Source organism: Acinetobacter sp. 778_lipA, from assembly GCF_058242985.1.
Window position 1 is genome coordinate 4,379,761 of sequence record NZ_JBZAYT010000001.1, and the last position, 57,671, is coordinate 4,437,431.

56 protein-coding genes (2 of these 56 only partly in view) are annotated in these 57,671 nt (G+C 37.8%); 26 read left to right on the forward strand and 30 right to left on the reverse strand.

The window, feature by feature from the left end; all coding sequences use genetic code 11:
- The 6 genes from AC4CUY_RS20730 to tauA form a co-directional block, all read right to left on the reverse strand.
- Positions 1 to 97 carry the 5' end (the start) of an AAA family ATPase gene (locus AC4CUY_RS20730; RefSeq protein WP_490774632.1) on the reverse strand. It extends 2,027 nt beyond the left edge of the window, so only the first 97 of its 2,124 coding nucleotides appear in the window; its start codon is at positions 95 to 97; its stop codon lies beyond the left edge, outside the window.
- Positions 98 to 636: 539 nt separating this feature from the next.
- Positions 637 to 2,538, reverse strand: coding sequence for a 5'-nucleotidase C-terminal domain-containing protein (locus tag AC4CUY_RS20735; RefSeq protein ID WP_490774633.1), 1,902 nt, complete (start codon positions 2,536 to 2,538; stop codon positions 637 to 639).
- A 297-nt stretch (positions 2,539 to 2,835) separates the two neighbouring features.
- Positions 2,836 to 3,699, reverse strand: a complete 864-nt coding sequence (gene tauD / locus AC4CUY_RS20740; protein WP_483770492.1) for a taurine dioxygenase — start codon at positions 3,697 to 3,699, stop codon at positions 2,836 to 2,838.
- 83 nt (positions 3,700 to 3,782) lie between these two features.
- Positions 3,783 to 4,625 (reverse strand): taurine ABC transporter permease TauC, encoded by an 843-nt coding sequence (gene tauC / locus AC4CUY_RS20745; protein WP_336954590.1) that lies wholly within the window; start codon positions 4,623 to 4,625, stop codon positions 3,783 to 3,785.
- Positions 4,625 to 5,449: a taurine ABC transporter ATP-binding subunit gene (gene tauB, locus AC4CUY_RS20750; RefSeq protein ID WP_419360979.1), complete on the reverse strand. Its 825-nt coding sequence runs from the start codon at positions 5,447 to 5,449 to the stop codon at positions 4,625 to 4,627. The genes tauC and tauB overlap by 1 nt, the downstream gene beginning before the upstream one ends.
- A gap of 18 nt (positions 5,450 to 5,467) precedes the next feature.
- Positions 5,468 to 6,457 carry a taurine ABC transporter substrate-binding protein gene (gene tauA, locus AC4CUY_RS20755; RefSeq protein WP_490774634.1) on the reverse strand — a complete coding sequence of 330 codons (990 nt, stop codon included), beginning with the start codon at positions 6,455 to 6,457 and terminating at the stop codon, positions 5,468 to 5,470.
- Positions 6,458 to 6,819: 362 nt separating this feature from the next.
- On the opposite strand from tauA, the gene AC4CUY_RS20760 reads away from it, so the two are divergent.
- On the forward strand, positions 6,820 to 7,827 hold the full coding sequence (locus AC4CUY_RS20760) for a putative solute-binding protein (RefSeq protein ID WP_490774635.1): 1,008 nt from the start codon (positions 6,820 to 6,822) through the stop codon (positions 7,825 to 7,827).
- A 75-nt stretch (positions 7,828 to 7,902) separates the two neighbouring features.
- Here the strand turns inward: AC4CUY_RS20760 and AC4CUY_RS20765 are convergent, their stop codons facing one another.
- On the reverse strand, positions 7,903 to 8,172 hold the full coding sequence (locus AC4CUY_RS20765) for a hypothetical protein (protein ID WP_244014501.1): 270 nt from the start codon (positions 8,170 to 8,172) through the stop codon (positions 7,903 to 7,905).
- An 824-nt stretch (positions 8,173 to 8,996) separates the two neighbouring features.
- Between AC4CUY_RS20765 and grpE the strand changes: the two genes are divergently transcribed.
- From grpE to AC4CUY_RS20795, 6 genes are all read left to right on the forward strand, one after another.
- A complete protein-coding gene (grpE, locus tag AC4CUY_RS20770; protein ID WP_004719014.1) occupies positions 8,997 to 9,536 on the forward strand; it encodes a nucleotide exchange factor GrpE in 540 nt (179 codons plus the stop codon).
- 166 nt (positions 9,537 to 9,702) lie between these two features.
- Positions 9,703 to 11,646: a molecular chaperone DnaK gene (gene dnaK / locus AC4CUY_RS20775; protein WP_336954595.1), complete on the forward strand. Its 1,944-nt coding sequence runs from the start codon at positions 9,703 to 9,705 to the stop codon at positions 11,644 to 11,646.
- Positions 11,647 to 11,735: 89 nt separating this feature from the next.
- Positions 11,736 to 12,098, forward strand: coding sequence for a MerR family transcriptional regulator (locus AC4CUY_RS20780; RefSeq protein WP_490774636.1), 363 nt, complete (start codon positions 11,736 to 11,738; stop codon positions 12,096 to 12,098).
- Positions 12,099 to 12,147: 49 nt separating this feature from the next.
- Positions 12,148 to 12,444, forward strand: a complete 297-nt coding sequence (locus tag AC4CUY_RS20785) for a putative quinol monooxygenase (RefSeq protein WP_490774637.1) — start codon at positions 12,148 to 12,150, stop codon at positions 12,442 to 12,444.
- A 108-nt stretch (positions 12,445 to 12,552) separates the two neighbouring features.
- Entirely contained in the window at positions 12,553 to 12,969 is a 417-nt protein-coding gene (locus tag AC4CUY_RS20790; protein WP_419360974.1) for a hypothetical protein, read from the forward strand.
- A 2-nt stretch (positions 12,970 to 12,971) separates the two neighbouring features.
- Complete coding sequence (locus AC4CUY_RS20795) at positions 12,972 to 13,484, forward strand: hypothetical protein (protein ID WP_490774638.1); 513 nt, start codon at positions 12,972 to 12,974, stop codon at positions 13,482 to 13,484.
- Between the two features lie 9 nt (positions 13,485 to 13,493).
- On the opposite strand, the gene AC4CUY_RS20800 is transcribed toward AC4CUY_RS20795, so the two are convergent.
- Entirely contained in the window at positions 13,494 to 14,009 is a 516-nt protein-coding gene (locus tag AC4CUY_RS20800) for a hypothetical protein (protein WP_419819805.1), read from the reverse strand.
- A 236-nt stretch (positions 14,010 to 14,245) separates the two neighbouring features.
- Between AC4CUY_RS20800 and AC4CUY_RS20805 the strand changes: the two genes are divergently transcribed.
- Both AC4CUY_RS20805 and AC4CUY_RS20810 read left to right on the forward strand, forming a co-directional pair.
- Entirely contained in the window at positions 14,246 to 15,166 is a 921-nt protein-coding gene (locus tag AC4CUY_RS20805) for a matrixin family metalloprotease (protein WP_336954601.1), read from the forward strand.
- Positions 15,167 to 15,277: 111 nt separating this feature from the next.
- Positions 15,278 to 15,661, forward strand: coding sequence for a hypothetical protein (locus tag AC4CUY_RS20810; protein WP_490774639.1), 384 nt, complete (start codon positions 15,278 to 15,280; stop codon positions 15,659 to 15,661).
- 51 nt (positions 15,662 to 15,712) lie between these two features.
- On the opposite strand, the gene AC4CUY_RS20815 is transcribed toward AC4CUY_RS20810, so the two are convergent.
- From AC4CUY_RS20815 to AC4CUY_RS20830, 4 genes are all read right to left on the reverse strand, one after another.
- Positions 15,713 to 17,002, reverse strand: coding sequence for a lytic murein transglycosylase (locus tag AC4CUY_RS20815; protein ID WP_490774640.1), 1,290 nt, complete (start codon positions 17,000 to 17,002; stop codon positions 15,713 to 15,715).
- Positions 17,003 to 17,698: 696 nt separating this feature from the next.
- On the reverse strand, positions 17,699 to 18,820 hold the full coding sequence (locus AC4CUY_RS20820) for a 5-(carboxyamino)imidazole ribonucleotide synthase (RefSeq protein ID WP_004718994.1): 1,122 nt from the start codon (positions 18,818 to 18,820) through the stop codon (positions 17,699 to 17,701).
- Positions 18,821 to 18,836: 16 nt separating this feature from the next.
- On the reverse strand, positions 18,837 to 19,349 hold the full coding sequence (gene purE, locus AC4CUY_RS20825; protein WP_004718991.1) for a 5-(carboxyamino)imidazole ribonucleotide mutase: 513 nt from the start codon (positions 19,347 to 19,349) through the stop codon (positions 18,837 to 18,839).
- A gap of 282 nt (positions 19,350 to 19,631) precedes the next feature.
- Complete coding sequence (locus AC4CUY_RS20830) at positions 19,632 to 19,976, reverse strand: DMT family protein (protein ID WP_034613299.1); 345 nt, start codon at positions 19,974 to 19,976, stop codon at positions 19,632 to 19,634.
- Between the two features lie 664 nt (positions 19,977 to 20,640).
- Here AC4CUY_RS20830 and mpl point away from each other — a divergent pair.
- A complete protein-coding gene (gene mpl, locus AC4CUY_RS20835; RefSeq protein WP_490774641.1) occupies positions 20,641 to 22,008 on the forward strand; it encodes a UDP-N-acetylmuramate:L-alanyl-gamma-D-glutamyl-meso-diaminopimelate ligase in 1,368 nt (455 codons plus the stop codon).
- 44 nt (positions 22,009 to 22,052) lie between these two features.
- On the opposite strand, the gene AC4CUY_RS20840 is transcribed toward mpl, so the two are convergent.
- The 3 genes from AC4CUY_RS20840 to AC4CUY_RS20850 form a co-directional block, all read right to left on the reverse strand.
- A complete protein-coding gene (locus AC4CUY_RS20840; RefSeq protein WP_419328826.1) occupies positions 22,053 to 22,430 on the reverse strand; it encodes a hypothetical protein in 378 nt (125 codons plus the stop codon).
- Positions 22,431 to 22,492: 62 nt separating this feature from the next.
- The gene (locus AC4CUY_RS20845) at positions 22,493 to 22,777 is read right to left on the reverse strand and encodes a GNAT family N-acetyltransferase (RefSeq protein WP_336954607.1); all 285 of its coding nucleotides are present in this window, start codon (positions 22,775 to 22,777) and stop codon (positions 22,493 to 22,495) included.
- Positions 22,778 to 22,828: 51 nt separating this feature from the next.
- On the reverse strand, positions 22,829 to 23,116 hold the full coding sequence (locus AC4CUY_RS20850) for a GNAT family N-acetyltransferase (RefSeq protein WP_336954609.1): 288 nt from the start codon (positions 23,114 to 23,116) through the stop codon (positions 22,829 to 22,831).
- A 172-nt stretch (positions 23,117 to 23,288) separates the two neighbouring features.
- Here AC4CUY_RS20850 and AC4CUY_RS20855 point away from each other — a divergent pair, with 172 nt between their 5' ends.
- From AC4CUY_RS20855 to AC4CUY_RS20865, 3 genes are all read left to right on the forward strand, one after another.
- Complete coding sequence (locus AC4CUY_RS20855) at positions 23,289 to 24,506, forward strand: sugar transporter (protein ID WP_336954611.1); 1,218 nt, start codon at positions 23,289 to 23,291, stop codon at positions 24,504 to 24,506.
- A 494-nt stretch (positions 24,507 to 25,000) separates the two neighbouring features.
- Complete coding sequence (locus tag AC4CUY_RS20860) at positions 25,001 to 25,540, forward strand: cysteine hydrolase family protein (RefSeq protein WP_336954612.1); 540 nt, start codon at positions 25,001 to 25,003, stop codon at positions 25,538 to 25,540.
- A 292-nt stretch (positions 25,541 to 25,832) separates the two neighbouring features.
- Entirely contained in the window at positions 25,833 to 26,798 is a 966-nt protein-coding gene (locus tag AC4CUY_RS20865) for a TerC family protein (RefSeq protein WP_483770485.1), read from the forward strand.
- Positions 26,799 to 26,984: 186 nt separating this feature from the next.
- Here AC4CUY_RS20865 and AC4CUY_RS20870 read toward each other — a convergent pair whose 3' ends face one another.
- On the reverse strand, positions 26,985 to 27,551 hold the full coding sequence (locus AC4CUY_RS20870) for a nucleotidyltransferase family protein (protein WP_490774642.1): 567 nt from the start codon (positions 27,549 to 27,551) through the stop codon (positions 26,985 to 26,987).
- 243 nt (positions 27,552 to 27,794) lie between these two features.
- Here AC4CUY_RS20870 and guaD point away from each other — a divergent pair, with 243 nt between their 5' ends.
- From guaD to AC4CUY_RS20885, 3 genes are all read left to right on the forward strand, one after another.
- Positions 27,795 to 29,126: a guanine deaminase gene (guaD, locus tag AC4CUY_RS20875; RefSeq protein ID WP_419360962.1), complete on the forward strand. Its 1,332-nt coding sequence runs from the start codon at positions 27,795 to 27,797 to the stop codon at positions 29,124 to 29,126.
- A gap of 232 nt (positions 29,127 to 29,358) precedes the next feature.
- On the forward strand, positions 29,359 to 29,886 hold the full coding sequence (gene hpt, locus AC4CUY_RS20880) for a hypoxanthine phosphoribosyltransferase (protein WP_004718958.1): 528 nt from the start codon (positions 29,359 to 29,361) through the stop codon (positions 29,884 to 29,886).
- Positions 29,887 to 30,085: 199 nt separating this feature from the next.
- Positions 30,086 to 30,337, forward strand: a complete 252-nt coding sequence (locus AC4CUY_RS20885) for a GlsB/YeaQ/YmgE family stress response membrane protein (RefSeq protein WP_004718955.1) — start codon at positions 30,086 to 30,088, stop codon at positions 30,335 to 30,337.
- Positions 30,338 to 30,406: 69 nt separating this feature from the next.
- On the opposite strand, the gene AC4CUY_RS20890 is transcribed toward AC4CUY_RS20885, so the two are convergent.
- Together AC4CUY_RS20890 and dmeF are read right to left on the reverse strand one after the other, a co-directional pair.
- A complete protein-coding gene (locus AC4CUY_RS20890; RefSeq protein WP_490774643.1) occupies positions 30,407 to 31,108 on the reverse strand; it encodes a DsbC family protein in 702 nt (233 codons plus the stop codon).
- Between the two features lie 156 nt (positions 31,109 to 31,264).
- On the reverse strand, positions 31,265 to 32,239 hold the full coding sequence (dmeF, locus tag AC4CUY_RS20895) for a CDF family Co(II)/Ni(II) efflux transporter DmeF (RefSeq protein WP_490774644.1): 975 nt from the start codon (positions 32,237 to 32,239) through the stop codon (positions 31,265 to 31,267).
- Positions 32,240 to 32,326: 87 nt separating this feature from the next.
- Here dmeF and AC4CUY_RS20900 point away from each other — a divergent pair, with 87 nt between their 5' ends.
- Together AC4CUY_RS20900 and AC4CUY_RS20905 are read left to right on the forward strand one after the other, a co-directional pair.
- Complete coding sequence (locus AC4CUY_RS20900) at positions 32,327 to 32,593, forward strand: metal/formaldehyde-sensitive transcriptional repressor (RefSeq protein ID WP_004818177.1); 267 nt, start codon at positions 32,327 to 32,329, stop codon at positions 32,591 to 32,593.
- A gap of 161 nt (positions 32,594 to 32,754) precedes the next feature.
- Positions 32,755 to 33,936, forward strand: a complete 1,182-nt coding sequence (locus AC4CUY_RS20905; protein WP_336954621.1) for an MFS transporter — start codon at positions 32,755 to 32,757, stop codon at positions 33,934 to 33,936.
- A gap of 32 nt (positions 33,937 to 33,968) precedes the next feature.
- Here the strand turns inward: AC4CUY_RS20905 and AC4CUY_RS20910 are convergent, their stop codons facing one another.
- The 6 genes from AC4CUY_RS20910 to rpmH form a co-directional block, all read right to left on the reverse strand.
- Positions 33,969 to 34,331 (reverse strand): NirD/YgiW/YdeI family stress tolerance protein, encoded by a 363-nt coding sequence (locus AC4CUY_RS20910; protein WP_004818181.1) that lies wholly within the window; start codon positions 34,329 to 34,331, stop codon positions 33,969 to 33,971.
- Positions 34,332 to 34,470: 139 nt separating this feature from the next.
- On the reverse strand, positions 34,471 to 35,835 hold the full coding sequence (gene mnmE / locus AC4CUY_RS20915) for a tRNA uridine-5-carboxymethylaminomethyl(34) synthesis GTPase MnmE (protein ID WP_419360946.1): 1,365 nt from the start codon (positions 35,833 to 35,835) through the stop codon (positions 34,471 to 34,473).
- 89 nt (positions 35,836 to 35,924) lie between these two features.
- Positions 35,925 to 37,664 (reverse strand): membrane protein insertase YidC, encoded by a 1,740-nt coding sequence (yidC, locus tag AC4CUY_RS20920; RefSeq protein WP_004718941.1) that lies wholly within the window; start codon positions 37,662 to 37,664, stop codon positions 35,925 to 35,927.
- Between the two features lie 5 nt (positions 37,665 to 37,669).
- The gene (gene yidD / locus AC4CUY_RS20925) at positions 37,670 to 37,990 is read right to left on the reverse strand and encodes a membrane protein insertion efficiency factor YidD (RefSeq protein WP_004718939.1); all 321 of its coding nucleotides are present in this window, start codon (positions 37,988 to 37,990) and stop codon (positions 37,670 to 37,672) included.
- Between the two features lie 9 nt (positions 37,991 to 37,999).
- Positions 38,000 to 38,392 (reverse strand): ribonuclease P protein component, encoded by a 393-nt coding sequence (gene rnpA, locus AC4CUY_RS20930; RefSeq protein ID WP_004718937.1) that lies wholly within the window; start codon positions 38,390 to 38,392, stop codon positions 38,000 to 38,002.
- 33 nt (positions 38,393 to 38,425) lie between these two features.
- Positions 38,426 to 38,560 (reverse strand): 50S ribosomal protein L34, encoded by a 135-nt coding sequence (rpmH, locus tag AC4CUY_RS20935; RefSeq protein WP_000831329.1) that lies wholly within the window; start codon positions 38,558 to 38,560, stop codon positions 38,426 to 38,428.
- 693 nt (positions 38,561 to 39,253) lie between these two features.
- Between rpmH and dnaA the strand changes: the two genes are divergently transcribed.
- The 4 genes from dnaA to gyrB all read left to right on the forward strand — a co-directional run bounded on the left by dnaA (position 39,254) and on the right by gyrB (position 45,533).
- Positions 39,254 to 40,645: a chromosomal replication initiator protein DnaA gene (gene dnaA, locus AC4CUY_RS20940; RefSeq protein ID WP_336954624.1), complete on the forward strand. Its 1,392-nt coding sequence runs from the start codon at positions 39,254 to 39,256 to the stop codon at positions 40,643 to 40,645.
- A gap of 111 nt (positions 40,646 to 40,756) precedes the next feature.
- On the forward strand, positions 40,757 to 41,905 hold the full coding sequence (gene dnaN / locus AC4CUY_RS20945; protein WP_336954626.1) for a DNA polymerase III subunit beta: 1,149 nt from the start codon (positions 40,757 to 40,759) through the stop codon (positions 41,903 to 41,905).
- 24 nt (positions 41,906 to 41,929) lie between these two features.
- Positions 41,930 to 43,012, forward strand: a complete 1,083-nt coding sequence (recF, locus tag AC4CUY_RS20950; protein WP_336954627.1) for a DNA replication/repair protein RecF — start codon at positions 41,930 to 41,932, stop codon at positions 43,010 to 43,012.
- 52 nt (positions 43,013 to 43,064) lie between these two features.
- Positions 43,065 to 45,533 carry a DNA topoisomerase (ATP-hydrolyzing) subunit B gene (gyrB, locus tag AC4CUY_RS20955; protein WP_336954629.1) on the forward strand — a complete coding sequence of 823 codons (2,469 nt, stop codon included), beginning with the start codon at positions 43,065 to 43,067 and terminating at the stop codon, positions 45,531 to 45,533.
- 170 nt (positions 45,534 to 45,703) lie between these two features.
- Here gyrB and AC4CUY_RS20960 read toward each other — a convergent pair whose 3' ends face one another.
- Positions 45,704 to 46,711, reverse strand: coding sequence for a putative solute-binding protein (locus AC4CUY_RS20960; RefSeq protein ID WP_336954631.1), 1,008 nt, complete (start codon positions 46,709 to 46,711; stop codon positions 45,704 to 45,706).
- Between the two features lie 1,009 nt (positions 46,712 to 47,720).
- Complete coding sequence (locus AC4CUY_RS20965; protein ID WP_336954633.1) at positions 47,721 to 49,655, reverse strand: ATP-binding cassette domain-containing protein; 1,935 nt, start codon at positions 49,653 to 49,655, stop codon at positions 47,721 to 47,723.
- A gap of 483 nt (positions 49,656 to 50,138) precedes the next feature.
- On the opposite strand from AC4CUY_RS20965, the gene AC4CUY_RS20970 reads away from it, so the two are divergent.
- Positions 50,139 to 51,125, forward strand: a complete 987-nt coding sequence (locus tag AC4CUY_RS20970; protein WP_490774685.1) for a putative solute-binding protein — start codon at positions 50,139 to 50,141, stop codon at positions 51,123 to 51,125.
- A gap of 64 nt (positions 51,126 to 51,189) precedes the next feature.
- Here AC4CUY_RS20970 and tyrS read toward each other — a convergent pair whose 3' ends face one another.
- Complete coding sequence (tyrS, locus tag AC4CUY_RS20975; protein WP_004718921.1) at positions 51,190 to 52,404, reverse strand: tyrosine--tRNA ligase; 1,215 nt, start codon at positions 52,402 to 52,404, stop codon at positions 51,190 to 51,192.
- A gap of 82 nt (positions 52,405 to 52,486) precedes the next feature.
- Here tyrS and AC4CUY_RS20980 point away from each other — a divergent pair, with 82 nt between their 5' ends.
- Together AC4CUY_RS20980 and AC4CUY_RS20985 are read left to right on the forward strand one after the other, a co-directional pair.
- Positions 52,487 to 53,614: an anhydro-N-acetylmuramic acid kinase gene (locus AC4CUY_RS20980; RefSeq protein ID WP_419328816.1), complete on the forward strand. Its 1,128-nt coding sequence runs from the start codon at positions 52,487 to 52,489 to the stop codon at positions 53,612 to 53,614.
- Between the two features lie 285 nt (positions 53,615 to 53,899).
- Positions 53,900 to 54,742 carry an alpha/beta fold hydrolase gene (locus AC4CUY_RS20985; RefSeq protein ID WP_490774645.1) on the forward strand — a complete coding sequence of 281 codons (843 nt, stop codon included), beginning with the start codon at positions 53,900 to 53,902 and terminating at the stop codon, positions 54,740 to 54,742.
- A gap of 71 nt (positions 54,743 to 54,813) precedes the next feature.
- Here the strand turns inward: AC4CUY_RS20985 and erpA are convergent, their stop codons facing one another.
- From erpA to AC4CUY_RS21000, 3 genes are all read right to left on the reverse strand, one after another.
- Entirely contained in the window at positions 54,814 to 55,149 is a 336-nt protein-coding gene (erpA, locus tag AC4CUY_RS20990) for an iron-sulfur cluster insertion protein ErpA (RefSeq protein WP_309284088.1), read from the reverse strand.
- Between the two features lie 129 nt (positions 55,150 to 55,278).
- Positions 55,279 to 56,283 carry a putative solute-binding protein gene (locus AC4CUY_RS20995; protein ID WP_004818193.1) on the reverse strand — a complete coding sequence of 335 codons (1,005 nt, stop codon included), beginning with the start codon at positions 56,281 to 56,283 and terminating at the stop codon, positions 55,279 to 55,281.
- 370 nt (positions 56,284 to 56,653) lie between these two features.
- Positions 56,654 to 57,118, reverse strand: coding sequence for a hypothetical protein (locus AC4CUY_RS21000; RefSeq protein WP_490774646.1), 465 nt, complete (start codon positions 57,116 to 57,118; stop codon positions 56,654 to 56,656).
- Positions 57,119 to 57,320: 202 nt separating this feature from the next.
- Between AC4CUY_RS21000 and AC4CUY_RS21005 the strand changes: the two genes are divergently transcribed.
- Positions 57,321 to 57,671, forward strand: partial view of an alpha/beta hydrolase gene (locus tag AC4CUY_RS21005; RefSeq protein WP_336954641.1) — the start only. 717 nt of this gene lie beyond the right edge of the window; 351 of the gene's 1,068 nt are visible here — the first part of the coding sequence; it begins with the start codon at positions 57,321 to 57,323; its stop codon lies beyond the right edge, outside the window.

The window sequence follows — 57,671 nt, forward strand, 5'->3', positions numbered from 1 at the left end:
AAGCCCAAAGTTTTACAATCGGAGAAATTTCAGCAAAATCCGCTACGTCAACCTGATGCATATTTTGTGCAAAAGGTTGATTAATATATTCGTTCATATATTCACTTTTTTCTTTTCATGACTAAGGCTAAACTTTTTTCAATTTGCATTTTCTGCAAGCAAAGTCATCCCTCAGAACATGTATATTCTTTAAAATAAGGTTTATTTTCGTTTAATTTAAACGATTAAAAATGTATAGGGTCTATTTAAAGCCCAAAATGAGAAATACGTTAAACAACATGATTTTTCTCCCGAATATTGAATTTAACAGCTGATTCAAATCACATTTTAAGCACCCTGCTTAAAATGATGGGTTCAATCAAGATATTATGGTTATCCTGCAACCAGTGAGTGGTTGTAAACAATCTTGTCAAAAGGCAACGTTACAAGATCAAATTGAGGCAAGTAAAAAGAAAATTGAGGTTGTCTTTGTGATTATTTAAGCCATCGTGGCTAAATTTTGGCTCATTTTAAAGTTAAGGATAGATTTTTGCAATTATTTATTACGCATTCATCACGAACATAGGATTTTGTCAGTTTCCACTAACGCCCCAACAAAAAACCCGCCGAAGCGGGATTTTGATTGTCTGTTTCAGTTTATTTTGCTTTATCGATAAATAGCTGGGTACTGTATTCAGCCGTTGCTAATTTATTAATTTTCTTTTGACCTGTCTGACCAGCCAAACCTTGGGCATATTTAAGGAAAGCCTCCGCATAGTCTAAGCCAACATTCACACGGCGCTCACCAGTAATGGTTTTCAAGGTGGTATAGTAGTCACCACCATTCGCAAGAAAATCAATCGTGATCGCTTTGTAAATCTTATTGAGATCAAGATTTTCATATTGCCCAGATGCATTACGTACTTGTATTTGGTTAAGACGCTGGCCTTTGTCTTTAGTAAAGTCAACATTCCAACGCATACCACCAGTATATGGGTAGCTACCCGTATTATTCTGGGCAATCACACCATCTATTGCATCCTCTAAGGTGGCTTTAACTTCAGCACCCGTCAAATCTAAACGCAACAATGTATTCTTGAACGGTAAGACATTATAAATTTTACCAACTGTCACATCCCCTAAAGCAACATCTTCACGGACACCACCACCATTTTGGAATGAGATATCAGCGCCAAAGAAGGTCTTTCCTTGTTGTAAAAACGCTTCAGCAATAATTTGTTGAATATCTCCACCATGTTGATCGACGTGGGTATTCTTATTACAGATATCGCCGAGTGTTGAACGATTTACATCACGTTGTGTACCAGGGACTCGACGTGAACAGAGATTATCTGTGGCTTGACCTACGATTTCTTGAGCAAATTTTTTCTTTTGTTCCTGATACGGTTTTAAAACATCCAAGGTGTTTTGTAGTGGCATTACAACAGTAAATGGGGCCTGATCTGTTTTAAATTGCGTCAGAATTGCTTGTTTTTCAGTTTCGGTGACTGCTTTTGCGTCTTTGGCGGTACGGGTAAAGTTATTCCCAATGAGTACATGTGGTGTTCCACTACAGCTTTCGACATTCCCGTTTTTGTCAAACTTCACATTTAAATCGCCCACGATATAACTGTACTGCCAAGCTTGCGCGACGCAGACCAATTGACCATCTTTGTTTCTCAGCTGTGTTGGATAAGCACCTTCAGGTGTCATGCCATATTTTTTAAGACTGTCAGGGCCCAATAACGTATGTGAATCACCCCCAATAATCACATCAACATCGGTAAGTGATTTTGCCAGCTGTTGGTCTAAGTCATATCCCACATGGGTTTGAAGAATAATATTTTTAATACCTTGTGCTTTATATTGATTTATTTCTTTTTGTGCTGTTTCAATTTCATCTGCAAACAATGTATCAGCATTCGGTTGAGAAGAGTTTTTGGTTTTCTTGGCAACCGTTAAACCAATGATTGCAAATTTCACTCCCTCCTTTTCAAACACTTGTGACTTCAAAATGCGATTGGTTTTATACAACGGTGAAGATGCACCAAAACTGACATTGGCCGTTAAAATTTGGGTTTTGTCTTTACAAGAACTTTGATCCAAGAAACCAATAAATTTCTTTAATCCATCATCTTTAGAATCAAACTCATGGTTACCCGGCGTAAATGTATCAAAACAAACGGTATTCATTGCATCTGCGTCTGCTTTCCCATCCGTTAAGTTATAGTACAAATCGCCAGTGATCGCATCACCTGCATGTATTTTTAAAGCATTTTTCTTTTCTGCTGCAAGCTGGTTAATTAAGCTGGCAACACGTGCAAATCCACCGCTTGCAACACTAAACTCTTCATCCCCTGTCCCCACATTGCTTTTAAATTTAATGCTTTCTTCATCTAAATGTGAATGATGGTCATTAATATGCAAGATATTCAGTTCTAAAGCTTTTGCCTCAACTGGTTTTTCAGTATTTGAATGATCATTATCATCATTACAAGCAACCAACAGCGTAGACAGCACACTCAGCAAAATGATTTGCTTTTTATTATTAATCAACATGATATTTCCAACAAGCAATAAATATTTATGGCCTAGTATGTTGATCATTTGTTTAATTTTGATGAATAATTAAACATTATTGCTCAGCAACAAAGTTTCATCAGAGCTTGAATATTCAAATTATTTTGTGAACACCGACAAACACAGCATACCGATACTTTGAACAACAGCTCTCTTTATGATTTTTCTTTAATGTATTTTTTAAATATTGAAGTTTCAAAAAGTTGTATTCAAATTTAGTCATTTTAAAAATAAAAAACCAATCAAATTTGATTGGTTTTTACGACAAGTTAAATCTTAATCTGCTTGATAAAAAGGTTTATCACCCATCAAAGTGGCTCGATTCATAACACGGTGCTGAGGACGGTAATCATCAACAGCATAGTGGAAAGTACAACGATTATCCCAAAATGCCACATCATTGGCCTGCCACGACCAACGCACTACAAACTCTGGTTTCTGAATATGTTCAAACAACATTTTCAAAACAGCATCGCTTTCTTTGGCTTCGAGTTCATTGATTCGTGTGGTAAACCCTTCACTCACAAATAAAGCTTTACGACCTGTGACAGGATGAGTGCGAATCACAGGGTGGCTAATCGGAGGATGTTTTTTCTTAGCCTGTTCTAGCTTTTCTAATTCGGCAGGATCACCACCAAAACGATCTACTGGAAATGAACGTGCAATATCATGTGTTGCAGTTAAACCAGACAACATCGCTTGCATCGGTTTGGATAATGCTTCAAACGCCGCTGTTCCACTTGACCAAAGTGTATCTCCACCCCATGCAGGGACTTTTTTTGCACTTAAAATTGCGCCCATTGCTGGTGCTTCAAGAAAAGTCACATCGGTATGCCACAATGCATTATCCCGTAAATCATTTAATTCCGTATCTAAAACCATGATTTCTGGTTGTTCTGGAATATTGGGGTAAATTGGGTGGATGTGTAACTGACCAAATTGACGCGCCAAAGCTGCATGTTGCTGTGCAGTCATCGGCTGATTTCTGAAAAAGATCACCTGATGTTTCAATAAAGCTGCTTCAATCAAAACCTTTTGTTCAGGTGTTAAAGGCTGATTGAAATTCACACCTTCAATCAGCGCACCAATCGTTGGATTTAATGGGGTAACTTTAAAAATATTTGAAACAACAGCGTTCATTTCTTCCTCGATCATCTCACGATATATTAAAATGTTAAAACTAAATATGGCGATATGCTATAGAACAGTGTAGCGAAAATAACTTACTGAGATTGCTTATCCCAAGGGACTAATTTCCTTTGTAAACGACGTAAACCAATTTCCAAAATAAAGGCAATCACAGCAATAATTAAAATCCCCACAATCACCACATCTGTAGCCAAAAGCTGTGAAGAAGATTGCACCATAAAGCCTAAACCTTCAGAAGCTCCAACCAACTCTGCTGCCACCAAAGTCGACCATCCCACCCCAAGACCAATACGGATACCGGTTAAAATACTCGGTAAAGAACTTGGTAAAACCACATGTTTAATAATTTGCATTGGGCTTGCACCCAAAGACTGTGCAGCACGAATTTTAGCTTGATCGACTGAACGTACACCGGTTGCTGTTGCAATAACAATCGGTGCAAAAATTGCCAGATAAATCAGTAGCACCTTGGATAATTCACCAATACCACACCAAATTACAATCAAGGGTAAATACGCCAGCGGCGGAATCGGACGATAAAACTCAATGATGGGATCTAAAATACCCCGTACAACTTTATTACGACCAATCGCAATCCCAACTGGAATCGCAGTGATGACCGCAGCAATTAATGCCGTGCCAATACGACCCAAACTTGCACCAATATGACTCCACAAGCTAATACTCATATAGCCATTGCTGAACAAATCATTGAAACGCTGCAAAACGGCGGTTGGTGATGGTAAGAATAAAGCATCAATCCAGCCTAAAGTGGTGACCAGCCACCAAATTGCAATCAAAGTAATGATCGTGATACTACTAATCAAGGTAATATTGACTTCACGTGGAACCTTCACCACCACAGTCTGAGATTCAACTGTACGAGGGATCAATTTAGGGTCTAATTGTGCTGTCATTACTCCACCTTTTCCACTTGAGTTTGGTCACTCTGAGCAACATGGTATTGATCCTGATTATTTTGAATAAACACACAACTCAACACATGCTCTCGCATTTCAATAAACTTAGGATCTGATTTAATACTTCGTGCTGGCTCACCATGGGCATAGCGTTTAGCAAAATCCAACTCTAGCTTTTCCACAATTCGCCCAGGATTCGGTGCAAGAATAATTAGATCTGTTGCTAGAAAAACAGCTTCTTCGATGTCATGGGTAATTAAGAATGTGGGTTTGGACGTGCTCTTCCAAATATCTAATAATAAGCACTGCATTTGTTCACGAATAAAGGCATCCAAAGCACCAAAAGGCTCATCCATCAATAATATTTTAGGGTCAGAAGCCAAAGCACGTGCTAAACCAACCCGTTGACGTTGCCCGCCTGAAAGTTCCCAGATATGGCGTTGACCAAAGCCTTCTAAATTCACCAATTTGAGTAATGCTTGTGCACGGTTTTGACGTGTTTTTTTATCAAATCCTGCAAGCTCTAAACCAAAAGCAATATTGTCTTCTACATTTTGCCAAGGCAATAAAACATCATCTTGGAACACCACACCACGGTCTCGGCTGGGTGCAATGATTACTTCGCCATCCAGTTTTAATGTGCCTGCTTGTGGCTGAGTAAATCCAGCAATCAGATTTAATAAGGTTGTTTTACCACTGCCTGAAGCACCTAATGCAACCATCAGTTGCTCAGAGCCCAGTTGAAATGAAACATCTTTCAGTACCGGTTGTTCAGCACCCGGATACTGTGCTTGTACGTGTTCTACAGTCAATACAGCCATGATGAATACTTCCGATCTCTATTTCGATGTTTGAATAAAACGTGTGTTAATAAACTGTTGATAATTTGGAGAAGCTTTTCTCACCAGACCCTGTGCTTTTAAAAAGTTCACTGAATTGACAATATTCTGTGTGGTCCGCCCACCAAGGTATTGAGTGCTTAATTGCGCCTGACGTTCTGGATAGGCGGCACCAGCAAGAAGCGCTGGCACATCTTGAGCATCTACACCAGTAATTTTGGCAATTTTTTGCACTTCAGCCGAGTTGGCAGTCCAACGACTTTTATTCTGGTTATAGGATTGATAATAGTTCAGTGTCACTGTTGAAAACTTTGCTAAGACTTCAGGATGCTTCTGTGCAAAATCTTTACGTGCCACCCAAACTTCAAATGTAGGAGATCCCCATTGCCCAACCTGCCCTGCATCTGTGATGACCTTACCTGTTTTCTTAATATTGGCAAGTGCAGGTGACCAGACAAAAGCTGCATCTATATCGCCTCTGCGCCATGCTGCATTAATTTCAGCTGGTTTTAGGTTCAACAACCGTATTTGATTGGTTTTAATATTCCAATGCTGCAAAGCCCCCAATAAACTGTAATGGGAAGTCGAAGCAAATGGGGTGGCCACCTTTTTCCCAATTAAGTCCTGAGGACTATTAATTCCTGAGCCATTTCTCACTACTAAGGCTTCCGCACTTTTCAGATCGGTAGAAATTAAAAACACCTCTATAGGCAAATTATTGGCAACAGCTGCCCCCAAAGGACTTGAACCAATCAGTGCGATATCTACAGAACCTGAAGCCAATGCAGTTAAAACTTCTGCGCCACTATTAAATAAGCGCCAATCCAGTTTTTCCCCAATTACTTTGTCATACACACCGTCAGCCTGTGCAACTTTGGCAGGTTCTATGTTGGTTTGATAACCAATGACGATAGGGCGAGCATTTGCCAAACCACTATAGCTATATAAACTTATGGCTGAGCAAAGCAAAATCAGTTGCTGAAATTTCATGATCAATGTGTGGACTAGAATAAATAAAAATAGATGGGAATCAGCCTCATGGTACGGTTTTTTTGTATATTATTAAAAATACGTTTTTTAGATTTACTTATATGTTTTATTGATTAACAAAACTTGAAATCTATTTTATTTTTCTAGATCGATCAAAATTAACAAGATTTTAATTAGGCCACTAAACCCACACCAACAAACAAAACAATATCACAATAATATTTTATTAGGATAAATAAATCACATTAAGCAAGCCATTCAATGGTTTACTCATCGGAAATAGAGTAAAAACTCTATTTTTATTCAAATAATATTACTATATTTAGTATAAATAAAACGCGTTTTAAGTATAAGGATATAACATGAAAAAGGAATTTCTTGCCCTTAATACAATCGTATTATTAGGAATATCAAGCACCTCTCAAGCAAAACAAGAAATCTGTGTTTTTGATTTATTAGGGAAAGCTGGCGAATCCTATAAAATGATGGAAGAGTGGGCACTCGCTGCAAAAACATGGAATACCGATGTCCAGCTGATTGCTTACCAAAATGAAGAGCTTGCTGATAAAGATTTTAAAAATGGTAAATGTGATGCTGCCTATATCACCACAATGCGTGCACGCCAATACAATAAATTCGCAGGGTCTATTGACGCGCTGGGGGGGGTTCCAACCAATGCCATTGCACTCAAGGCGATTACCTTTGTTTTGGATAAGCGTAATGTAAAACGCTTAAAAACCAAGATAGACAATGAAGAAATAGAAATTGGTGGAATCGGTCAAATTGGCCCTGCATATATCTTTGTGAACGATCGAACCATTAATACTATTGAAAAAGGTAAAGGTAAGAAATTTGCGGTATTGGCGTATGACAAAGCACAGATTGCAATGGTTGAACGTGTCGGAGCAATTCCTGTTCCTTCGGATATTTCCAATTTTATTAAGAAGTTTAATACAGGTGAAGTACCAATGGTGGGTGCGCCAGCTTACGCCTTTAAACCTTTAGAAATGGAAAAAGGGCTTGGCTCTAAAGGTGCATTGATCAATTTTCCAGTGCTAAATGTCACTGCAGATTTGGTATTTAGATCTCAAAAATTCCCTGCTACTTTTGGCAATGATTCTAGAACGTGGTTTATCAAGCAACTTCCTCGTCAATTCAGTATGGTCAAACGTTTAGAAGAAGGCATTCCAGCTAAATATCGTTTGAATTTAAGTAAAGCAGATACTGAAAAATATCAAAAGCTTTTACGAGATGGACGTATGGATTTAACCCGACAAGGTATTTACGATCCGACCATGATGTCAGTGCTTAAACGGGCGCGATGTACTGTAGATCGAACCAACTTTGAATGTTCTTTGGCGGGTGAGTAACCTCTCATCAAAAGTTGTTGATAAAAATCAGGCAATGGAGGCATCCATAAATTGCCTGATTTTTTATTTTAAAATTTACTGAGCTGAAGGTTGTTCAACTAAACTTGGGTCATTGGTTGCTTGAGCAGGTTGTGATTGCTGAATCGTTGCATCTCCCTCAACAGCAGTACCTTGTTGAGTCGGATCTACAGTCGCAGTTTGTGCCGATTGCTGTTGATCTGCAGAACCCATTGGTGCTGATTGGGTTGTTTCAGGTGCTTGTGTTGTTTCACTTGATGTACACGCCGTACTCATAACCGCAACACCAGCCAATAGCATAAAAATAAGACCTGATTTTTTCATCATAAATTCCTTTATCACTCTATCAAAAAACGGCAACACAGGACTGCGTTGTCGTGCTGACTATGATTGCTATTTTTTCTGCAAACTTCGTTGAAGCTTGGTTAGACTTTTAAGGTGTTGCCGTATAAGTTATGCAAAGTTTATTAAATCAATGATTTATATTGACCGATTTTATTTTTCATTATACTTGTTTCATTTCACTAGATTTTTTGATGGGATTAAATGCGGTTAGGCAAAAGTCTACCTGATCAAAGATATACTTTTACCATAAAAGTTTCGGATTACTTACATTGTTAATGGCTTTTTACAAGACAAAAAAAAAGCTTATCCAAGAAGATTGGATAAGCGATGAAAACATTGTTCAAACTAAAAAAAGAAACTACAGCCATAGAATCTATGGAGCATGATAATTAAATTATTGCTTTTTCGCAAAACCTTATTTTCAATAAGTTTAATCGGTTTTACATGTAAATTAAGCATTTTAATCTGTTCATTCAATTTTAATTTTTGAATTTACTCATCATTTTTGAGCAATAGCTGCATCTATCATCAATAAAGTTAAATTTTTAATCTAAAAAAATAATCACTGATTTGATGATTATTCCAACAAAAATATCTTTAAAGTTTGAGATTTCTCCCTTAGATCAGCTTTTTTCACTGAATTTCATTAAATAATCTCTAAAACTGCTTGAATTTTAGCGGCTCGCCCACATTTCTTATTCATTAATGAATTAAACGATCATGGCAGTTCAAAAATGAACACAGTGCAAAACTGCTGCCGATAAGGACTGTACATGTTTAAGAACCCATTTAAACGGAGTAAATCAATGGCAACTGAGCAGAATCAAGAAGCCCAAGATATTCAAAACGAGCAAGCCGAACAGCAAACTCAGGCTGAAAATGAACAGGTTGAAGTTACCGTTGAAGCTTTACAGGCTCAAATTAGTCATCTTGAAGAGAGCTTAAAACTCGAAAAAGCACGTACTGCAAACGCGGTTTATGAAGCACAGAAAAGTGTAGAACGTATTCAACGTGATGCTGAAAAGCATAAAGACATCGTGTTAGAAAAGTTTGCGAAAGAATTATTAAACTCTGTCGACAACCTTGAGCGTGCCATCCTCGCAGGTGGCGATGAAGAAACACCTGTACTAGAAGGCGTAAAACTGACCTTGAAATCACTTCTCACCACTTTAGAAAAATTCGGTGTTGTTGAAGCAGACACAACCAATGGTTTCAACGCGGACTTACATCAAGCTGTCGGGATCGACCCAAATGCACAAGCCAACCAAATTGGCACAGTTTTGCAAAAAGGCTACACCTTAAATGGTCGACTACTTCGCCCTGCAATGGTGATGGTTGGTCAATAAAGGTAATAAATAGGAGCTTTTTAAAAATATTTTCATGAATTTTCACAAATCATGACTTGAAAATTTTTGAATGGCTCTCATATCGGATAACAAGAAAATCCCTTTTAACTCCCCTTTGTAAAAAGAGGACACAAGGGATTCAAAAGAATTTAGAGGAATTTGATTTATGGCTAAAATTATTGGTATTGACTTAGGTACAACGAATTCATGTGTTGCTGTACTTGAAGGCGATAAAGTTAAAGTAATTGAAAATGCTGAAGGTGCACGAACAACACCTTCTATCGTGGCATATAAAGATGGCGAAATTCTTGTGGGTCAATCTGCTAAACGTCAAGCAGTGACTAACCCTAAGAATACATTATTCGCAATCAAGCGTTTAATTGGTCGTAAGTATCAAGACCAAGCAGTACAAAAAGATATCGGTATTGCACCATTCAAAATCATCAAAGCTGATAATGGTGATGCTTGGGTTGAAGTAAACGACAAAAAACTTGCACCGCAACAGATCTCTGCAGAAATTTTGAAAAAAATGAAAAAAACTGCGGAAGATTATTTAGGTGAAACAGTAACAGAAGCTGTTATTACTGTTCCTGCTTACTTCAATGATGCACAACGTCAAGCAACAAAAGATGCTGGTCGTATTGCTGGTCTAGAAGTTAAACGTATCATTAACGAACCAACTGCTGCTGCACTTGCGTTCGGTATGGACAAAAAAGAAGGCGACCGTAAAGTTGCAGTATATGACTTAGGTGGTGGTACATTTGACGTATCAATCATTGAAATCGCTGACTTAGATGGCGACCAACAAATCGAAGTATTGTCAACCAATGGTGATACATTCCTTGGTGGTGAAGACTTTGATAATGCATTGATCGACTATTTAGTTGAAGAGTTCAAGAAAGAGCAAAACTTCAACTTGAAACAAGATCCACTTGCATTACAACGTTTAAAAGAAGCAGCTGAAAAAGCTAAAATTGAGCTTTCTTCATCTAATTCGACTGAAATTAACTTACCATACATCACTGCGGATGCAACTGGTCCTAAACACTTAGTGATGAATGTAACACGTGCCAAACTAGAAGGTTTAGTTGCTGATTTAGTTGCGCGTACAATTGAGCCTTGCCGTATCGCACTTAAAGATGCAGGTCTTTCGACTTCTGACATCTCTGACGTGATTTTGGTTGGTGGTCAATCACGTATGCCAATGGTTCAACAGAAAGTACAAGAGTTTTTCGGTAAAGAACCTCGTAAAGATGTGAACCCAGATGAAGCTGTTGCAATTGGTGCTGCAATTCAAGGTGCGGTATTGTCTGGTGACAAAACTGACGTACTTTTACTTGACGTAACACCATTAACACTTGGTATCGAAACCATGGGTGGCGTATTAACTGCAATTATTGAGAAAAACACTACGATTCCTGCGAAGAAATCTCAAGTATTCTCTACAGCAGCAGATAACCAACCAGCGGTAGATATTTCAGTTTACCAAGGTGAACGTAAAATGGCTCAACAAAACAAATTGTTGGGTAACTTCCAATTAGGCGACATTCCACCTGCACCACGTGGTGTGCCACAAATTGAAGTATCGTTCGACATCAATGCTGATGGTATCTTAAAAGTATCAGCAAAAGACAAGAGTACTGGTAAAGAACAATCGATCCAGATCAAAGCAAACTCTGGTTTGTCTGATGCTGAAATCGAAGCAATGATCAAAGATGCTGAAGCAAATGCTGAAGAAGATCGTAAGTTTGAAGAACTTGCAAAAGCACGTAACGAAGCTGATGCTTTAGTTGCTTCTGCAAACAAAGCTGTGAAAGATCTTGGCGAACAAGTTACTGCTGATGAAAAAACGGCAATTGAAGCAGCAGTTTCTGAGTTAGAAGTGACTGCAAAAGAAAATGATGTTGATGCGATTAAAGCAAAAACTGAAGCTTTACAAAACATCATTATGCCAATCACTCAACGTGCTTATGAAGCAGCTCAAGGTCAAGGCGGCGCTGAAGGCTTCGATCCTAACCAATTCGGTGGTGATGCAGGCCAACAACAGCAAAAAGCTGATGATGGCGTTGTAGATGCTGAATTCACTGAAGTTAAAGATGACAAAAAATAATTTGTCACTTTAATCTTAGAAAACCGCTCAAGAGATTGAGCGGTTTTTTTATATGATCTATTTTTATCCGTAAAGCTATGGAGTCACTTTTGTTTATCTCTGATATCTCTAAAAAAACTGGACTCTCTATCCATACCCTTCGTTATTATGAACAAATAGGCTTACTGAAAAATATCCATCGTAATCAATCTGGGCGACGTGTACATACCAAACTTGATCTAGAATGGCTTGAATGGGTAAAACGCTTAAAATCAACAGGCATGCCTTTAGAAAAAATGCAAGATTTTGCCCAATTTCGACTACAAGGAGAGCAAACCTTAAAACAAAGACAAGCGCTTCTTATTGCGCATTCTGCTCAATTAAAACAAGAAATTCAAAGACTCAAGCAAGAACAAAGTATAGTCGACTATAAAATTGAAATATATGCACAAAAAATGCTTGAGCTAGAGTGAACTCGAGCAGTTAATATTTTTGACTCACGATTTGAGTTAGGAGTAGACAATGTTAAGTTCAGGTTTTTACATCACCGCAGAATTAAAAATTAAAGATAAAAACAGAATATTAGAAACCCGTGAAGCCTTACAAGCATTATGTGAGCTCACTCTTCAACAAGAACCTGAATGCACCTTATTTCAACTGCATCAATGTCAAGAAGAACCAACCCGTTTACTACTTTGGGAGCGCTTCGACTCGGAACAGTCTTACAACGCCCATTTTAAACAGCCCTATACACAACACTATCTTTCCAAAGATTTAACCGAAGTGGTGCAACATTTCGTCAGTGATATTGTGCTATAAAAAAGCTCGAAAAATCACTCTAGTCATCGAGTGGTTTTTCTTATTGATCAATTGCCAATCTTCACTAAATCTTTTATCTTAATTATCACAATAATAATGAGTCAAACGATGAAAAACTCTCCTGCTGTATCCAATACTGTGTATTACAGCTTGATCATAGCGCAATTTATATTGCCTATCATTGCAGCAGTCATCGATATATACAGTACTGAACCCGAGTTAGAACTTCTGGATAAAACGCTTTACCAAGACCCGCAAGCTTGGGAATTGGGGGTTATGTCAGTTGCAGGCTTAATCATCCTCATCATCACATTTGGTTTATGTTTAAAAAAAGAATGGGCAAGAAAGGCTTATCTCTATACATTTTTCCCAATATTTCTGATTTATTTTATGCCCTTTATGCATTGGATTTATATGACCAGTTATGCAGCGATTTTTAACGATCTGGCCTTTGTTTGTTCTGGAATTTTATTGATGATTTTAGTGACTCCATCACTCTATCAACCTATTTTTATACACGATTAATCATGTATAAAACGCTTGCTATCAGCATTGGCTTATATCTCTTTTTAGAGATTCTATGTCATGGTTTTGCATTTTTTGCAGGGAAAATAGTGAGTAAAGCGGATAAACAAAAGCTTAATCATCCTTTGCACCTTGAATTTACACGGCAAACTTTTTATCGCACCATGTTACTGGTCAGCATTGTATTGATGAGCCATTTTTATACTGAAATTGCCTATTTTGAACAGAATGCTTGGATTCGTTTGACATTAAGTATCAGCATTATTTTACTCATTCTATTTATACTCTGGTGGCTAAATGCTTTTATTCTGCACCAAGTGGTTTTAAAGCAACAACAATCCGTCTCTCCAGTATTTAAACAGAAAATCAGCTATATCATGCTGCATCCTTTACAATTCAAAGCCTTATATATCAGCCCTGGCTATTTAAAAAGATCTGTTTGGATGAATCGATTACTCAGCGTTTTTGCTTTTATTCTCTTATTTATTGATATCCAAGTCCTGTTTAACGCTTAAATAAACAGATTATGTGAATGAACCTTCCATCGCGATGCCCAAACTCAGTGCGATGATGGTAAATAATCCTTTCATCAACAAAAGTAATCCTGCAAATATGCAAATGATCATGATGATTCTTTGCTTTTTGCTCAGGCTTTCACGTATCTGTAAATTGTATAGACTGTCAGCTTGTTTTTGCATGGATAAATGATCGGTGATGGTCTGAGAAATCTTATCTTCGATTGGGTTTAATGACGAACCATCGAGTACCTCTAAACAATAGTGTCCAACATCCAACTCACAATAAAACATCAGCATTGAAGCACGAGAAAACCCATTTTTACTTGCTCTTGCAGTACTTGGTGATAGCTTCACAATCTGCTGAAGATCTGTATTGGTGATTTGTGGATGAATCAATAGCATAGGTGCAAGTTTAAATAATGGACCCTCTTGCCAAATTGCATAGCCGCCCTTTTTGCTGATTTTAAAATTTTTAATTTTTTGATTTAAGACTAAGTCCAGCACTAAACGTGATCGAAACATAAGAAATAGGCTGTAGAAAGCCCTTATCAAACAAGCGATACCAAGGATTAGAGAAATCCAGCCTAAAATCAGCGTTCCATTCATATTGTTGTTTTCCACCTAAAGCAGCTTGTTAAAAACATCATTAATTGAAATCAATATTTATAATGATCACGCAAGCTTTACTTGCTTAAGCATTTGCGATTGTTATATTTTCAGATAAATTATCCACAACAACAATTATTTTTAAATCAATCATGCGTTTTTGGATTCTACTCTGTGTAATTGCCTTTACTGCTTATTTTGCGATACAACGCATGATGTATCCGCAATTAAATCATAATTCTGCCATTGATCGTATCACGCATCCTTTAGATACCCGTTTACGTTATCGTATTGGCGAAGTAGATCCGCGTTTTCATGTCAGTAAACAGCAAGTACAAAATTTGGCACAACAAGCCACAGATATTTGGCATTTAGGAACCATGAAAAGTCTCTTTGTTTATGATGATCAGGCCAAACTGACGATTAACTTAATTTATGACGAACGCCAAGCGGAATCTAGTGCCAGAAACCAAGAGTTGCGTATTTTGCAGAATACCCAACAATATACCCAAGGCCAAAAGCAAAAAATTCAGCAACTTCATGCTGAGTTGGATCGTACCAATGATAAATTGGACCTCCAAAAAACCAATTATCAACGTAAAGTTGACCAGTATAATCAGCTGGTCAATACTCTTAATCAATCCCATCAAAATTTAGATGCCTCAGCAAGATTTCAGCTAGATCAGCAGAAAAATCAACTGATCATCGAGCAGAACCAACTCAAACAACAGTTAGATATTTATAATCAAAAAGTCTATGAATTAAATCACCAAGTTGAACAACTCAACACAGTCAATCAACAATACAATCAATCTGTGGATCACTTTAATAGTCGTTTCCAACCGCGCCAATTTGATAAAGGCGTATTCGATGGTAAAACCATTAATATCTATGAATTTGCATCAGACGAAGATTTACGTGTCACGATTGCACATGAGCTGGGGCATGCTTTGGGCTTAGCGCACAATAATGATCCTAAAGCACTCATGTACCCAATGATGAAAGAACAAGATTTGAAAAATTTTAGATTAACCACAGCGGATTTAGCCATGCTAAACTCAAGACAACGATAAGCAAAATTTAGCGATGATTATCAATTTTAAATCCATAATTTATTTATGTATTTAAATCAGTTTTATGCAAAATCATGTTATTGTGAACCCCTGAAGCAATAAATTGAGGAGATGACTGTGAGCTATTATCATATTATTTTAGAAGTAAATGATCATATCAGCACGATTGAGCAAACTCGTGATATTGAAATTTTTGATATTACTGAACTTCAACCTTATCTCCATTCCATTCTGCTGCCTTATTTCAACGAACAAATCATTGAACTTGAAGACGACAATATCGAGTTTAAAGATGTTTTACACCTTGAAATTAAACAGACCTTATTGCCGATTCAGCATTTAATTGAAGAAGAACAAAAACAGTTACCTAGCGATACCGATGTAACCATTACAGCCTATGAAATCTTTAATGATCGTGATCATACGCAGGATGTTACTGCCGTCATTTTAGATGTCCTAGAAGCGGTCAAAATTGACCCTTTCGCAATTGAATAATCCACATAAAAAAGGTCTGCTTATGCAGACCTTTTAAGTGAGATCAAACGTTTATTTCATCATATTCTTTGCAGCTTCATTTCTAAAAGCTTTTAAAATCTGTTGCCCTGCTCGACCTGTTGGACTCAATCCTAACTTCACTTGCTCTTGCTGAATAGCCTGACGCGTTTTATCGCCAATCAAGCCATCTGCATCGCCAATCGCATAGCCTTTTTTCAATAAGTAATTTTGAATTTCTCGGCGTTCTGTACGCGATGTTCCTGCATCGTCAGTTGGCCATGCTGTTTGAAAACTGCCCTTGCCTTGTAAACGATCAGACAGATGCGCAATTGCCAGTGCATAACTTTCCGCAGCATTGTACGAATAAATTGCATCAAAGTTTTTAAACACCAAGAATGCTGGACCATTTGCACCCGCAGGCATCATTAAACCGGCCTGAGCGCCTTCGGATAAATTGCCTTGAATGATTGGAGTACCGTCAACACGAGTAAAACCACGATTTACCCAAGTGCTCAACGATTTTTTATTACGACGACTTTCACCACCTACAGAGGCGCCAGCTGGAATTTTTACTTCAAAGCCCCATGGCATTCCGGTTTGCCAGCCACGTTTTTTCAAAAAGTTTGCTGTTGATGCCAAAGCATCCGAAGTACTTGAAACCAAGTCACGTCGACCATCACCATCAAAATCTACAGCCAATTCTTCATACGTTGAAGGCATAAATTGAGTATGACCAAATGCCCCTGCCCATGAACCTTTTAACTGTTCTTCGCGTAAATCACCTCGTTGTAAAATACGCATTGTGGCAAAGAATTCACCTCGGAAATAACCTTGTCGACGCCCTTCACAACTTAAAGTTCCCAACGCTTGTAATAAAGGATATTTTCCTGAAATGTCACCAAAATTACTTTCCACGCCCCAAACAGCAACAACCGTTTCTGCTGGAACGCCGTAAGCTGCTGAGACACGGTTTAAAACTTCACGATGCTGAGCCAGCATTTGACGGCCTTTTTCTACCCGCTCTTCATCGACCAAACCTGAAAGATAATCCCAAATCGGTGTTGAAAACTCAGGCTGATAATCCAGTTTGCTGATGACCGAATAATCAGGTGTTAGATTTTGCGTATAACGATCAAAGGTTGTGCCACCAACACCTGAACTGATTGCTTGCGAACGTAAATTTGCAATACAGCTTTGAAAATTAGAACTGGGTGTATAGCTTGTATTCGGTGTTGTTGTGATTGGTGAGCCAGATACAGCCTGACCGTTAATGATTAATTCAGCATTGGCATGCGATGCTGCCAACAAAACAGATCCACAAATCAAAATTAAATGACGCATAATATCCACAAAATGGTTTTAAATTTAAATTATGTGAATACCATAGCAGTCTGTGAATAAAATGACAGATGTAAAAACGTAAATTTTGAATTCATTTTTTGATTTTAAATTCATAATACACAGTTCACTGTTTTGGATTTAAATATAGTTACCCACACCCCAGCAAACTGATCATTTTTTAAATTCAAAACTTTCGCACAATTTTTGAATTCAAAAAACATCATTATTTTAGCAACCTTAGATTTAAATTTAAAATTCCACTCAATCCCTTCAAAACTCGCTTAAGTGTTTATTTTTATCCACAATTTGGATTTTAGATTGATGAATTAAAACTTATCCACAGTCGTTATTTTCACTTCGAACAAGCAAAAGTTTAAATTTAAAGTTTTAAATTCAAAAACCACGCTCAAATTAATTTAAATGCAAAGTGGATAACTTTTTGGGTTTTGCTGTTAATACTTTTGAATTCAAATGTTTTAAACCCTTTAAATTTGAACTTTGAATTTAAATATAGATGCTTGTTTTTCTGTTTATTGAAGCTATTTTTTTATCATTCTTGTTTTTATAGCCCCAGAAAATGATCCATTTTTGGGTCATTGCTTAGCGATAAAATAGGGGGAGCGTCATGATACAGAACAGTAGAATAGAAAAAAGCGGGCAAGAGTTTGACCGCTTTTTTTACATACAAAATCAAGCTTAAATGTTCATATCTTCGCTTAATGACAATGGATTAGGTAAAATCTTCGCCAATTGACGACATAAAGTCGTTAATTCAGCAGCATCATTTGGCATCAGGGTGATATGACCAATTTTACGACCTTCACGTTCTGTTTTATTGTAAAGGTGTAAATGTGCACCTTTTAACGCTAAAACATCTTCGGATTTCGGATGTTGCCCAATGATATTTACCATCACTGTTGGTCGAACCACTTCGGTTGAACCGAGTGGTAAACCTGCCACTGCGCGAATGTGATTTTCAAATTGCGAACATACTGCGCCTTCAATTGACCAATGCCCAGAGTTATGCACACGTGGAGCCATCTCATTGGCATATAAGCCTTTTTCAGTCACAAACAATTCAAGTGTTAACACACCGACATAGTTCAAATGGTTTAACAAACGGGTGATGTATTCCTGCGCAACGGGCTGTAAATCAGCACTGTTTGGAGCAGGAACTATTGAATGCGAGAGAATACCATTGTGATGATGATTTTCAGCCAAAGGCCAAGTTTTTACATCACCATCAATACCACGCACCGCAATAATTGAAACTTCACGAGAAAAAATCACAAAACTTTCAGCGATTAATGATCCTGCTGGCCCCAACTCAGCCCATGCCTGATCAATTTGATCGACTGAACGCAGTACAAATTGACCTTTACCATCATAACCACCTGTCGCAGTTTTAAGTACTATTGGTAAGCCTAATTCACTCACTGCAAGCTTAAGCGTCTCCAATGAATCGACTGCTTTGTACGGCGCAACAGGAATTTCCAGCTCATCAAATAAAGCTTTTTCAGAAAGACGATGTTGTGCGATTGCTAAAGCTTGGCGTGGCGGATACAGATCTTTTTGCTTGGTTAATACATCAACATCAATCAATGGCGTATTTTCAAATTCCAAACTAAAAACATCTGCACTGGCAATAAAATCTTGTAACCCATTTTCAGCTTTAGTGCTAAAAACGTGTCCCAATATTGCAGATGGACAATCCGCATCAGCTTCAAAAAATGTGCATTGGATATTTAATGGGAGCGCAGCTTGCGCCATCATACGGCCGAGTTGACCACCACCAAAGATACCGATGGTTTTATTCATAACCTGTGTCCCGTTTTTAAGCTTGACCCGGAATATTTTTACTTGCCACTTTATCGGTTTGAGCGGCACGGAAATCTGCAACATTTTTTGCGATTTCAGGGCGAGTTAAACCTAAAATTTGAGCGGCCATGATTGCGGCATTGGTTGCACCCGCAGGGCCAATTGCTAATGTGCCAACTGCAATACCTGCAGGCATTTGTACGATAGACAACAATGAATCAACGCCATTTAAAATTGAAGATTTCACAGGAACACCCAGCACAGGCAAATCTGTTTTTGCTGCACACATTCCTGGCAAATGCGCTGCACCACCTGCACCAGCAATAATCACCTGAATACCACGTTCACGTGCTGTTTCAGCATATTCAAATAAGCGGTCTGGCGTACGATGCGCAGAAACTACTTCGGCTTCAAAAGGAACACCAAGCTGTTTCAGCATATTGGCAGTGTTTTCGAGAGTTGCCCAGTCTGATTGAGAACCCATAATAATTCCAACGAGAGGAGCGTCTTGTACAGCGGCCGCATTCATTGCATATATTCCATAAACGAATGTAAGGAAGTTTAAATACTGGTGATCAGTGTTTAAATGAATATCAAGAAGCGCACTATTATAGACTGATTTTTCATCTCACGAAAATTTAACAGACGTAGGAAGTCAATTTTTTTTAAGGGAACAACCTAAAAGCCGTTTGATTTGAGAATTAATATGATCTCGAAGATATAAACAGCAGAAAAATTGCTAAAGATTTGGACATAATATAAATATGCTGTCTGAGTGTAATCCTTTTTAATTCATAACATCATAGCTGATCTATTGGCTTCTAAACACAAAAAACACACAGCCCATCAAACATAAACCCGCCCATAAATAATCTAATTTAAATGGTTGTTTAAACAAGAAAATCATAAACGGAACAAACACCAACAGTGTCACCACTTCTTGGGTTATTTTCATTTGCCCCAACGACCAACCATGTTGCGCCAATAGACGTGTTGCAGGAATCATAAAGCTGTATTCAAGTAAGGCAATGATCCAACCAAACAAGATCGCTTGCCACAGAGGTGCGTCATGTAAGAATTTTAAATGCCCATACCAAGCCAAGGTCATAAAGCAGTTGGAGATAATTAGTAATAAAAGGGGGAGAGATAAAGCCATATTGATACCAATTAAATTATCAAAATATATTTTTGAACATTCAATGTCTGAACATTAAAGCACTAAGGTAATTTTTTACGTTTTTTGAAATAATAAATGAGCGAGCCTATTTCCAAAGTACCAAGCAACAATACAGTATCTAATACTTGTTTCAATAGCGATTGATCATCATAAAATCAGCTCAATATGCCAATTAAAGCAACCCAAATGAGATGAAAAATTAATCCATTTTTTAATTTGTGATCTTTTGATTCTTTTGTATTGAGGTATCCCATCCAAATGAACGCAAAATATTGGAAGAAGATTAAAATTACAGCTGCGACCATTAAAGGTATGGATATTATTTTTGCAATGCCTGCTATCAAAGCAGAAACAATAATCAAAAAAATAAAATAAGCGATATTTTTAATCAGCAGAAAGATAAAATCATGTATATCCATTTTTAATAGATAATTCAGAGTATTCAATCGATATTAGCATTGCTAGAAGAATAAAAATACCAAGTGAGAGTTCATTATTTTCAATAAAAACCCACCTTTAAAATCGTAACAAGAAAAACTATCTTTTCGCCTTAACCCTTGCTATCGTTGCTTTCAAATCAAATGAAACGGCTACACCACAACAACAAAGTGATGTGTCTATAAAAGCACTGGAGTTAACACGAATGCATCTGCATATTTTGGGTATTTGCGGCACCTTTATGGGTTCCTTGGCGCTATTAGCGCGTGATTTAGGGCATAAGGTCACCGGTTCAGATGCGAACGTTTATCCACCGATGTCGACCCAACTCGAAAATGCTGGCATTACCTTAATGCAAGGCTATGACCGTAGTCATTTACAACCACATCCAGATCTTGTCATTGTAGGCAATGCAATGAAGCGTGGTATAGATGCAGTGGAATATATGCTCAATGAAGGCTTAGCATATATTTCAGGTCCACAATTCCTTGCTGACCATGTCTTACAAGGCAAACATGTACTTGGTGTTGCAGGTACCCATGGTAAAACCACCACAACAACAATGCTAGCTTGGGTACTCGATCAAGCAGGTTTAAATCCTGGCTTTTTAATTGGTGGTGTACCTTTAGGCTTTAGTGAAAGCGCACGTTTAGGTGGTGGAAAATACTTCTGTGTAGAAGCAGATGAATATGACTCTGCTTTTTTTGATAAACGCTCTAAGTTCGTACATTACCATCCAAAAACTGCAATTTTAAATAACCTTGAATTTGACCATGCCGATATTTTTGATGATCTAGCAGCGATTCAAAAACAGTTCCATCATTTGGTCCGTACCATTCCAAGTGAAGGTCGTATTATTGCCCCGATCATTGAAACCAATATTGATGAAGTATTGCAAATGGGTTGTTGGACACCTGTAGTACGTACGTCACTTGACGCCAATAACAGCGCTGAAGTTTATGCTGAACAACTTTCTGCGGATGGTTCACATTTTAAAGTACTTCAACACGGCGTAATTAAAGGTGAAGTGAAGTGGAATATGACAGGACAACACAGTGTTGCCAATGCTTTAGCAACCATTGCAGCAGCTGAACATGTCGGTGTTTCAATTGAAACAGCATGTGAAGCCTTATCGAATTTTGGTGGGGTTAAACGTCGAATGGAATTACTTGATACGGTAAATGGTATTGAAGTATATGATGACTTTGCCCATCACCCAACTGCGATTGATACAACACTTGAAGGTGCACGTAAACGTTTAGGTGAGCGTAAGCTTTGGGCGATTATTGAACCTCGTTCAAATACCATGCGTATGGGCAGTCATAAAGATGGCTTGGCACATTCTGCACGTCTTGCAGATGAAGTGATGTGGTATCAACCTGAAGGTCTGGACTGGGATTTAAAGCCTGTCATTGACGCTGCAACCAATAATGCCATTGTGGCTCGTACACTGGATGACATTATTAGTACTGTTATTACACAAGCAGGTGAGGGCGATGCTGTGGTGATTATGTCCAATGGTGGTTTTGGTGGATTACATCAAAAATTGATTGCAGCTTTAAAAGCAAAATAAGTCGAAATAAAGTTTAGAAAACCCACAAAATTTTGTGGGTTTTCTTATTGATTTACTGAAGGTGTCCTTTCAATAAATTTAAAATCCTTAAGCTTGACCCACCCTTCAACTAGATCATCTTCTATATTTTGATCTGGATCATTAAATACCACATAAACCCAGTCTTGTTTTTTTCTGTCTTTATAGATTGAATAAGCCGTAACATTATCATTTTGAAGCACAAAAGTATCATTCATCTTACAGATGTTTTTGGGCGCTGAATAAAAATAAATACGATGTTTAGATTTGCCTAACAACTCCCAACGGGGCTGTATTTCTTGCTCTTTTTTATAGGTTTGCAAATTTAATTCAAAACAACTCATTGCTAAACTGAACGATGAACTGCTCAATAACAATACAGTGATTATCATTTTTTTAAACATGTTTAATCTTCTAACCGAATATGAATCTGAACGGCCCAATGAGCATTGGGCACACAATACAGCTAAGCTTTCACATCAACAAAACTTTTATCACGTTTAAACATGACTTCGACATAGGAACAAGTTGGTACAATTTTAAGCTTCTTTTCACGTGCAAATTCAACCAAAGTATCCAACAACTGACGCGCAATTCCTTGACCACGCAAGGAGTCATCTACCCAGGTATGGTTCGCAATGATCTGATGCTCACCATGCCATAAATAACTGATCTCAGCAATTCGCTTACCTTGTTCATTATCGAAGTAAAATTCACCTTTTTGTTGATTATCTACATGTTGGAATTGCATATATTTTTCTCATGGATGTTCTAAACACTATTCCACTGTAGCAAAGCAAACTTAAGATTTCAAAACATCCTGAATCGATTGATCTTTATCAAACACTGATTTTGAAAAAGGGCAGAGTGGAATAATTTTTACATTCTTTGAGCGTGCCATTTCTACAACTTGATCTAATAATTTTCGACCTACACTTTGACCACGCAATTCATCTTCTACAACTGTATGATCAATAATCAACATATTTTCACCCGCCCATGTGTACGCCATTTCAGCCAAATGGTGACCTTCTTCACCAATATAAAATTCACCTTTTTTACCATCATCTTTATGTCTGATTTCTAACATTTTATTTACTCTTATATACGTTTAAATTTATAGGCCTATTCAAAATGCCATAACTATATTTGAATTATTGTTAAATTTTGTCTGACAGTTCTATTTTTTATACAACAAACTTAGCTTAACTTTATCCACAATTCAGCCTAAAATTTAGCGCTAACCTCTTTTAATATTGACCATGTCTGCCTTATCTCCCCAAACTTCAACACCACAATCTGCCCCCAGTGAATCCCAGCAATGGATCAGTGTGATTAGCCTTGCTTTTGCAGCATTTATTTTCAATACCACAGAATTCGTTCCTGTTGCTTTACTGAGTGACATTGGAAAAAGCTTTGCGATGCCTGCAACTGATGTTGGTATCATGATTACTCTATATGCATGGGTCGTTGCACCCATTTCATTGCCGATCATGTTATTGACCAAAAATATTGAACGACGGTTTTTACTGATCATCTTGTTTATGGTCTTTGTGGCCAGTCATGCATTATCTTATTTTGCATGGAGTTTCGATGTACTCCTGATCAGTCGAATTGGTATCGCATTTTCTCATGCTTTATTTTGGTCAATCACAGCATCACTGGCAGTACGAGTCGCCCCCAAAGGTAAGGAATTTCAAGCTTTGGGGCTATTGGCCACAGGTACAGCATTGGCGATGGTTTTAGGTATTCCATTTGGACGAATGATTGGTGAATCTTATGGTTGGCGTAATACTTTCGCTTTGATTGCAATGGGTGCAGCTATAGTTTGCGTCATCTTAGCCAAAACATTGCCACGCTTACCAAGCGTCAATTCAGGTTCTCTGAGTAGTTTAAAGGTATTTTTAAAACGCCCAAGCCTAATGATTGTTTTTGCTCTGACCATTATTGTGATTACCGCGCAATTTACCGCATACAGTTATATTGAACCTTTTGCTCTGAATGTTGCGCATTTTAGCTCGACACAGACTACAACCTTATTATTAATCTATGGCGCAGCGGGTTTCTTTGGCTCTTATTTATTTGGTAAATTTGCCAAAAAATATCCAAAATTTCCAATACCATTAAGTAGTGCTGTATTGGCTGTTTCGATGTTATTGTTGACTTCACTGAGCACTGATTTTACCAACTTTAGTCTACTGAGTTTATTTTGGGGTATGGCAATTATTTGCTTTAGCTTAGCTCAACAAGCTAAAACCTTGGCTTTAGCTTCTGATGCAACTGATGTCGCAATGGCGATTTATTCAGGGCTCTATAATGTGGGCATTGGGGGAGGTGCTTTGCTGGGTGGCATAGTGACTACCAATTATGGGCTCAATCAGATTGGCATCGTTGGCGGTATGATTGCTGTTCTTGGGACCCTGTTAGCTTTAGTGCTTGTACAACGTAAAGATTTTATTCAAAAAAATAGGGTCTGTTGACAATTCGTCTACGTTTGCGACTACGTGTGTTTTTTAGGCGATACTAGGCGCGAAATACGAAATTTAGTCATTCTAAATAAGTAGTTCGTAACAACGTAGCGGCAAAAAACACACTAGTCCCGAAGGGTTGTGGTTAAAATTATCTCAGCCTTCGTTATGAAACTCGAAAATAGACCCACTATTCTCTTCGTTTAATGCCTTGCCTGCTCAATTTTAACCTACAACGCAAGCCATTTATGAAATGCCAACAGACCCTAAATATCTTTTTACAAGATTTAAAGTGACATGCTGAGTTAAAAACTTTAACTTACATTAAAGTACTTTGATAAAACAATGATCATCAATGCAACCCATCATTTTATTTAAATTATTAACCACCACGCTGCATCGGCAGTGTGGTCGTATACATTTAAAATAAAATGTAGAAACCAACCCTGCCAATGAGCGGGGTTATTTTTTGCTCCGTGATTTGGTCAATATTTACGGAGAAACTCATGTCTGAGTATCACAATAAACAAGCCTTACTCGTTATTGATCTACAAAATGGCCTATTTCATGCACAGCATCCTCCATTTCAAGCTGATCAATTGTTGAAAAACATCAATCAGCTCATTGAATATGCGCGTGTTAAACACATTCCGATTTTTGCGATTCGTCATGTTGGTCTAGCAGACACAGGACTCGCCCCAAATAGTCCAATGACTCAACTGATCGCTGAATTAAATATTGATCCTAATACAGATTACATCTTAGAAAAAACACGGCCAAATTGCTTTTTCCAAACAGATTTAGCACAACAATTAGAGTCGTTAAATGTTGAAGAAGTGATCATCTGTGGTTTAAAAACTGAATTTTGTATCGATAGCACAAGTCGTGCGGCAAAAGACTTAAATTATAAAGTGATATTAATTTCAGATGCGCATAGCACAATCGATTCAAAGGTTCTCAATGCTGACCGTATTATTCAGCATCATAATTCAACACTTAATCCAGCTTTTGTTGCGCTAAAAACCAGCGCTGAATTTTGTACATAAAATAAACTACATAAAAATACATTCAAAATTTGCACATTTTTAATAAATATGCGATTCTCACTAGAGATTAAGAAATGAAAGATTTCTTACACAGTATATTGAACAAGGGGAGTAGCCTCCTTTAATCAGAATATCGTCATTACGCTTTGAAAAAAGCCGGTATCTGAGCATTTGAGATTGATGTACATAACTCAAATGTAGGCAAGACCTTGATCATGTTGACACAGATGTTTAATCATCTGGCAACAGGTCAAGGTTTTTTTATGCCTGATTGCCAGATTCGGAGAGTTTTATGGAAACTATTGGCAATCCATGGCTGTATCTAGCGTTCTTCGCTATTGTTATTGTCATGCTACTGATCGACTTTTTAGGCTTTAAACAAAAAGAAGGGCAAGAAGTCAAAATTAAAACTGCTGCCTATTGGAGCATTGCATGGGTCAGTGTTGCAGCATTATTTGGTGGTGGTTTATGGCTGTATTTACAACAGACCGCGGGTGTTTCTATTGCCAATAGCAAAGTCATGGAATACTTTGCAGGTTATCTACTTGAAAAATCGTTAGCGATCGACAATGTCTTTGTCTGGTTGATGATTTTTGCTGCATTTGCAATTCCACAAGGCTTACAACGTAAAATTCTGCTCTATGGTGTATTAGGTGCGATTATTTTACGTACCATCTTTATTTTTATTGGCGCATGGTTCGTTCAAGAATTCTCTTGGGTGCTTTATCTCTTTGGTGCTTTCTTGGTTTATACAGGCTATAAATTCCTTAAAGGACAGGATGAAGAAGAAACCAATATCGAAGATATGGCTATTCTAAAATGGTTGCGTAAACACATGCGAATCACCCCAAAATTAGAAGGTGCTCAATTCTTTGTTCGTCAAAATGGCGTGTTGTGGGCAACCCCGTTATTCCTTGTCTTAATTTTAGTTGAAGCTTCCGATGTGATCTTTGCGGTCGATTCTATTCCTGCGATTTTTGCGGTGACCAGTGACCCCTTTATTGTATTAACTGCGAATTTAATGGCGATCTTAGGTCTACGTGCAATGTTCTTCTTATTGTCGGGTGCCGCGTCTAAAATGCATTACTTGCCTTATGGCCTAGGCATCATCTTAGTCTTCATTGGCTTTAAAATGTTAATGCTGGATGTCTTCCATATGCCGATTTGGATTTCGTTAGGTTTCATTGTGATTGTCTTGGCAATTACAGCTTGGCTCTCTATTTGCCATAGCAAAAAGCACCATGAAACAACCTTATAAACACTACATCAAGCCTTCCAATTGGAAGGCTTTTTTATGATCAACAATAATACTCAACGATTTAAATTGTATAGACAGTATGGAAATGAAATCTTTATCCATCAGCATAATCATCTGTTGTAATAGCCATCTGTTGTCTTGGAGTATGCTCTTCACTATGCTTTGATTGATTTAAATCCTGATCGCCTAATCATCCACAACAAGCAGCTTTTCCCATCTGATCAAAAACTGTTTAGCCTGAATCCGTGCTAAAAAAACTGGATAACTGACTAAACGTTTATTCCATCTTAATTTTAATTCAAACAAATCATTTAGTCCAAACGGCGCAATAATTTCGATATCATCATTTTCAAGTAAACGTACTGCAATTGCAGTTGCCGTTTCAACCCATACGGATAAAGCATCGAATAAGGATTGGTATTGAGAGATAGAACATCCATCATCTGTTTTATACCACAAATGCACATAGGCTTGATTAACCACATCCCATTCATTATTGGGAAATTTTTGCTTTAACAATTCAGTCAAACGTTGCTCTTTAAGGCCTTGTTGATCATTTAAATCATAGAAAATGACATCGATTTCAATCTGATCAAATCCATAACCCTGATGATGTAAAATAGACCAGACCAAGTTACGAATTACACCTGCACTCAAATATGCATGTGCATGAATATCTCGCAAATACTGTAATCGGAGCATCAATTCAGGACATGAATAGATGATCTGTTTTAACTGCTTAGTATTGTCCATTATTGTCTTATTTCACCATTTTACTAGACTCTACCGATTATTGTTATAAAGATAAACTCACAATATAGAATATGCCTTTAACCACTAATTTTAGTTATATTTCGATAAAAAATTCTCGCTGCTAAAACAATAAAAAATAACATTATTCAATTTTTTAGAATGCTTTCGCGTAAAACTGCATACAACACCTGATACAAATTTCAGGTACAATCAATCGAAAAAAGGATAAATTGCAGGTTTTACATGTCTTGTGTTGTACAGAAAACAGCGGTTCGTGGGCGTTTTCTTGATATTAAAAATACCGTTTCTCAAGCAGCTCAAATATTTGATGAAGTTCGTTATATCGAAGATGGTTTACTCATCACAGAGCAAGGCAAAATCACATGGTTTGGCCCTTGGGAAAATGCACAGTCTCACCTGACAGATGATATTCAAATTGATCACTACCCAGAACAACTGATTGTGCCTGGTTTTATAGACACCCATATCCATTTTCCTCAAACAGAAATGGTGGGTGCATATGGTGAACAACTTTTAGAATGGTTAAATACTTATACTTTTCCAACAGAAATTCAGTTTGCAGATAAAACCTATGCCGACAAAATCGCACAGTTTTTTGTCCAAGAATTACTTAAAAATGGCACCACGACAGCACTGGTTTTTTGTACAGTACATCCGCAATCAGTCGATGCCTTGTTTGAAGCTGCAGAACAGCATCAGATGCGTTTAATCGCAGGTAAAGTCATGATGGATCGTCATGCACCTGAAGCACTCACAGATACTGCTGAAAGTGCATATATTGACTCTAAAGCACTGATTGAAAAATGGCATGGTAAAGGTCGTAACCTATATGCCATTACCCCGCGTTTTGCTCCAACCTCTACACCTGAGCAATTGGCAAAAGCAGGCCAGTTAAAAGCAGAGTATCCAACGGTATATGTGCATACCCATCTTAGTGAAAATAAAAATGAAATTGCATGGGTCAAAGACTTATTCCCAGAGCAGAAAGGTTATCTGGATGTCTATCACCACTATGGTTTAACAGGAGAGCGTTCTGTTTTCGCACATTGTGTTCATTTAGAAGAGCATGAGTGGGATTGTATGCATGCAACTGATTCAGCGATTGCATTTTGCCCGACATCCAATTTATTTTTGGGAAGTGGTTTATTCCCATTAAAAAAATCCTGGGAAAAACAGGTGAAAGTCGGCTTAGGGACAGATATTGGTGCAGGAACAGCCTTTTGCCAATTACAAACCCTCAATGAAGCCTACAAAGTGCAACAACTCCAAGGTGATAAACTTTCGGCAATGGAAGCGCTTTACCATGCAACACTTGGTGGAGCGAAAGCGTTACATTTGGATGAGCAATTGGGCAATTTCAATATCGGTAAAGAAGCCGATTTTGTTGTGCTAGATTTAAAAGCAACGGCGCTACAACAACTGCGTCAGGAACGTGCTAAAAACATAGACGATGCATTATTTGCCTTATTTACCATGGGGGATGATCGTAATATTCAAGCCACCTATATTTATGGACAAAAAACCTATGAGCAAAGCGAAACAAAAAACGCGTAAATCGAAGAAAAAACTAATTTTGATTGGTACAGTTTTTCTGATCTGTGCATTCATTTTAAAACGTGATGCACATTAATCATTTTGGTTTAAATTAGGACATTTACATTTTCAAATGTCAAAAAAGATGCATCTTGATCTGATATGTTTTAAAATTATGTCATCTTTTAGGGTGTTGCTAGTCAACACCTTTTTTAATTTTAGAATTTGATGTTTACGTTTTTAGGTATTTCCCATGACTATTGAAATGAAAGTGATGATTTCTGCTGAAGAAATTCATGCAAAAGTTCAGGAACTTGGTAAAAAAATTGATGCACATTATGCCAATAGCGATAAAGAACTTGTCTTAATTGGTTTATTGCGTGGTTCAGTGATCTTTATGGCTGATTTATGTCGTGCAATCAGCAAAACTCATGAACTCGATTTTATGACCGTTTCAAGCTATGGTGGCAGTACAACATCTTCTCGTGATGTCAGAATTCTCAAAGATTTAGATGGCGAAATTCGCGGTAAGGATATCTTAGTCGTAGAAGATATTATTGACTCTGGCAATACCTTAAGCAAAGTATTGGAAATTTTAAGTACACGGCATCCCAATTCGATCGAGCTTTGTACTTTAGTCAGCAAACCGTCTCGCCGTGAAATCGATTTAGACGTGAAATTTCTTGGCTTTGAAGTTGAAGATAAATTCATTGTGGGCTATGGCTTAGACTATGATCAAAAATATCGTCATATTCCGTTTATTGGAGAAATTGGTCTTTAATTGAGACTTCATCACATCATTTTAACTAAAATGAGTTAAGCGACTTCGGTCGCTTTTTTTTATTTTTTTAGCTGTTATAGTGAACAAAAATGCAACAACTTGTAGCAAATAAGCGCTTTTACTTCACAACAGAATATTTGATTATTAAACTCATTCGACACAGTAACTCACGACAAAATAAAGAAAAAGGAGAAAGATTATGATGTCACTGATTAGTGCAATTGTGATTGGTTTTATTGCAGGTTTGATTGCACGTGCGATTCATCCAGGCGATGACAAAGCTGGTTTCATTGTAACAACAGCACTTGGTATTGTAGGTTCATTAGTTGCAACCTATGGTGGTCAATTACTCGGCTTATATCCAAAAGGTGCCTCAGCTGGATTTATTGCCTCAGTCATTGGCGCAATAGTTGTACTCTTTATCTATAACATGATTGCCAAACGTACTTAAATTTTCTTCTCCATAAAAAAAGCACCTTGAATGGGTGCTTTTTTACGCCGTTAGCTTTCTAAGTATTGTTTATAATCCAAAATTTTTCCATATTTTCTCAATTTCTTCAGCAGGGTAGGCGCCCATGACTTTATAACCATTTGAGAAAATAATCGCTGGTGTTCCAAGCAAACCTAATTTTTTACCCAATTCCAAATTACGCTCGATGGGGGTTGCACAATTTGCTGGCGCTGTCGGCTTAATCCCATTTTGAATTAAATTTTTCCATGCATATTCTTTATTTACAGAACACCATACTTGCTTAGATGGCAAAATCGATTGTGCTTTGATCGAATAGATAAATGTATAAATTGTCACATCATTGAGCTTGGCTAAATTCCCTTCAAGAGTCTTGCAATATGGGCAATTTGGGTCAGAAAAGATTGCAAGCTGACGCTTACCATTCCCCCTGACTGTTTTTACCGCATCATTAAAAGGTAAGGCTTTAAAATCTATAGTATTTTCTTTAACTGCTAAATCTTTAGTTAAATTATGCTGATCTTTCAAACGAATCATTGAACCAATAAATAAATGCTGAGCATCCTCATTGACATAAACAATTTGATTATCCAAGGTTCCACTATATAAACCCTGCATTTCTGTGATTTGCAGATTATTAATTTTTACATTGGGATACTGCTGGGCTAATTTTGCTTTCACAGTTTCAACACTGGCAAAACCAGCTGTACAAAAAGCTAGGCTTAAGCTCAATGCGATAAATTGCTTTAACATAAATCGATAAAATCAAAATAAATATTGAGATGCATTAAAGCATAATTCATCAACTGACTTGTTTAAAAACTGTGATTGATCCTTATCTCTGATTGCAATGGTTCTCTGCCAATCACAGTACCTTGAACTGTTAAAAAAGCTGTACTTTATTCTTGCTCAGGTTTCACGTGAAACCCAACTAAACATCGCGGTTTTATTGATTTCAACAGAAATATGCACCAATTGTTTATGAATAGATAAAGCATGACGTACCTGATCTGCATTTAAATTTTTATCATTGGATTCAAGCGCTAAAATCACTGAAAATTTGCCTTTAGCAACTTTCCACACATGAATATCGGTTATTTTGGCTTCAAAATTTAGACGCTCAATCACTTTACGTACTTCCTCGACGATAGGATCATCCATTTCCGCATCCAATAATGTTTGGGCCGTTTCTTTGATTAAACCCAATGACCAACGTCCGACTAAAATTGCCCCAACAATCCCCAATACAGCATCCAAAAAATCCCAACCCAAATACTTTGCAGCAAAGAGTGCAATAATCGCCAAGACAGAGGTCAGTGCATCTGCAACCACATGTAAAAACGCAGCTTTTTGATTTAAATCATGTCCATGATGGTCATTATGCATATGTGAATGATGGTGATGGTGATGGTGATGGTGATGGTGATGGTCAGCATGATCGTGTAATAACCATGCACAAACCAAATTGACCAATAAGCCTAAAATAGCAATCAAAATCGCTTCATTATAATGAATCTGTACAGGATGAAATAAACGCACTAGCGACTGGAAGGCCATAAGTAAGGCCACCACCATCAATAGAATTGCACTGCTATAGCCAGCAAGAATTTCAATCTTCCATGTGCCAAAACTAAAACGCGAATCCTGCGCATAATAATGAGCGGCTCGATAAGCAGCATAAGCCAAGCCTAATGCCAGCATATGCGAACTCATATGCCAACCATCTGCGAGTAATGCCATGGAATTAAAAATCCAGCCTCCCGCAATCTCAAAAAACATCATCAATCCAGTCAAAATGGTCGCCCATAAGATTTTCTTTTGTGCTAAAGGATTACCTTGATCAAATTGATGGCTATGCTTTCGCTGAATGGTTTTGAATTGCATGAGACATGATCCTATATACTCCCCTCAAGTATATAATTTCAATTTAAAATATACTATAAGGGAGTATATAAAATAGCGGATTAGTTTATGAGTCATTTACATCAAGATAAAAAAGTCCTCAATCGTGTGAAACGACTAAAAGGACAAATTCATGCGATTGAAGAAGCTTTGAATGATCAAAGCAGCTCATGTATCAGCGTTTTACAGCAAGTTGCGGCAATTAAAGGTGCCGTGAATGGCTTAATGAATGAATTGATTGAGCAGCATTTAACCGAGCATGTGATTAAAGACACTCAAGCCGTGGATGAAGCTGAATTACAAGAATTTTTAAAGTTGCTAAAACGCTATTCATAACTCAATTCACAGTCATCTGTGCTTGAATGTTTAAGTTTCCATTGACCCTTTACTGATTAAGTTTTAATCTTTCCATACTCAATTCCTTCCATGCCGAACTTTGTATTGAACAGGTTTGGCATTTTTATCTGCAAAACATTTGCATTTGAAGTCCTATATTTATGAATCAACAATCATGGCGTTCATTTTTAATGATCAGCCTAGCCTTATGTATTGGTACGATTGGTACAGCGCTTGCTAGCCCCTTATATCCAATTTATCAACAACTTTGGCAATTACTTCCAAGCCAGATCACCTATATTTTCGTGGCCTATATGTTTGGTTGCTTAACCACATTATTATTTTTAGGACGTAGCAGTAATAGTTTTGGTTTTATTCGTACCTTACAAATCGGGCTATTGTTTGCTGTGATTGGCTTAACACTTTCAGTGTTTGCATCAACCACATATTTGCTTGGATTTGGGCGCTTTATTATTGGTATTGCCTCTGGGTTGATCAGTACCTCCGCAATGTTAGGTTTGATTTATACCATTCCTGACTCACATAAGCAGAATGCAGCACAGTTAAGTTCAATTATTACCGTGATTGGCTTTGGACTTGGCCCGTTTATTGGTGGTGCAATCGCACAATTTTCTGATCGCCCACTTGTCACACCTTATTTACCCGTAATTGTTGCAGCAATCATCAGTTTGCTGAGTTTATTTACGATTAAAACCATGAGGTTTGAAAGGCAGCCATTTTCTATTGCGCCCCACTTACAACTGCCAGAAGCTCAATTTAAAAAACTGTTTTATATCGCCAGTTTTACCGCATTCTGTGCTTTTGGCTCATTTAGTTTATTTGCCTCATTAGCACCCTCCTTTATTCGAGATGTGATTCCTTGGCATGGGCCATTGGTCAGTGGTGCAACCATTGCCAGTATCTTAATGGTTTCTGCAATCGTCCAATTTATCGCAAAGTCTTTTGATATGCATAAAGCATTGAATACTGGATTAGTCTTATTGATTTCCAGCTATATTATCTTATCGATCTGTATGACCATGCAGTGGAGTTTCTTATTCTTTTTGAGTGTGGTTTTGGTCGGAATGGGGCATGGTTTAACGTTACTGAGTGCTTTTGCATTGATTCACCACATGACCAATGTTGAAAATCGGGCAGCTGTGGTTTCCACTTATTTGTTTATTGCCTATTTTGGTACCATTGTGCCGATCATTAGCGCAGGCTTTTTATCTGATCATTTCGGTTTAATGGTTGGTGTTTTAGGCTTTTGTGCAGGAATTGGTATCTTATGTATTTATTTATTGATCAGTCATTTAAAAACTAAAGCTAGATCAAACATCTAGGCGCTGTGCGCCTAGATGTTGGTTAAAATCGATTATTGAATAATCTCAATTTTAACCACTTCTATATCAGTGGGTTTATAGCGGTGAGTATCCACTTCCCCTACAACTTTAACTTTGGTACCCGGTTTTAACTTTTTTAAATCGATAAGATCATCATCCACTTCGATCCCGATGGTTCCTGTACTGTCTTTTAGCTCATAATGTTCATGTTTTATTTGACGAACAATTGTCCCCGTCAAGGTAACAGCTGTTTCATCATTGGCACGTATTGCTTGTCCAATGGTGATCTTGTTTTTGGCAGCTTCTTGAATAATCACATGATCATCTTTACCTGCCCAAACATTTGACGTCATCACTAAAACAGCAATCGCAAGCAATAAAGGAGTTTTTTTCATGAAAAGAAGCCTTTGTTGAATATGTAATTGATCTTACAGTAAACAATTATAAGATTGATGTAAATTCAGCTTACAAAAGCACAACTTTTCATCAAAAAAAGCGGACTCATGTCCACTTTTAATCTTTTACAGTAAAAGATTACTTTCCAATACAGAACGAGCCAAAAATTACCCCTAACAGATCATCAGCACTAAAATCGCCTGTGATCTCAGCTAAGGCATTCTGTGCTAAACGTAACGATTCAGCGACCAGTTCACCCGCATGATAGACCTCAAGTTGCTCATGTGCTTCTGCAAGATAGTGCTGAGTGCGCTTCATTGCATCTAAATGGCGAGTCCGTGCAATAAAGGTATCTTCTTCAGGATGGAAGCCAGCATGCGCTGTAATCGCATCTATAAGCGCTTGTACGCCCATTTCCTGCTTGGCCGACACGCTAATATGGCGAAAACCTTGAAAATCACTTAATTCAGGTGATTGTGTAGTTAAATCACACTTATTCCCAATCAACATCAAGCGTTTAGTTTCTAAATGATCTTCAAAATAGCGCTGAGCAAGTGCTAAAGGATTTTCACCTTGGCTGAGGTCATAGACCAAAAGTAATAAATCCGCTTGTTCAATTTCTTTGATTGCTCGGCGAATGCCTTCTTTTTCGACCACATCACCTGTTTCACGTAAGCCCGCAGTATCGGTCAGTGTGATAGGCAAGCCATTTAAAGTAATTTTCTCATGCAGTACATCACGTGTTGTTCCTGCGATATCCGTAACAATGGCACGGTCATTTCCCGCCAAGGCATTCAATAACGAAGATTTACCCGCATTGGGCTTACCTGCAATCACCACTTGCAGACCTTCACGTAATAACTGTCCTTGGCGCGCAGAGTGTTGTACAGCAGAAACAGAAGATTGCACATCTTCAAGCAGATGAAGAATTTTTCCATCTGCCAAAAAGTCAATTTCCTCTTCAGGAAAATCAATCGCCGCTTCAACATGCAAACGTAAATGAATCAGTTTTTCCAACACGGTATTCACTTTATTGGAAAACGCACCTTGCAAAGAACGTACTGCTGAACGTGCAGCTGCTTGTGAGGTCGCATCAATTAAATCTGCAATCGCTTCAGCTTGAACCAAGTCCATTTTGCCATTTTCAAAGGCTCGCATGGAAAACTCGCCTGCTTTGGCGGCGATAGCACCCAGCTCAAACAATCGTGCAAGAAGTGCATTTTGAATTACAGGACCACCATGTCCCTGCAATTCCACCACATCTTCACCCGTAAACGAGTTTGGATTTGGAAAGCAAATTGCTAGGCCCTCATCCATCACTTCACCTTTTTCATCAAAAAACTGACGAAAACCAGCAAAGCGCGCTTGAGGAAGCACTTTTTGAGTTAAAGCTTGTGCAATCGCATAAGCCTTAGGACCAGATAGACGAATCACACCTACACCACCACGTCCAGGTGGAGTCGCAATTGCTGCAATTGTGGTTTGGCTTACAGGGTTGCTCATCTAAATTACTCAAACTTTGACAATAAAAAAATCCGCCTAAGATTACCATCTTAAGCGGATTTTTTCAGCTATTGCTTAATCTATGAAGATTAAACCACTTCGCTTGCGACTTTGGCTTTAGCAACATTTTTGTTGATAAACCATTGTTGCAGAATCGTGATCGAGTTGTTCACAATCCAGTATAAAACCAAGCCTGAAGGGAAGAACAGCATAAATACTGTAAACATGATCGGCATGATTTTGAAGACTTTAGCTTGCATTGGATCAGTAGGTTGTGGGTTCAACATTTGTTGAACAAACATCGTTACACCCATGATCAACGGCAAAATAAACCAAGGATCCATTGCAGATAAATCTTGAATCCAAAGCATCCATGGTGCATGACGAAGCTCTACAGATTCCATCAATACCCAATACAATGCTAAGAAGATTGGCATTTGCAACAACAATGGTAGACAACCCGCAAGTGGATTAACTTGCTCACGTTTGTAAAGCGCCATCATTTCTTGTGAGAAACGCATGCGGTCTTCACCAAACTCTTCTTTCATGCGTTGCATTTCAGGTGCAATCACACGCATTTTCGCCATAGAGCGATAGCTCTTAGACGACAAAGGCCAAAGAATAAGCTTAACCAATACAGTCAATAAGATAATTGACCAGCCCCAGTTACCCACAAGATTATGGAAGAACTGTAAGCCAGCAAATAATAATTTTGCAATTGGCCATAACCAACCATAGTCTACAGTTTGGTTTAAACCAACAGCCAAGTCTTTTAATTCAGATTGAATTTTTGGACCTGAGTAGAACGTTGCATCAATGCTCATTGCTTTTCCAGCTGGAACATTGATGGTTGGAGAAGTAAACCCGATGATATTCATACCATCTGCAGATTTACGAGATTCCAATTTTGCTGTGTATTCTTGACCGCCAAAATGACCTGGCATCCAAGCACTTACAAAATAATGCTGAACAATCGCAACCCATCCGCCTTTTGCTTCAGTGTTGAGTTTTTCATCGGTAAAATTTGCAAATTTTAGCTTGTTATAATGCTCATCAGGGGTACCCCAAGCGCCACCCAAATATGTTCCAAGTGTAAAAATCCCTTGCGAGGTTTTTCCTGGATCATCTGAGTTATCACGCTTAATTTGACCAAACATTTGTCCTTGCCAATTTTGCGCACTACGGTTGACAACCTGATAGCTCACATCGATTGGATATTGACCTTGTTTAAAGGTAAATGTTTTGATGATTTCAACGCCATCTGCTGTTTTAAATACCATTGGTACAGCTAAAACTTGAGATGTTTTGCCATCTTTGTCCTTGGCTGCTTTGGCATCTGCAATAGTATAAGCAGTTTTTTCAAACGCATAGTTTGGACGATCTGGCTTACTGTCCGGACCATTCAATCCAATTAACCCAGATTGCGCAACATAGGTACGTTTTGCATCACTTTCAAGCATAACAAAAGGCTGATCACTGTCTTTGCTCTTGTCATGATTCAGTAATTCAATACGAACAATATCACCACCTTTAGGACTAATCCAAAGATGATAAAGGTCAGTTTGTACTGAAATCAATTGTTGATTTGCTGTGGCTGGTGCAGCTGTATTCTGTTGTGCAGCAGCTATATTTGCTTGTGGAACATCGCTAGTGGCCGCAGTTGCTTGACCTTTTGGCAGATCGGCAGACACATCATGCGCTACAACAGCCTGCGGTGTCGCAGCCTTCGATGTATTGTCATGACCATAGTCTTTTTGCCAAGCCAAAATGAGCAAATATGCGGTGACTAACATGGCCCCAAGGATTGCAAACCTGGCCCATTGTTGCATATCTATTACCCCAAGTGGTTAGAGTGATTTTGGTTCAATAAACGTTCACGCAAGGGTACAGGAACATGAAGCGTTTGAGAATCTATTTGCTGAAATGAAATAAAACGAATTGTTTTTTTTGGCACAGGGTCATAACCATACCCACCCCAAGGATGACAACGACACACGCGTTTGGTTGCTAACCAGCTACCTTTTAATGCGCCGTGCGTATGGATTGCTTCTAACGAATATTGAGAACAAGTCGGAATATAACGACAACGAGGTCCAATGAGAGGACTAATCGCAATTTGATAGAAACGAATCAACCAATGCAATAAACGAATCATTGGTATCCTCTATTTTTGAGGGGAAGATTGAGCTATTTTATGGTGCTTTTTAACAATGCGCTGCAATTTTAACCAAGCAAATTGTAATTGCTGAAAAAGCTCAGCATTTGGAACTGCTTCTATACCAACTTTAGGCATCACCACAATATCCAACAAATCTATATTTTGCTGGTTTAAGCGAAAACTTTCACGCGTTAAACGTTTTATTCGATTTCTTTCATGCGCACGGCGCACTTTCTTCTTTGCAACAACAATACCCAAACGGCTTTTAGGCTGTTCGGTGACTTTTGCTAAGAATATAAAATGGGGTTGATGCACTTTAAAAAGCGCACCATCAAATACATCTTTGTAATCAGCAGCGCAGTGGATTCTCACCTCTGGACTGAAACTATAAAGAGACATAACACCCAAGTCGTCTATCAACTGTTTAAAAGATTAAACAGTTAAACTATGACGGCCTTTTGCACGACGGCGAGCTAATACTTGACGACCAGCCTTAGTAGCCATACGAGCACGGAAACCATGAACACGCTTGCGCTTTAATTCAGATGGTTGGAATGTACGTTTCATATCGAAACTCCAAAATTGATCTTTTCTAAAGGTTCGCGATTGTATTGTGCATTCTTTATTCTGTCAATAAATATACACATTTCTTTTATATAGACGCTTTATTTTTACCCAGCCAACAACTTTATATAGATTAAATTGAATAAATTATTAAAAATATATATTCACAGCATAACTTATTATTTTATAATATAAATAAGAGTTACACACAGATATATCCTCAAAGTTATCCATAGGCTGATTCACAATTTAAATTTAATTTCTTAATTTTAAATTTAAAAATCGTATTGTTTTGAATTTAAATTCATAACTTAAGCTTTATCCACAGAAATCCTGATCCTTATAAATAAATTCAAATTTAAAATTTATATTTATTATTATTAGGGAGCGTTTTTTCTGTGGAAAACAGCTTTTTTAAGATAAATAATAATAACTTACCCTGTGAGTATCCATGTTTCTATTAATTTGATGGATTGTGGATAACTTTCTGTGATAATTTATCCACAGCTTGTGGAAAACCTTATCCACAGTTGCTTTAAATTTAAATTTATTTACAGAAGGTTGCTTTTTTGAGCGAATTAGATTGAATTAACCATGACAGATGTGGATAACTTGGTTAGAATGGCGACCCCTTCACCTACTAGGGTAGGGGTAAATAGTCTTTTTTGAATTTAAAATTGAATGAAGGGGTTTCACATGCTTTGGACGGACTGCTTAACTCGCTTGCGACAAGAGCTCTCTGATAATGTCTTTGCCATGTGGATTCGTCCTTTGGTTGCAGAAGAAGTCGAAGATACTTTAAAACTGTATGCACCCAATCCATATTGGACTCGCTACATTCAAGAACATCATTTAGAACTGATTTCTATTTTGGCGGAACAATTATCTGAAGGGCGAATTCGCAAAGTCGAAATTATAGTCGACTCGCGTCCGGGAGCTATACTTTCTGCCTCTGAACAACCTGCGACAACAACAGCAGCACTTGAAAGTTCGCCTACACCCACCCATCATACAAAAGCTAAAAAAGATAAAGAATATGAAGTTGTTTCTGCAAAAAATGTGAAGAAACGCCAACTAAATCCATTGTTTAATTTTGCTCTATTTGTTGAAGGCCGTTCTAACCAAATGGCGGCTGAAACGTGTCGTAAAGTTTTAACACAACTGGGAGAATCTCAACATAATCCACTATTTTTATATGGTCCTACAGGGCTTGGTAAAACGCATTTAATGCAAGCAGTTGGGAATGCATTATTACAAGCAAAACCAAATGCGCGTGTAATGTATATGACTGCGGAAAGTTTTGTACAAGATTTTGTCAGCTCTCTGCAAAAAGGTAAGGTTGAAGAATTTAAAAAGAATTGCCGTTCTTTAGATTTATTATTGGTTGATGATATTCATTTATTGGCAGGTAAAGAAGCCAGTCTTGTCGAATTTTTCTATACATTCAATGCTTTATTGGATGAGTCTAAACAGATTATTTTAACCTCTGACCGTTATCCAAAAGAGTTAACCGAATTGGATCCGCGCTTAGTATCGCGTTTTTCATGGGGATTATCGGTTGGAGTTGAACCACCAGATATTGAAACACGTATCGAAATTTTGCTGAAAAAAGCTGAAAGTAGTGGGATAGATCTTCCTCGCAATTGCGCTTTATTTATTGCACAACAAGTTGTTGCCAATGTGCGTGAGCTTGAAGGCGCTTTAAACAAAGTTGTGGCGATCTCGCGCTTTAAGGGTTCTGCAATCGATCTAGAAGTGGTTCGTGAGTCTTTGAAAGATGTCTTGGCGATTCGTGCTCGAACCATCAGTACTGAAAATATTCAGCGAGTGGTGAGTGAATACTTCCGAATTCCATTGAAAGAATTGGTGGGGCCAAAACGCACACGTATTTACGCTCGACCACGTCAGTTGGCGATGGGGCTAGCACGTGAACTGACTGGAGACAGTTTCCCTGAAATTGGGATGGCATTTGGCGGGCGTGATCACAGTACGGTCATGCATGCATGTGAAAAAGTGCAAAGTTTACGCGACGAAGATCCAATTTTTAATGAGGATTATAAAAACCTCATGCGCCTGTTACAAAGTTAAAATTTGTACAAATTACGCGCTTGCAATGCGGCATAAACTGCCGCATAGTACGTCATTAAAAAAAATTTATTACCCACATTTTCTGTCATATTTAGTTAGAGGAATTCCACCGTGCGTTTGAAAATCGCGAAAGAGAGCTTACTTAATGTTTTGTCCCATGTGGTAGGAGCAGTTGAACGTCGCCATACTTTAAACATTCTTTCAAACGTGAAAATTCAAGCTACAAATCAAGCGCTTACGATTACTGGATCAGATTTAGAAGTGGAGCTTGTTGCAAGTACAACTCTAGCTGAAGGCGCATGTTTACAAGCAGGGGAAACCACTGTTCCTGCACGTAAGTTAGTTGATATTTGTAAATCTTTACCAGCAGCAGCTTTGATTGATTTACAGATTACTGAAGATCAGCGCTGTATTTTAAAATCTGGAAACAGTCGCTTTGTTTTAGGGACGTTGCCTGCTGAAGACTATCCACTATTAACCAATGAAAATAGCCAGGGCACTCAAGTTAAAGTGACTGAACGTGAATTAAAGCGTTTATTTGAAAAAACTTCGTTTGCAATGGCTGTTCAAGATGTACGTTTTTATCTAACTGGTACATTATTGGAAATTGATGAAAATCAATTACGCGCAGTCACCACAGATGGACATCGTTTAGCATTGTGCGAAACATTGGCGTCTTCAACTGCTGCTCAATTGGTTCAAGCCATTGTTCCTCGTAAAGCAGTAGGTGAGTTACAGCGTCTTTTAAGTATCGAAGATGAGCAGCTTACTTTGTTAATTGGTCGTGAATTGCTGAATGTTACCATTCAAACCTCTAGCCGTGATAAAGAACAAGGCGATATTACCGTACGTTTCACCACAAAATTGATTGATGGGAAATTTCCTGATTATCGACGTGTGATTCCACGTGGTGGTGACAAAGTTGTAAATATTCCACATGATGTATTTAAGCAATCATTACAACGTGTTGCGATTTTAAGTAATGAAAAATTACGTGGGGTATTCTTAAATTTTAATGCTGATTCTTTGCAATTACGTGCCAATAACCCTGAGCAAGATGAAGCGATTGAAGATTTAGCTATTCAATATGCCAATGCTCCTATGGAAATGTCATTTAATGCTCAATATATTTTAGAGGTATTAAGTGTTTTAGATGGTGATGATGTTGCAATGACCATGTCTGAAGCGAATCAATCTGTATTGGTACAAGATCCAACACAATCTAATCAAACTTACGTTGTAATGCCGATGCGTGTTTAATTGATTTATTTTTAAATCATAGCCATGCATATTACGCGTTTAAATATACAACGTGTTCGAAACCTCAAGACGGTTGCCCTCCATGAGTTGCAACCGTTTAATGTTTTTTACGGACAAAATGGTTCAGGAAAAACTTCCATTTTGGAAGCCATCCATTTATTGGCAACAGGTCGATCTTTTCGAACACATATCCCTAAAAATTACATTCAAAGTAATCAATCAGACGCCATTGTTTTTGCTCAATCACTGACCGAAAAGATTGGTATGCAAAAGCTACAAAGTGGTGAGCAGTTAATTAAGGTAAATGGTGATACTGTTGCAACCCAAGGGCAACTTGCCAAAATCTTGCCATTGCAACTGATTGATCCGTTAAGTACTGATATTATCGATCATGGTGCAAAACCACGTCGCCAATTATTGGATTGGCTCATGTTTCACGTGGAACCAGATTTCTATCATGCATGGCAATATTATTCACGCGCTTTAAAACAAAGAAATAGCTTACTTAAAACGAAACGTAATCTGACGTTGCTCGATTTAGAGCCGTGGAACAAAATGCTTAGTGATTATGGTGAAATGTTGCATTCTCAACGGGTCGAAATTATTGAGCAATGGAAGTTATATTTACAAGAAGATTTGGGGCAGTTATTGCCCGATTTAAAGATTGAGATGGAATACAGTGCAGGGTTCCATGTGGAACATGGTTTAGCCCATGATTTGATTCTATATCACCAAAAAGATGTTGATCGACGTTATACCGAATATGGGCCTCATCGTGCAGATATTCGATTAAAAACTCCATTAGGTGAAGCGGATGTGGTACTGTCTAGAGGGCAGAAAAAGTTATTGATAATGGCTTTAAAACTATCACAAATTGCCATGTTACATGCCTGTAATAAAGAAACTGTGGTATTATTAGATGATGTAACAGCAGAATTAGATTTAAGCGCACAACAACGTTTAATTGAGCGATTGAGCCAACTTGGTAGTCAAGTTTTTATTACCACACTAGACCATGAATCAGTAAAAAAACATTTACATGATTTGTCTATTTCCTACCAGTTATTCAATGTTGACCAAGGTCAGGTAAGTGTTGTTGCAACATGATTTTAGATTTTAGCCAATTTTGGAAAGACCTATTTTTCACTAGGGAGAAACCATGAGTTCAGAAGATCAAATAGCTTCTCAAACAGAACCCACCATTGAAAAGGCTTATGATTCCTCTAGTATCAAAGTATTACGTGGTCTAGATGCAGTTCGTAAACGCCCAGGTATGTATATTGGTGATACTGATGATGGTTCAGGCTTACACCATATGGTATTTGAGGTGGTCGATAACGCGATTGATGAAGCTTTAGCTGGTCATTGTGATGAAATTTTAGTGACTATTCATGAGGATGAGTCAGTCAGCGTTGCAGATAATGGACGTGGTATTCCAACCGATATTCACCCAGAAGAAGGTGTCTCTGCTGCAGAAGTAATTCTTACTATTCTGCATGCAGGTGGTAAGTTTGATGATAATAGCTATAAGGTTTCAGGTGGTTTGCACGGCGTAGGTGTATCTGTAGTCAATGCACTTTCAAGCAAACTAGAACTTACGATTCATCGTGCTGGCCACATTCATCAACAAGAATATAAACATGGTGATCCAGTTTACCCGTTAAAAATTGTGGGTGATGTTGAAACGACAGGGACTATTGTTCGTTTCTGGCCGAGTACTGAAACGTTTAGCCAAACGATTTTTAATGTCGATATTTTGGCACGTCGCTTACGTGAGCTTTCATTCTTGAATGCCGGTGTACGTATTGTCCTACGTGATCAACGTGTTGCCTTAGAACATGTCTTCGATTATGAAGGTGGTTTATCTGAGTTTGTAAAATATATCAATCAAGGTAAAACCCATCTCAATGAAATCTTCCATTTCACCACACAAGCTGAAAATGGCATAGGTGTTGAAGTTGCTTTACAATGGAACGATACCTATCAAGAAAATGTTCGTTGTTTTACCAATAATATTCCACAAAAAGATGGTGGGACGCATTTAGCTGGTTTCCGTGCAGCGTTGACGCGTGGCTTAAACAACTACATGGAAAATGAAAACTTACTCAAAAAAGAGAAAGTTGCGGTTAGTGGTGATGATGCGCGTGAAGGCTTAACAGCAATTGTTTCAGTCAAAGTACCTGATCCTAAATTCTCATCACAAACTAAAGAAAAATTGGTGTCGAGTGAAGTTAAACCTGCTGTCGAGCAGGCAATGAATAAAGCCTTTTCTGAATATTTATTAGAAAATCCTCAGGCTGCAAAATCTATTGCAGGCAAAATCATTGATGCTGCACGTGCGCGTGATGCTGCGCGTAAAGCACGAGAAATGACACGTCGTAAGAGTGCACTTGATATCGCCGGTCTTCCAGGTAAATTGGCAGACTGTCAGGAAAAAGATCCAGCACTTTCAGAATTATACTTAGTCGAGGGTGACTCTGCGGGCGGTTCTGCAAAACAAGGCCGTAACCGTAAAATGCAAGCCATTCTTCCGCTCAAAGGTAAAATTCTTAATGTGGAACGTGCACGTTTCGATAAGATGATTTCATCTCAGGAAGTGGGTACGCTGATTACTGCATTAGGATGCGGTATCGGTCGTGAAGAATATAACCCAGACAAGTTGCGTTATCATAAAATCATTATCATGACCGATGCTGACGTGGATGGTTCTCACATTCGTACCCTACTTTTGACTTTCTTCTTCCGTCAAATGCCAGAACTTGTGGAACGTGGCTATATTTATATTGCACAACCACCACTGTATAAACTGAAAAAGGGTAAGCAAGAGCAATACATTAAAGACAATGATGCTTTAGAAACGTATTTGATTTCAAATGCGATTGATGAACTTGAATTACGTGTCAATGCTGAAGCGCCTGCAATTCGTGGTGTAGCACTAGAGAAAGTGATTGCCGATTATCAAACCTCTCAAAAAAGTTTGCAGCGTTTAACCGTGCGCTATCCTGCGACTCTGCTTGATGGTTTGTTAAGTCTTGAGCATTTTAAACTTGATCAAAATCATGACCAAGATTATGTACAACAATGGGGTGAAAAACTTCGTGCTGCGATCGAAACAACGCAACCAAGTTTACGTCCAGTGTTGAGCTTGGAATCATTTGATAAAGAAACTGCTGATGGGCTTAAAACGACGATTTATTTCCCGCGTATAACGATTTATGTGCACAATTTACCGCATAGCTATTTATTAGATGCGGGGTTATTGGCATCGGGCGAATATAAGCGTTTATTGCAGAACTCGAAGAGCTGGTTCACTTTGTTAGAAGACGGTGCTTATCTGCAAAAAGGCGAACGTAAAATCAACGTTTCGACTTTCCATCAGGTTTGGCAACACATTTTGACAGATTCACGTCGCGGCATGATGATCCAACGCTATAAAGGTTTGGGTGAGATGAATGCTGAACAGCTTTGGGAAACTACGATGGATCCTGAAAACCGTAATATGCTGCAAGTGACCATTGATGATGCGATTGAAGCCGATCGTATGTTTGCATGTTTAATGGGCGATGATGTAGAACCACGTCGTGCGTTCATTGAGGAAAATGCATTAAATGCAGATATTGATGCTTAATTAAACTCATTCTAACCAGTAAATAAGGGAATAGACCTCGGTTTATTCCCTTTTTTATATCGTTATTTTAATTTTGATAGTACTTTTGCTTCTATTTAAAAATTTAAAGCAAAAAAACCAGCTTATCAAAGCTGGTTTTTTGTAGGCTTTAGCTTATTTCATCTAAAGTATTATTCACCACCAAGCGTACATTCAAAGTTGGCTTTATCTACTGAACAACGTGCTTTTTTCAACACAGACATCATACCTGCGTCATAAATACCTTGTTTAGTCAGTTCTAAACGGCCATCACGCATTAACTTTTGGTATTTCAGTTTATCTTCAGCGGTTAAATTCATTTTGTATTTTGCTGGAATAGTTGCTTCTAGACGATTAATCATAGCAAAGCTTTTTGGCAAGTTTTTCACAAAATAATCACGAGATTTTTGACCAAAGCCTGCAGGGAATTTTTCCGGACGGATGACAAAGTCAGCAGTTACTTGTAATACTGGGAAGTTAAACATTGCCCCATTTGCACCTAAACCTTTTTGAATTTCAAGAGGTTTGTAGGCATAAGCAGGTGCTCCGACCATATCAACTTGACCATTGTTAAATTTTGCAACAAAGTTTGTGATATCTGAAGGAACAGCTTGTGCACCAACACGTTGTACTAGAATTTTTTGAGCGCTATCATAGCTTAAAACAGCAAACTTTTTACCAGCGGCTTTTTCAATTGAGTTGATATTTTTATCACGTACAAAAATAAATGCTGAACCAAGTGGTGCAATACCAGCAACTTCGTATTTTTTACCACCCAATGTTGTGGTCATTTTTGCAGCATTACGCGCATCTAAGGCAAAAGTAATGGCTTTTTGTGCAATCGCATTACTTGGCACACCGCCAATAGAGTCGATTGAACCCACAAATTTATTGTATTGACGTGCACGCATTGCAGTCATAAATACGCCATCGCATTTGCCTGCTTTAAAGTCGTTATCTGCAACAGCTTCGTCTTGTTTTGGGATGAGATTGATATCAGCGCCCCAACTTTTTGCTGATAATGCCCATTCTTGCGCCATTTGAAATGACTCACCTGACTTACCTAATAAATCAAATACGCAGACATCTGTCGCAGCTTGAGATGCTGAACTAAATCCAACGATTGAAGTTGCAGCAATAGCGAATACAATTTTTTTCATATTTTCTTCCTTATCTATTTATCCATCTTTAGGAACTTTTCCATAAGCGCAATATTAATCAGCTTTGTTTGAAAAAAATAGAGCATTTACTCCATTTATTATTTTTTTTTTGACAATTATTGTGAATTAGCGAGTTAACTCTCATTTCAGAGGCAAGCTTTTTATAAATAAATCAGTTTTTTAAGCTGAGTTATGTTTTTTCATTACAAATTGTTCGAAATTCATGATCTATGTAATTTTAAATAATTTTGCTGAAATTAAAAAAAATAGATGAATGTTCATTATAAAAAGCGACGAATGGTTAAATTTTGCACTTGAATTTTGTTCTATTAATAACCAAAATAATGTTGATAAGTATGTGGGTAACTTGGCAATTAGGCCTAAATTCAATGAATACAGACTGATTTATTTGCATATTAAATTTCAAAATCGTTAAAAATTCCTCTTAAAAAATGAGTCAGAAGAACTATTTTAAAATTTTTAACTTATCCACAAACAATTGATAAAAATATTTTTAAATTCAAATGAATTGTCCTTTTTAAAGCCTTTTTTACTATTATTTAGATATGCTAATATGTTCCACGGTGTGAATTATCTATTATAAATAAAAGTTATGATTGTATTTTGTGGATTTGAAGATGCTTTTAGGCTTGGAAGTGACTGGATGTTAAATAAAATAAGCTTATGATTTTTATTGGATTATTGTGTTAAAAAGCCTTCTTTTGATCTGTGGGTCTCGAATAATGAGAATCAATACGAGAATGTGTTTGCATAGCGTGGCTATGTATTGAATTACTGAAGATTTATGAGAAGTGATAAAGTGCTTTAAATTTTGTTGAAATGATTAAGTTGCGGTTAAAAATTTAAATAATAAAATGTTTTAATTAGTTAGGTTGTTGATTATTAATGTTATTTTATTAAAAATAAAGCTAGAAAAAGCATCTGCCTATTTCTAGCTGATTTGAGGAGCTTATTGTATTAAATAGTACTTTTTAATTAAAAGTGCCTTTTAATCGAAAGAACTTTCTAATGTTTCTAGTTCCATCATCAATTCAAGCATTTTTTCTTCAGCTTGTTCTAATTTTACTTTTAACTCTGTCTGTTCATTCATGAGTTTGAGTAAATCTTCTTTACGGTTTGCCTCATAAAGGGTTGAGTCTGCAAGTAATGCTTCAATTTCTACAAGTCTAGGTTGAATTTTTCCAATTTGACTTTCAATTTTCTCGATATTTTTACGAATAGGACGGCTCAGTTCACGTTGACGAGCTGCTTCTTTACGTTGTGCTTCTTTATCGAGTTTTGAAATACTTGGTTTTTCAACCACCTGAGATTGAACAGGGGCACTAGGCTGTTGTCCATTCTTGATCATATCGATACGTGCTTGACGTAACCACGTTGCATAATCTTGTAAATCCCCGTCAAATTCCTTACTTTGACCTGCATGGACCAAAATAAGTTCATCACAGACTGAAGCGATCAGCTGACGCTCATGGGAAACTAAAACCACAGCCCCTTCAAAATCCTGTAAAGCCATCGTAAGTGCATGGCGCATATCTAAATCTAAATGGTTAGTAGGTTCGTCGAGGATTAAAACATTTGGACGTAACCAAACGATTAAAGCCAAAGCCAAACGCGCACGTTCACCGCCAGAGAAGCTTTCACTTGGGGTGTCCATACGTTCGCCACTAAAGCCAAAACTTCCTAAAAAGGAGCGTAAGGCTGCTTCACTGATCTTCGGGTCAGCAATGCGAGAAAGTTGTAACATCGGGCTGGCATTGCCATCTAAAGCATCCATTTGATGCTGGGCAAAATAACCAATATTGAGTAATTCTGAATCTTTACGTAAACCTTGAATCAGTGGCAAATCACCCACTAAAGATTTGATTAGGGTCGATTTACCTGCACCATTCATTCCCAGTAAACCGATACGACTACTTGGTGTAATCTGCAAATTTACATTGGTGACAATCAATTTATCGCCATAGCCAATATCTGCATGTTCAAGTGTGAGCAGTGGTGAACTCATTTTGCTTGGTTCACGGAAACTAAAGGTAAATGGATTATCCACATGTGCAGGGGCAAGCTCTTGCATACGTTCAAGTTGTTTAATGCGGCTTTGCGCTTGTCGTGCTTTAGTCGCTTTGGCTTTAAACCGGTCAATAAATTTTTGTAAGTGTGCTTTAGCTTCTTGTTGCTTTTCAAAAGCTTGTTGTTGTTGTGCTAATCGCTCAGCACGTGTAGTTTCAAAAGTTGAGTAGTTGCCGGTATATAAAGTCAGTACTTGATTTTCGATATGCAAAATATGATCTGTGATTGCATCTAAGAAATCGCGGTCATGTGAAATTAAAATGAGTGTCCCTTCATATGCCTTGAGCCAATCTTCTAACCATAAAATTGCATCTAAATCTAAATGGTTGGTCGGTTCATCGAGTAATAGTAAGTCTGAACGACTCATCAGGGTACGAGCAAGATTTAAACGCATCCGCCACCCACCAGAGAAACTTGAAACCAAAAGTTCTGATTGATGCTCAAAAAAACCTAAACCGGCCATCAGTTGAGATGCTTTAGATGCAGCTGTATAGCCATGAATTTCTTCAAAACGGCTATATAAATGCGCTAACTCATCATTACTCAAATCTTCAGAATGGTTTAGTTTGTCTTGTATTAGCCAATATTCTTCATCGCCAGATAATACAAAATCAATAGCTTTCATATCTAAGGCTTTGATTTCCTGAGCCATATGGGCAACGGTCCATATATTTGGACGGGTTAAGCTACCACTGTCTGACTCCATTCCACCCAAAAGTGCTGAGAACAATGTGGATTTACCCGCACCATTTACACCTGTTAAACCAATTTTCCAACCAGGATGAAGTTGCATAGACGCTTTTTGGAATAAAATGCGTCCACCACGGCGAATTGAAAGTTGGTCTAACTGAATCATAGGAAACTGACTATTGAATATCGGATGCGGTATAGTAAAGGATAAATGGTAGAGTTCAAAAAATGTATTTGATAAAAGAAGTGACAAAATGTCTTTTCTTGAGTGAAAAGCACAATAAATTGGGTAAATAGGATCAATTCAAAAAAATAAACAATGCTTTATGGTGCATGCTTAAATAAAAAAAGCGTATATCTCGCAAACCAGCAATAATCATTAGAATATTTTAATTTTAAAACCACTCAATAAAAAACCGCTCAATGAAATCAGCTCAGCTACTTATTTTTATCAGAATTTTGCCCTGAATTTTTTATCTCATCTAAAAGTTGGTTAAAAAATTAATACAAAATATCCAATTTATGTAGAATTAATCACAGTATCACCTAAAAATATGCAGTTAAAGTAAAAGACTCGGATTGCTTTTACATCTACAAGGATAAATCTATTTATAAAAATATGGATGTGAGATGATGAATAAAATAGGATATTTACCGATTATTTTTTCAGCTTTTTTCACCTCTGCTACAGGCAAAACAAAATGTGTGTGTGTTTGATTTACTGGGTAAAGCGGGTGAATCTTATAAACTCTTGGAAGAATGGGCTTTAGCAGCCAAAGCATGGGGCGCTGATATTAATTTAACCGTGTATCAGTCAGAAGAAGCCGTGGATAAAAAATTTAAAACCAATAAATGTGATGCCGCTGCAATGACCACCATGCGCTCACGTGAATACAATAAATTTGGTGGATCTATTGATGCTTTGGGAGGAATTCCCAACAATGAAATTGCCAGAAGAGCGATCAACTATGCCTTGGATAAACGCAATGCAAAAAGACTGGTTTCTGAAAAAAATGGGGTCAAATATGAATTGGCAATGATTACCCCGATTGGTATTGCTTATATCTTTGTTAAAGATCGCGCAATGAATACTTTGGAAAAGGGTAAAGGTAAAAAGTTTGCATATCTGCATTACGATCTTGCACAAAAGGTTGCCGTTGAACGTGTAGGTGCAATCGGGGTTCCTTCTGATATTTTTAATTTTGTGAAAAAATTTAATGATGGTGAGGTGGATGCGATTGCTTCGCCAGCCTATACCTATAAACCATTGGAAATTTATAAAGGTTTAGCTAGCAATGGTGCAATGTTTACTTATACCGTAGTGAATGTGACTGCCGATTTAATTATTAAACCTGAGCAGTTTCCAGAAGGTTTTGGTATTAAGTCACCTGAGTGGGCTGTGAAGCAGTTACCAAGTTCATTTAAGAAAATAGAAAAAATGGAAGCTGAAATTCCAGCAAAATATAAATTAAATGTGTCTAAGGATGTTGCACTCCGTTATCAGAAATTATTGCGAGAAGGGTGGATTGAGTTAACAAAAAGAGGGGTGTACGATCCTGTGATGATGTCGGTACTGAAAAAAGCACGCTGTACGGTAGATCGCACCAACTTTGAATGTTCACTTGCAGGTGAATAAATTTATTCAATAAAAAAAGCCATCAATGTTGATGGCTTTTCTGGTTTTATTGGCTTACACGGGATTAATCGGTAAAGGTCACTTTTGCAATGGCTTTTTTACTTGCCTGAATAACCAAAGTAACATTTTCTTTTACAGTGAAGTTTGCATCCACAACTTCCCAATCTACTTTTACGGCTCCACGTGAAACAGCATCTTTAGATTGTGCTGAATTCTTGGTTAAGCCTGCGGCACGTAAAATAGAAACAATCGAGATTTCTCCGTTGTATTCACCACGAGAAATAGTCACTTCAGGCGTACCTTCAGGTAGCTCGCCTTCAGTGATTAAGTTACCCGCACCTTTATGTGCATGTTCAGCAGCTTCTGCGCCATGGAAGCGTTCAACCAACTCAAGTGCAAGAATTTTCTTAATGTCTTGCGGATTACGACCTTCAGCCATTTCTTTGAGAAGAACGTCAATTTCGTCCATAGACTTAAAGCTGAGTAATTCAAAATAGCGTTCAATCAAGCTGTCAGGCATAGACAATACTTTTTGGTACATTGCGCCTGGGGCATCAAATACACCAATATAGTTGCCTAAAGACTTCGACATTTTATTGACACCATCCAAACCTTCTAGGATTGGTACGGTAATGCATACTTGAGCTTCTTGGTCATAACGACCTTGAAGAGTACGCCCCATGAGTAAGTTAAAGGTTTGGTCTGTACCACCAAGCTCAACATCAGCTTCAAGCGCGATAGAGTCGTAACCTTGAACCAAAGGATATAAAAACTCATGAATAGCAATCGGTTGATGGCTATTATAGCGTTTAGTGAAGTCATCACGTTCGAGCATACGCGCAACAGTTTGTTGCGAAGCCAATTGAATCAAATCAGCAGCGGTTTTTGTTGCAAACCATTCCGAGTTAAAACGAACTTTGGTTTTATTTGGATCAAGAATTTTAAACACTTGTTCTTGATATGTTTTGGCATTTTCTAAAACTTGTTCACGCGATAGCGGTGGACGAGTCGCACTCTTACCTGTTGGGTCACCAATCATGGCAGTATAATCACCAATCAAAAAGGTGACATCATGACCTAGATCTTGAAACGCTTTTAATTTGTTAATTAAAACAGTATGACCCAAATGTAAATCTGGTGCAGTTGGATCAAATCCTGCTTTAATTTTTAAAGGACGATTTTCTTTTAGTTTCTTCAGAAGATCTTCTTCAGAAATAATTTCGTGAGTGCCTCGGCGAATGAGGGCAAGTTGTTCTTCAGCCGGCAGGAAATTTGACATTACAAAAACCCAAATACTTCAGTTAGACTATTTGTGCGATATACTAACATTTTTTCAGCATAATGCAGGCGAAGAATATCTCATGACAACAATCTATATTGGCGTAATGACTGGAACCAGCATGGATGGCGTCGATTTTGTTGCTGCTTCATTTGATCCTTTACATCTCCATGCCACGCTTACAGTCGCTTTTGATCCTCATTTACGTGATGAATTAATGGCATTGACCTTACCTGATGATAATGAAATCGATCGAATGGGTAAGGCTGATGTTGCTCTTGCAACCATGATTGGCAATGGTATTAACCAACTCATACAAGAAAATAATTTAGATAAAAGCCAAATTAAAGCGATTGGTTGTCATGGACAAACCATTCGGCATCGCCCAGAACATGGGTTTACTTTACAAATTGGTGATCCAAATATTATTACGGAAATTACTCAAATTCCTGTGATTTCAGATTTTCGTCGTCGTGATATGGCGGCAGGTGGGCAGGGTGCTCCTCTAGTTCCAGCGTTTCATCAAGCTTTATTCCAGCATTCAACCATTCATCGAGTGATTCTCAATTTAGGGGGGATTGCCAATGTCAGCATGCTGCCTGCTGGTGATGAGCAGAATGTTTATGGTTTTGATACAGGTCCTGCCAATATTCTTATGGATGCGTGGTGTCATCGTTATACCGGACAACCTTATGACGAAAATGGCAATTGGGCCGCTTATGGTCAACCGATACGTTCATTATTAGACCGCCTGCAAGCAAATGAATACTTCTCTAAAGAACCTCCAAAAAGTACAGGGCGTGAGGACTTTAATTTGGAATGGTTAGATGAGCAGATTTTAGATTGGCGGAATGATTTAGAATACGATGAATTAGAAGATACCCCTGAAAATATTCAGGCAACATTGATGAAACTCACGACACGTGCCATCAAGAAAGCCATTTATCGTTCGCCCCTAGATACGGGTGAGGTCTATGTTTGTGGTGGAGGTGCTTATAACTCACATCTACTTGAACAACTCCGTTGGCGTCTACGTAAGCACAATTGGTCTGTACAATCGACTTCTGCATTAGGTTTAGCACCGACATGGGTAGAAGCAACCGCATTTGCGTGGCTCGCCATGCGCTTTGACCAACAGTTAAGTGGCAACCTACCTGCTGTTACAGGGGCAAAAGGCTATCGTATCTTAGGCACGATTACAGCAGTTTAAAACTAATATGCTTGTTAAAGTGAGTTATACACCTTAGCAATCAATATTTACATAAGAATAAATGCGCTGTAAAACAAATGAAAGCAACCAAAATGAAACCAGTTTTGCTGATTTATAATTGCTACTGATTATTTTACTTCAAACTGTGGTTTCATTTTTGCTTGGCAGTGTGAGATATTTTGTAGAACAATGATCGACCTGTTTAGCGCTGAGATTGTCCTTTACTGCTGTTAAAAAATAGTGCATAAGCTTCCAATATCAATAAAAATTAAAACTGAGATCACAATGAACTTAGCGATACAGAAACAGCGCATAGAATCATTTCAAAGAGAGGGTTTTAGCTTTGATGTGATAGATTCGGGTCCTTGGGATGGGCAGCCTTTTGTCTTGTTACATGGTTTTCCTGAAACCAATAAAAGCTGGCAAGAAACCGCAGAGATCTTGAATCAAAACGGTTATCGTACTTTTGCTGTTAATCAACGTGGTTATAGTTTAGGTGCACAACCGCAAAACCGCCGTGATTATAGAAGTTCTGCTTTAGTTGAAGATGTAAATGCTTTAATCGATATGATCCAACAACAGGTTTATTTGGTTGGACATGATTGGGGGGCAGTGGTTGCTTGGGATGTTGCTCAACGTTATCCTGAAAAAATAAAACATTTGATTACGATTTCTGTACCGCATAAAGCGGCATTTATGCGTTCGATGTTAAGTAGTAATCAATTGTTAAAATCTTACTATATCGGTTTATTCCAGTTACCTAAAATTCCAGAATTATTATTTGAGAAACTACCCAAGTTGGGTCTGGGTTTATTAAAAGATTCAGGTATGACCGCAAAACAACTTGAAGATTTCCAACAAGACATCGTGGAGGAAAAGCGTCTAAGTTCTGCATTAAATTGGTATCGAGGACTTCCATTTAGTTCAAATAAAAATTTAACCCAACCAGTTTGTGTGCCGACTTTATTTATTTGGGGCAAACATGACTCAGCGATCGGTTCTAAAAGCGTGGCGTTAAATCATCATTATGTAAAAGCAGCTTATAAAGAAATTGTGATGGATGCGACGCATTGGATACCAGTACAGAATGCTAAACAATTAAGCCAACATATTTTAGAAACGATTTAAGATTGATGTCTCAAGCATAAAAATGCCCTCACAAGAAGAGGGCATGATTTGCTTCAAAAATATGCTTTGAATTAAATTGAGAATGATGAACCACAACCACAAGTTGTTGTTGCATTCGGGTTTTCTACAATAAAACGTGAGCCTTCTAAGCCTTCAATATAGTCAACTTTAGAACCGATGAGATATTGATAACTCAACGAGTCAACCAACATTTTTACATCACCATTTATAAATTCAGCATCATCTTCATTCATACTTTCGGCAAAGTTAAAACCATAAGAAAATCCTGAACAGCCGCCACCCGTTACATAGACACGTAACATCAGATCTTGATTACCTTCGCTATCACGAAGTTGGCGAACTTTATTTGCAGCATTGTCAGTCAGCTCAAGTGCTTGGGCGGTCATGATATTGTTCCTCAGATTTCAAATGGCTTAAATGAAAAGACCATATATTCAGTATAACATACTCAATATATGGTCAGTGAGTGAACTTTAAAGTAAATTCAGACTAAATTTATCGGATTTAATCTAGAATTATTTGTAGTTCTCATCTTGTAGCGCACATTCAAAGTTTTTCGGATCGTTTTTACAACGGAATTGCCAAAGGATTTTCATCATTTGTTTGTTATAAACGCCTTGTTTGGTCAAACTGATACGAGATTCACGCATGAGTTTTTGATAACCAGGCTTATCACCATCTGGAACTTGCATCCAGTATTTCGCCGGAATATCTGCTTTCATTTTTCCAATGATGGTGTTTGCACGAGGCAATTGCGTTTTAATCCAATCACGAGATTTTTGACCATAGCCAGCAGGGAATTTATCTGGACGAATGATAATATTACCTGTGACTTGTAGCAGTGGGTAATTCACAATAGCGCCTTTGGTGCCTAAACCCTTATGCAGCTCTAAAGGTTTAAATACAGCTGCAGGTGCACCAATAATATCAACCTGACCATTATTGAATTTACTGCCAAAATTTGTAACATCCGCGGCAACTGCTTGAGCACCGATTTGTTGAACCATAATTTTTTGTGCTTGGTCATAGTCGAGTACCGCAATTTTTTTACCTGCTGCTTTTGCAACTGTATTGATATTGCGATCATTGACCATCAGGAAAGCATCACCTACTGGAATAACACCAACAACTTCATATTTTCCACTGGTCATGTATTTTGCAAAGTTTGGATTTGCTAATCCTTGCATTACTTTTACCGCGAGATTGAGATCTGGAATCGCACCAATTGCATCTAAAGAGCCGGTGAAACTATTAAATTGTCGGCCACGCATACCTGTGATACTGACAGCATCACATTTACCCGCTTTAAAATCTTCAGCAATAACAGATTCATTTGAATTCACTTTTAATTCCAGATCCGCACCCCAGTTTTTCGCTGCAAGTTGATAATCTTTCATTAAGGTAAAAACATCACCATTTTTACCCACTAAATCAAACACACACATAACTTGTTTTGCTTGGGTGGCAGATGTTGCAAGCAAAAGACCCGCAGCAGCAATGAGAGCATTAGACCATTTCATTATTTTTTTCCTTTCCATGATCAATATTATTCATGTTCAATCAAATCGAAGAGCTTCGATCAATAGAACTTTGTGACATCAAAAATGTATCTAGTTTAGAAAATCGTTTATTGCTAAACCAAACATGATCTATTCTGAACAATCGATTTTCCAAATCAATTGTTCAAGTTCAATGATGAATTGATGTTATTGAAATCATTACTTGAAATGAGTCAGTTCGCAATGACCCAAATGACAAAATTTCCTCAGCAAATAAGAAACGCCAAAAGCTATTAATTACTGAGGAAAATCATTACTTTTGCTTTTATAAATGATTAAATTATTTGCTAAAAAGACAAAAGAATCTGGGTTAGCCCCAGATTCTTGAAGATTAATCTTTGTTTTGATCTCTGTTTTTACGCTCATCACGTCTTTTATCACGTTGCTGTTGTTGATTTTGACGATCACGCTGTTGCCACTGTTTTTGATCAGGTCGGTTGTCCCAGCGGTGGTCACGATTTGATTTATTGTTCCAATCTTTTCTATGTTGTTCCCATTGCTGCCTTTTCATTTGATCACGTTTGGCTTGTTCATATTGCCAACGTTGTTTATCCCAGTTCTTTTGGCGCCGTTCTTGTTCAATGCGCATTTGTTGTAAACGATAGGCTCGCTCGCGTTCCCAACGTTGGCGATCATTGTTTCGGTCATATCTTGGATCATAATGTTGTCCATAGCCATAATCTCGATACACTGGTTGCCCATAGCCGCGAGAGTCATAACCATCTTCAGGAAATGCAACACAACCAACAGCAATAATAGACGTCATGAATGAAACAATTAATGCTTTTATAGCCATAAGTTGTCTCCATTTAGCAAGCAAAATAGCAAAAAAAAATTCAGATATAGCAAAATAGTCAATGACAAGTCATTTAACTCAGATTAGCGTATTTAAAAATTATATTTGTATATCGATGATGAGACTTGTATAAGATTATAGTCAGTCGATGCCTGATCATGTAGACAATATGAAGAATTTGAACATTTAAGGAAGAATCATAATGGTTGCTTTTCAACGTAGTATTCATGATTTAGTCGAAAAAGGGCAGGGTTCAGCAGGTAGGGCTTTAGATCGTTTGCCTACATTCGCTCAAGAGTCATTAACCAAGTTATTGGGTTACCCGTACCAGTTTCCTCAATTGGATAGCTTCACCAAATGTTTGATGGCAGCTCAACTTAAACAGGGCAAAGTGGGTTTTATTGGCGCAGATGTAGAGCGCTCTAGAAAGCAATTTGAATCACAAATGCAATCTATTATAAATAAATCGACCCATATCCAATTTGTTGAAGATATTCGTCTTCCGCTGCAAAGTGGCAGCGTCTATGCACGCCATTACCATCCTGCACCAAAT

Excerpts from the sequence above, each read along its gene's own strand:
- AC4CUY_RS20855 (WP_336954611.1), top strand. The coding sequence starts at position 23,289 with ATGTCTGCCTTATCTCCCCAAACTTCAACACCACAATCTGCCCCCAGT.
- AC4CUY_RS20870 (WP_490774642.1), bottom strand. The coding sequence starts at position 27,551 with ATGGACAATACTAAGCAGTTAAAACAGATCATCTATTCATGTCCTGAA.
- tauC (WP_336954590.1), bottom strand. The coding sequence starts at position 4,625 with ATGACAGCACAATTAGACCCTAAATTGATCCCTCGTACAGTTGAATCT.
- AC4CUY_RS20985 (WP_490774645.1), top strand. The coding sequence starts at position 53,900 with ATGAACTTAGCGATACAGAAACAGCGCATAGAATCATTTCAAAGAGAG.
- AC4CUY_RS20980 (WP_419328816.1), top strand. The coding sequence starts at position 52,487 with ATGACAACAATCTATATTGGCGTAATGACTGGAACCAGCATGGATGGC.
- hpt (WP_004718958.1), top strand. The coding sequence starts at position 29,359 with ATGACTATTGAAATGAAAGTGATGATTTCTGCTGAAGAAATTCATGCA.
- AC4CUY_RS20900 (WP_004818177.1), top strand. The coding sequence starts at position 32,327 with ATGAGTCATTTACATCAAGATAAAAAAGTCCTCAATCGTGTGAAACGA.
- tauB (WP_419360979.1), bottom strand. The coding sequence starts at position 5,449 with ATGGCTGTATTGACTGTAGAACACGTACAAGCACAGTATCCGGGTGCT.
- AC4CUY_RS20765 (WP_244014501.1), bottom strand. The coding sequence starts at position 8,172 with ATGATGAAAAAATCAGGTCTTATTTTTATGCTATTGGCTGGTGTTGCG.
- AC4CUY_RS20760 (WP_490774635.1), top strand. The coding sequence starts at position 6,820 with ATGAAAAAGGAATTTCTTGCCCTTAATACAATCGTATTATTAGGAATA.
- yidD (WP_004718939.1), bottom strand. The coding sequence starts at position 37,990 with ATGATTCGTTTATTGCATTGGTTGATTCGTTTCTATCAAATTGCGATT.
- AC4CUY_RS21000 (WP_490774646.1), bottom strand. The coding sequence starts at position 57,118 with ATGGCTATAAAAGCATTAATTGTTTCATTCATGACGTCTATTATTGCT.
- grpE (WP_004719014.1), top strand. The coding sequence starts at position 8,997 with ATGGCAACTGAGCAGAATCAAGAAGCCCAAGATATTCAAAACGAGCAA.
- rnpA (WP_004718937.1), bottom strand. The coding sequence starts at position 38,392 with ATGTCTCTTTATAGTTTCAGTCCAGAGGTGAGAATCCACTGCGCTGCT.
- AC4CUY_RS20815 (WP_490774640.1), bottom strand. The coding sequence starts at position 17,002 with ATGCGTCATTTAATTTTGATTTGTGGATCTGTTTTGTTGGCAGCATCG.
- AC4CUY_RS20800 (WP_419819805.1), bottom strand. The coding sequence starts at position 14,009 with ATGTTTCGATCACGTTTAGTGCTGGACTTAGTCTTAAATCAAAAAATT.
- AC4CUY_RS20840 (WP_419328826.1), bottom strand. The coding sequence starts at position 22,430 with ATGTTTAAAAAAATGATAATCACTGTATTGTTATTGAGCAGTTCATCG.
- mnmE (WP_419360946.1), bottom strand. The coding sequence starts at position 35,835 with ATGAGCAACCCTGTAAGCCAAACCACAATTGCAGCAATTGCGACTCCA.
- AC4CUY_RS20735 (WP_490774633.1), bottom strand. The coding sequence starts at position 2,538 with ATGTTGATTAATAATAAAAAGCAAATCATTTTGCTGAGTGTGCTGTCT.
- AC4CUY_RS20810 (WP_490774639.1), top strand. The coding sequence starts at position 15,278 with ATGACTGTGAGCTATTATCATATTATTTTAGAAGTAAATGATCATATC.
- AC4CUY_RS20885 (WP_004718955.1), top strand. The coding sequence starts at position 30,086 with ATGATGTCACTGATTAGTGCAATTGTGATTGGTTTTATTGCAGGTTTG.
- gyrB (WP_336954629.1), top strand. The coding sequence starts at position 43,065 with ATGAGTTCAGAAGATCAAATAGCTTCTCAAACAGAACCCACCATTGAA.
- AC4CUY_RS20890 (WP_490774643.1), bottom strand. The coding sequence starts at position 31,108 with ATGTTAAAGCAATTTATCGCATTGAGCTTAAGCCTAGCTTTTTGTACA.
- AC4CUY_RS20795 (WP_490774638.1), top strand. The coding sequence starts at position 12,972 with ATGTATAAAACGCTTGCTATCAGCATTGGCTTATATCTCTTTTTAGAG.
- AC4CUY_RS20905 (WP_336954621.1), top strand. The coding sequence starts at position 32,755 with ATGAATCAACAATCATGGCGTTCATTTTTAATGATCAGCCTAGCCTTA.
- dnaA (WP_336954624.1), top strand. The coding sequence starts at position 39,254 with ATGCTTTGGACGGACTGCTTAACTCGCTTGCGACAAGAGCTCTCTGAT.
- AC4CUY_RS20960 (WP_336954631.1), bottom strand. The coding sequence starts at position 46,711 with ATGAAAAAAATTGTATTCGCTATTGCTGCAACTTCAATCGTTGGATTT.
- dmeF (WP_490774644.1), bottom strand. The coding sequence starts at position 32,239 with ATGCAATTCAAAACCATTCAGCGAAAGCATAGCCATCAATTTGATCAA.
- AC4CUY_RS20965 (WP_336954633.1), bottom strand. The coding sequence starts at position 49,655 with ATGATTCAGTTAGACCAACTTTCAATTCGCCGTGGTGGACGCATTTTA.
- AC4CUY_RS20860 (WP_336954612.1), top strand. The coding sequence starts at position 25,001 with ATGTCTGAGTATCACAATAAACAAGCCTTACTCGTTATTGATCTACAA.
- AC4CUY_RS20820 (WP_004718994.1), bottom strand. The coding sequence starts at position 18,820 with ATGAATAAAACCATCGGTATCTTTGGTGGTGGTCAACTCGGCCGTATG.
- guaD (WP_419360962.1), top strand. The coding sequence starts at position 27,795 with ATGTCTTGTGTTGTACAGAAAACAGCGGTTCGTGGGCGTTTTCTTGAT.
- AC4CUY_RS20865 (WP_483770485.1), top strand. The coding sequence starts at position 25,833 with ATGGAAACTATTGGCAATCCATGGCTGTATCTAGCGTTCTTCGCTATT.
- purE (WP_004718991.1), bottom strand. The coding sequence starts at position 19,349 with ATGAATGCGGCCGCTGTACAAGACGCTCCTCTCGTTGGAATTATTATG.
- tyrS (WP_004718921.1), bottom strand. The coding sequence starts at position 52,404 with ATGTCAAATTTCCTGCCGGCTGAAGAACAACTTGCCCTCATTCGCCGA.
- erpA (WP_309284088.1), bottom strand. The coding sequence starts at position 55,149 with ATGACCGCCCAAGCACTTGAGCTGACTGACAATGCTGCAAATAAAGTT.
- AC4CUY_RS20790 (WP_419360974.1), top strand. The coding sequence starts at position 12,553 with ATGAAAAACTCTCCTGCTGTATCCAATACTGTGTATTACAGCTTGATC.
- yidC (WP_004718941.1), bottom strand. The coding sequence starts at position 37,664 with ATGCAACAATGGGCCAGGTTTGCAATCCTTGGGGCCATGTTAGTCACC.
- tauD (WP_483770492.1), bottom strand. The coding sequence starts at position 3,699 with ATGAACGCTGTTGTTTCAAATATTTTTAAAGTTACCCCATTAAATCCA.
- AC4CUY_RS20845 (WP_336954607.1), bottom strand. The coding sequence starts at position 22,777 with ATGCAATTCCAACATGTAGATAATCAACAAAAAGGTGAATTTTACTTC.
- AC4CUY_RS20785 (WP_490774637.1), top strand. The coding sequence starts at position 12,148 with ATGTTAAGTTCAGGTTTTTACATCACCGCAGAATTAAAAATTAAAGAT.
- AC4CUY_RS20805 (WP_336954601.1), top strand. The coding sequence starts at position 14,246 with ATGCGTTTTTGGATTCTACTCTGTGTAATTGCCTTTACTGCTTATTTT.
- AC4CUY_RS20910 (WP_004818181.1), bottom strand. The coding sequence starts at position 34,331 with ATGAAAAAAACTCCTTTATTGCTTGCGATTGCTGTTTTAGTGATGACG.
- tauA (WP_490774634.1), bottom strand. The coding sequence starts at position 6,457 with ATGAAATTTCAGCAACTGATTTTGCTTTGCTCAGCCATAAGTTTATAT.
- rpmH (WP_000831329.1), bottom strand. The coding sequence starts at position 38,560 with ATGAAACGTACATTCCAACCATCTGAATTAAAGCGCAAGCGTGTTCAT.
- AC4CUY_RS20995 (WP_004818193.1), bottom strand. The coding sequence starts at position 56,283 with ATGAAATGGTCTAATGCTCTCATTGCTGCTGCGGGTCTTTTGCTTGCA.
- dnaK (WP_336954595.1), top strand. The coding sequence starts at position 9,703 with ATGGCTAAAATTATTGGTATTGACTTAGGTACAACGAATTCATGTGTT.
- recF (WP_336954627.1), top strand. The coding sequence starts at position 41,930 with ATGCATATTACGCGTTTAAATATACAACGTGTTCGAAACCTCAAGACG.
- AC4CUY_RS20830 (WP_034613299.1), bottom strand. The coding sequence starts at position 19,976 with ATGGCTTTATCTCTCCCCCTTTTATTACTAATTATCTCCAACTGCTTT.
- mpl (WP_490774641.1), top strand. The coding sequence starts at position 20,641 with ATGCATCTGCATATTTTGGGTATTTGCGGCACCTTTATGGGTTCCTTG.
- AC4CUY_RS20850 (WP_336954609.1), bottom strand. The coding sequence starts at position 23,116 with ATGTTAGAAATCAGACATAAAGATGATGGTAAAAAAGGTGAATTTTAT.